This is a genomic window from Nicoliella sp. ESL1106, from assembly GCF_058509965.1.
Genome location: NZ_CP196340.1, coordinates 980,415 through 1,038,085 on the forward strand (window position 1 = coordinate 980,415; position 57,671 = coordinate 1,038,085).

Below are 57,671 nucleotides of genomic sequence, written 5' to 3' on the forward strand. Positions count from 1 at the left end.
CGCTCTAGTAAGGATTTGGAACTTTTGGATACCCCAGGGATCCTATGGCCTAAATTTCAAAATCAATCAATCGCTAATAAATTAGCATTGACTGGTGCGATTAAGGATAATTTATATGCAAGTGATGATATTGCATTATTTGCTTTGGAATACTTCAGGAAGTACCGCACAAATGAATTAATGAAACGCTACCGTTTGAATGCTGATGATATGGAGAGCAATAACGTTGATCTATTGTTAAAGATCACGAAGCAAATTGGGATGAAAGACGATTATGAACGAGCCTCAGTGCGTTTGATTCAAGATGCGCGAAAGGGTAAATTAGGGCGGTTTACTCTTGATTCGATGGAACTGGTTGAACCTGATGAAAAATGAAACGGTAAATGAAATCAAACAGCGATTAGCTAAGATCGATTCTTTGGACGATGAACGGCTAAAGTTGATTGCAAAAGATGCGCGAAAAGGCGTGCAAACCGCTTTAAAACAACGGATTCGCAAGTTGCAAAAAAACGCAGATAAAATGGCTGCGTTTTTGCAACGCTCCCAAATTGAACGTTCGCTTTGGCAACGGGGCTTGAATTATATTGCTGGGGTGGATGAGGTCGGCAGAGGTCCTCTTGCAGGGCCAGTAGTATCAGCTGCGGTCATTTTACCCCATGATTTTGACTTAGTGGATGTAAATGATTCTAAACAATTGACGCCAGATCGTCGTGCAAAATTGGCACCCTTGATCAAGTCAAAAGCCTTAGCTTATGGAATTGGCGTTATGGATAATTCTGTTATTGATGACGTTAATATCTACGAGGCAACGAGATTAGCAATGAAGTCAGCTGTCAATCAGTTAAGCATTCAACCTGATCGAATTATCGTGGATGCGATGCAAATCGATCTGCCAATTGAACAAATTCGTTTAATCAAGGGGGATGCTAAGAGTATTTCGGTCGCTGCTGCTAGTATCTTAGCAAAGGTTTATCGAGATCAGTTAATGGATCAATATGCGATTCAATATCCTGAGTATGATTTTACCCATAATGCTGGTTACGGAACGACAAAGCATTTATTAGCACTAGCTAAGTTCGGCGTGACCCCGATTCATCGCATTAGTTTTGCACCAGTCAAAAAAATGATCAAAAAATAATTTAATTGCGTATCTTTCCTAAAATGAAGGGATTGATATAAATGCAGGCAAGAAGATTATTATTGAAGTTAAGGATCTGTCGTGGAATTAGTTTTAGAGGTGAATATCGAGTCTATCAATGGCTTAAAAGTAAAAAGTGGAATTCAAAAATGGAATTATCTGCTTTAGATATCATTGAGATTGCACAGATTAAAAAAAGCGCACAGGCTGAATTTAAAGCCCATTTTTTCAGTAATCAATTGGAGTCAGATATTATTTTAAACGAACAAATGTGTAAGTATACGACCATTTTGGATGATGATTATCCACCTAATTTAAAAGAGGCTGCATTTCCACCAATGGTCTTATTTTATCAAGGTGATATCCGACTTGCGCATTGCCAATTGTTGGGTGTCGTTGGGAGTCGCAAGAACTCCAATTACTCTTTTCAGGCGCTTAGAATTTTACTTCCCGAATTAGTTAGGCATCAAATCGTTACGGTTTCTGGTTTGGCTACCGGAGTAGATGGTCTGTGCCATCAAATGACGATTCAAAATGGTGGGAAAACGATTGCAGTGATTGGAACTGGACTAGACTATTGTTACCCCAGAAGCAATGTTCAACTACAATCAATTATTGCACATGAACACCTATTGCTATCTGAATATCCATTAGGCGTGAGCGTTCGTAAACATCACTTCCTTGAACGAAATCGCATTATTGCTGGGTTGATTAAAAATATTATTATCGTAGAAGCTGCTAAAAAATCGGGAAGCTTGATTACCGCTAATTTAGCCCTCCATAATAACCGCAATGTAATGGCAATTCCTGGTCCGATCAGCCATTTGCTGTCGGTCGGTTGTAACGAGTTAATTGCCGAAGGGGCTAAGCCTATTTTAACCGTTGAAGATATTTTAGAAGATTTTTAATTTGACACAAACCCTTAACTGCAATATTATGTGAGAGATTTAATGAATAAAAATAAATAATTTGATTGAGGGATTATTTAATGACTATAAAAACAAAAACTTCTACATCGAAACGTAAGAGAACAGTTAAGAAAAAGTTAGTAATCGTCGAATCACCGGCAAAAGCAAAAACAATTGAAAAATATTTAGGACGGACTTACCGAGTAATTGCAAGTAAGGGCCACATTAGAGATCTGCCTAAGAGTAAGATGGGGGTCGATATTGAAAATAATTTCGAACCGCATTACATTTCGATTCGAGGAAAGGGCGATACGATTAAGATGCTGCGCTCAGAGGCTAAAAAAGCAAAGGCAATTTACCTAGCATCTGACCCTGACCGCGAAGGAGAATCGATTGCATGGCATTTATCACATCTATTAGGATTAGATATTAATGATAATAATCGGGTCGCCTTTCATGAAATTACTAAGGATGCCGTCAAAGATGCATTTAAAAACCCCCGCAGTATCGATATGAACTTAGTCGATGCTCAACAAGCCAGACGGGTATTAGACCGTCTAGTGGGTTATTCCATCTCACCATTGTTATGGAAAAAAGTAAAGAAGGGCTTGAGTGCTGGACGGGTTCAATCGATTGCTTTGTGGCTAATTATTGATCGGGAACGAGCAATCAGAAAATTTGTTCCAGAGGAATATTGGACGATTGATAGTGAGTTCAAAAAGGGACGCTCTAAATTTAATGCCAGTTTTTACGGTTTAGATGGCCAAAAGACAGAGTTACACAATAATAATGACGTTCAAGCTGTTTTAGGAAGGCTTGATAGCAAGGCTGATTTTGAAGTCGTTAGTGTCAAACGCCGTGAAAGAAAGCGCCAACCCCAACAGCCATTCACGACCAGTACGATGCAACAAGTAGCGAATAGGCAGTTGAATTTTAGAACTGGTAAGACAATGATGGCTGCTCAACAGTTGTATGAAGGGATTCATTTAGGGAAAGATGGTAGTCAAGGTTTGATTACTTACATGCGGACGGATTCAACTAGAATCTCAGCAATTGCTAAACATGAAGCCGCTACTTTTCTTCATGAAAATTATGGAGCTGAATATGCAGCTAATAAGCCGTTGAAGGGGAAATTACCTGAGGGTGCCCAAGATGCCCATGAAGCGATTAGACCGACTTCTGTGATGCGGACGCCAGATAGCGTTAAGGAATACTTGAACAAAGACCAATTTAGGCTTTATCAATTGATTTGGTCGCGATTCTTAGCTAGCCAAATGACACCTGCTTTAATGGATACCATGACCGTTGATATAGAACAAAACGGGGTTAATTTCCGTGCTAATGGTTCTAAACTGAAGTTTCCCGGTTTTTTGAAGGTGTATGGAACTCGTGAAAAGGACAATAACCTTCCTGATTTAAATGAGGGGGATGTTGTTAACCTAGTTAAAACGAATCCTGATCAACATTTTACCCAACCACCTGCACGTTACAGCGAAGCTAATTTAATCAAGGCATTAGAAGAAAATGGAGTTGGACGCCCATCTACTTATGCCCCAACGTTAGGGACGATTCAAAAACGTTATTATGTCAAGTTCGTTGGTCGCCGCTTTGAGCCAACCGAATTAGGTGAAATTGTTAATGGCATTATCGAGGAATATTTCCCTGATATTATTAACATTGATTTCACTGCTGATTTGGAATCTAAATTAGATGAAATTGAAGATGCTAAACAAAACTGGGTCAATGTCGTTGATCAATTTTACGAACCCTTTTCAAAGGAAGTCCACCATGCTGAAAAGACAATGGAAAACGTCCAGATCAAAGATGAGCCAGCAGGCTTTAATTGTGAAATTTGTGGCGCACCAATGGTGGTTAAGATGGGCCGTTATGGTAAATTCTATGCTTGTTCACGCTTCCCAGATTGCCGTAATACGCAGGCGATCGTAAAGGAAATTGGGGTTGTTTGTCCGAAGTGTAAGCAAGGCCAAGTAATTGAGAGAAAATCAAAGAAAAATCGGATCTTTTATGGATGTTCTAGATATCCAGAATGTGATTTTGTTACTTGGGATAAACCAGTTGGCCGCAATTGTCCACGCGATGGGCATTTCTTAGTCGAAAAGAAAATTAAGGGCGGGGTTCAAGTCGTTTGTCCAAATGGTGATTATGAAGAACCAGTCCAAAAATAAGGGATTATCTGAAAAGGGTAATGCCTTTTCTTTTTATCAATTAACGTCAAAAGTACTATTTTACTTTAACTAGGTGAAAAAATGAAAAATAAAGAGTTAATAAAAAAGTTTATCAACTACCTACAATTTGAAAAACAATATTCTGAACAAACAATTCGCGCGTATATTTCTGATTTAAATGAATTCAATAAAATTGCAGCAGGTAAGGCCGATCAATCATTGTTAAAAGCTAATGAAATCGATGTTGAAAATTACTTAAATTTTTTAAATCATAAAAATGACGAAAGAAATACAATTTTAAGAAAAATATCGGCAGTAAGATCATTTTATAATTATTTAATTAAAATCGATATCACTAAAAACCAGCCGTTTGAATATGTTCATTTGAAAAAGAAACAAAATCGGCTCCCTAAATTTTTATATCCAAACGAGATTAAAGAATTGTTTAAATCAGCTCGTAATGGAACAAATGAAGCCTTAATTCCTAGAAATGTTGCTATACTAGAAGTACTATTTAGTACTGGACTACGAGTAAGCGAATGCGTAAATCTGACCTTTGCTAAAATTGATTTCAATAATCGGATTATGAATGTGTTTGGAAAGGGTGGCAAGCAACGCTACGTTCCATTTAGTAAGGAAACTGCTCAAGCTTTGAATGTATACATTCGTAAAAGCAGGAATCCATTAATGGCAAAATACAACAAAAGTCATGATAACCTATTCATTAACAATTATGGAAATCCACTGACCGCTCGTGGAGTTGAATATATTTTAGATGTAATTTTAAAGAATAGTTCACTAAATAGTAATATTTATCCGCATATGTTTAGACATACGTTTGCAACGGATATGCTAAATAATGGTGCTGACCTTAGGAGTGTTCAAGAGTTATTAGGACATAGCAGTCTTTCAACAACTCAAATTTACACGCATGTTACAAAAGAGAATCTAATAAAAAATTATAATCAGTTCTTCCCACGATCGAAGGACTAAAGGAGAATGAGTAATGACAGTAAAATTTGAAGCAACTACGATTTGTGCAGTTAGACATAACGGTCATATTGCAATGGCTGGAGATGGCCAAGTAACGATGGGTGAAAAGGTAATTATGAAGGGAACCGCTCATAAAGTTCGTAAAATTTATGATGGTAAGGTGGCTGTTGGATTTGCCGGAAGCGTTGCAGATGCTTTTAATCTAGAATCCAAGTTTGAAGCTAAGCTTAAAGAATATAGTGGCAATTTAAAGCAGGCTGCCGTTAAATTAGCGCAACAGTGGCGTGGTGATCAATCCCTTCAAAAATTAGAAGCGTTATTAATCGTGGCTGATAGTAAGGATTTATTATTAGTATCAGGTTCTGGTGAAGTGATTGAACCCGACGATGACATTTTAGCAATTGGATCTGGTGGTAACTTTGCTTTAGCAGCCGCTTTAGGTATGAAACACCATGCAAAAGATATGAGTGCAAAGGAAATTGCTGAAGCCTCAATCTATATTGCAGGAAGTATTGATATTTTTACTAATCAAAACATTATTTCAGAAGAGTTATAATCTATAATTAGACTAATTTTAAGGAGATTCAAGATGAAAGCAATTGATAAAACCCCAAAACAAATCGTAAAAGAATTAAATGAATATATCATTGGTCAAGATGACGCTAAGAAAGCAGTTGCCGTTGCATTAAGGAACCGTTACCGACGGATGCACCTATCAAAGGCAATGCAAGAAGATATTACACCCAAAAACATTTTAATGATTGGACCTACTGGAGTCGGTAAAACTGAAATTGCTAGACGATTAGCTAAAATCGTTAATGCTCCATTCGTTAAGGTCGAAGCAACTAAATTCACTGAAGTGGGTTATGTTGGTGGTGATGTAGAATCGATGGTACGAGATTTAGTTGAAAATGCTGTTAAACAGGTTAAAGACGAACGGTTTAGCAAGGTTGCTGGTCAAGCTGAACAAAGAGCCAACGAACGGATTGCTGAATTGATGGTTCCAGATGATAACCAAAAAGCAAATCAAAATGCAGATATGAAAAACATGATGGACATGTTGAACCAATTACAAAAGGGTAAAATGCCTACCAACATGGAACAACCTGAACGAAAGCCAGTTAGTGAAGAAGTAAAACAAAAGCGTGCTCAAATTTTAAGGGAACTTGAATTAGGCCAACTTGAAGACCGCATGGTTGAAATTGATATGGACGACCCTAAACAATCAATTTCTAAGCAAAATAACATGCTTGGTCAAATGGGAATCGATTTAAATGACACCCTTGGGAGTATGCTACCAAAACAAAAAATCAAAGCCCATTTGAAGGTTTCAGAAGCACGTGAAGTATTAATCAGAGAGGAATCAGAAAAATTAGTTAATGATGCTGACCTCTACCATGAAGCCATTAACCGAGTGCAAAACACAGGGATTATCTTTATTGATGAAATTGATAAAATTGTCGGTGGCCAATCCCAAAATAAGGGTGAAGTTTCAAGAGAAGGGGTACAAAGAGATATTCTCCCCATCGTTGAAGGATCTAACATTAACACCAAATATGGGCTAGTTGATACTAGTCACATCCTATTTATTGCTTCTGGGGCTTTTGCTGAAAGTAAACCCAGTGATTTAATCGCTGAATTACAAGGGCGTTTCCCAATTCGAGTGGAATTAGATTCACTTAGTAAGGAAGATTTTGTCAATATCTTAACTAAGCCTAATAATGCGCTAATTAAGCAATACATTGCATTGATTGGAACTGATAATATTAAAGTTACTTTTACTATTGAATCTATTCAAAAAATTGCCGAAATTGCGTATAATGTTAATCGTGATGTTCAAAACATTGGAGCTAGAAGGCTTCACACGATTTTAGAAAAACTATTAGAAGACCTCTTGTTCGAGGGCCCAGACATGGAAATGGGTGATATTACGATTACTGAGCAATATGTTGAAAATAAAGTTGGTCATTTGGCTAAGGACCAAAATCTATCTCAATTTATTCTTTAATTATGTAATTAAGTGATTTAAGCTAATTTTTTTGCTAGAATTGATTTATAACTAATTATAGATGAGGATGATAGCATGATATTCACTTTATCAGATGATAACTTAACAATTAAAGTTAATTCAAAGGGTGCTGAATTAAATAGTATCAAGGGTGATAACGGAATTGAATATCTTTGGCAGGCTGATCCTAATTTTTGGGGACGGCATGCCCCTGTATTATTTCCAATCGTTGGTCGGCTCAAAAACGATCAATATGAATATGAAGGTAAAAAATATTCATTAGGGCAACACGGCTTTGCTCGTGATATGGAATTTGAATTGAGTGACAGAACGAATGATTCGATCACAATGGTCTTAAAATCAAATGCGGAGACTAAAAAGAGATATCCATTTGATTTTATGCTATTCGTTAAATATACATTAGATAAAACAACGGTAAAGGTTGATCTAACCGTTATGAATCCAGCTGATCGGGCGATGTACTTTTCAATTGGGGCCCATCCAGCATTTAACGTTCCATTAATTCCTGATCATCAATTCAATGATTATCAAATCAAAGTTACCCCAAGTGAAAGCTATCCTCAAATTCCACTAGTAAAATCATTGAGTTCTGCAAAGGATAGTACTGAATTGAACTTAAAACAACCAATCAACATTAATCGAGAATTATTTAAAAATGATGCTGTAATCTTAGATCTAAACAGCCGTTCGGTCGATGTTATGATACAAAACGCTCTTAATCAAGAAGAGCATCGGGTCTCATTGCAGGTCAAAGATGCGAAGTACATGGGATTATGGTCTCAATATCCTAAGGATGCTCAATTCGTCTGTATTGAACCATGGTGGGGGATTGCTGACGATGTCGAATCTGATGGATTATTGATTCATAAAAAGGGAATCAATCGTCTTGATGCGGGTGGTCGTTTTGATGCTCAATTCAACATTACGGTGTACTAGAAATTAAAAAAGGCGCTCACCGATTCGGTAAGCGTCTTTAATTATTTAATGGTTACTGTGTTTATATTTGATCCCAAAATGAACTAACCTTTCATTCCCGTTGATGATTCTTTGAATATTTTTACGATGACGATAAAAGACAAAGATAGTTAGGATAATCGCAATCGTTGCCAATAATGAATCGTGGATCAAAATGGCCACAATCGAGACAAAAATAAATGTGCAAAGACTAGCAAGACTCATCATGCTACTCAAGTATAAAACCGTAATTAATACTAACGTTGCTAAAACGAATAAAATTGGATTATAGGTTAGTAGCATCCCCGCACTAGTTGCAACGGCCTTCCCCCCCTTAAATCGATCGAAAATCGAAAAGGTATGCCCTAAGATAGCGAACAATCCAAAAATTAATTCAGTTAAGTGCATCGAACCTAAATTAATGTTAAAAATTAATGGTAATGCTGCTGATAAGGACCCCTTAGCAATATCCATAATTAAAACGACTGACCCAGCAATTGGTCCCAACACTCGTAAGGTGTTAGTAGTCCCAATATTCCCGGAACCGTGTTGTCGAATGTCAACGTTAAAAAAAGTTTTTCCAATCCAAATCCCGCTCGGAATGGAACCTAATAAGTATGCTATGATTAATAATACCGCGACTTTCAAAATGAACCTCCCAATAAATTGGTTAATCGTAATGATGCAAATTAACCATCCCGTTCACTTACAAATTATTCATACTAAAACATTATACCATATAACGTTAGGGCGTTCGTTTTAATAAATTTGCAAAGTTGTTCAAATAAGTTATTATTATATAGACTGTATTCTGAAAGATAAAGGAGTTTTCTCATAATGGCTAAATCAAAACAAGAATATGATGATTCCTCCATTCAGGTCTTAGAGGGCTTAGAGGCTGTCCGTAAAAGACCAGGAATGTATATTGGATCCACTAACGGCAGTGGACTCCATCACTTGGTTTATGAAATCGTTGATAATGCCGTTGATGAGGCATTAGCTGGTTATGGCGATGAAATTAACGTGACGATCCATAAGGACAATCGCTTGACCGTCGTGGATCATGGGCGTGGAATGCCAGTTGGGATGCACTCTTCTGGTAAACCGACTCCTGAAGTGATCCTCACCGTGTTACATGCAGGTGGTAAATTTTCCGAAAATGGTGGCTATAAAACATCTGGAGGGCTCCATGGGGTCGGGTCCAGTGTTGTCAATGCTCTATCGACAGAACTAATGGTCACGATCGTCCGAGACGGGCATAAGTATCAAGAAAGATTTGAAAATGGTGGGCATCCGATCGGGACGCTAGAAGATTTGGGCAAGACCAATGAACACAGCGGAACGAAGGTAACTTTTAAGCCCGACCCTGCAATTTTTACCACGACGGTATTCAATTATGATATCTTAAAAGAACGCCTGCGTGAATCTGCCTTTTTATTACGGGGCATCAAGATCACGTTGACCGATGAACGAAGCGATCCACAAAAACACGATGAATTCCACTTTGAAAAGGGCATCGAAGAATTCGTTGAATACCTCAATGAGGGTAAGCATACCTTGGGACCAGTGATGGATTTCGATGGGACTAAGGACGGTATTGAGGTAGAAGTGGCAGCTCAATATAACGATGGGTACACCGAAAATACACTCTCCTTCGTTAATAATGTGCGGACTAAGGATGGGGGGACCCACGAATCTGGATTTAGGAGTGCTTGGACGAAGGCATTCAATGAATATGCCAAGAAGGTAGGATTATTAAAGGGCAATAAAAAATTAGATGGCTCTGATGTTCGAGAAGGGCTCTCAGCAGTCATTTCACTAAAGATCCCAGAAGAACTATTACAATTCGAAGGGCAGACAAAGGGGAAGCTAGGGACTCCAGAAGCGCGTTCGATCGTTGATAGCATCATTAGCGAAAAGTTAGTTTACTTTTTGATGGAAAATGGTGATTTTGCCCAACAACTAGTACAAAAAGCATTACGCGCCCAACAAGCACGCGACGCTGCTAGAAAGGCCCGCGATGAAAGTCGTGGTGGCAATAAAAAACGTAAAAAAGAACGGTTACTATCCGGTAAACTGACCCCCGCTCAATCTAAGGATGCCTCTAAGAATGAATTGTTCCTAGTCGAAGGGGATTCAGCTGGTGGTTCTGCTAAACAGGGCCGTGATCGTAAGCATCAAGCAATCCTGCCACTACGGGGGAAAGTCTTGAACACCGAACGGGCTAAGTTACCTGATATTATGAAGAACGAAGAAATCAGCACCATGATCTATACCGTGGGCGCTGGTGTGGGTTCTGATTTCAATATTAAAGATGCGAACTACGACAAGATCATCATCATGACCGATGCCGATGATGATGGGGCCCATATTCAAATCCTACTTTTGACCTTCTTTTACAAGTACATGCGGCCAATGATCGAAGCTGGACGTGTCTACATTGCCTTACCACCACTTTATAAGGTGCAAAAAAAGGTCGGCAAAAAGGAAAAAACCGCTTACGCTTGGACCAATGATGAAATGGAAAAATTGACCAAGGAATTCAAGAAACCATATACCCTGCAACGTTTCAAGGGACTCGGTGAAATGAACGCTGACCAGTTATGGGAAACGACCATGGACCCAAGTTCTCGGACGTTAATTCAGGTCCATATCGATGATGCTAAATTAGCAGATCGCAGAGTTACGACCTTAATGGGTGATAAAGTTGCGCCTAGACGGGATTGGATCGAAAATAACGTTCAATTCAACCTAGAAGAAGAAGGCAGTATATTAGACAATACTGCTAAATAGTTAATCAAGGGAGGCCCAATTAATTGAAGAACGGACAAACAATTGAACGGCTAACGCTTGAAGACATCATGAGTGAACGATTCAGTCGTTATTCAAAGTCGATCATTCAAGAAAGAGCGTTGCCCGACGTGCGGGATGGCTTAAAGCCAGTTCAAAGAAGAATCCTCTATGCCATGAACAAAGATGGAAATACCTATAATAAGGGGTTCAGAAAGGCCGCTAAGTCGGTTGGGAACGTAATGGGTAACTTTCATCCCCACGGAGATAGTTCAATCTACGAAGCATTAGTAAGAATGAGTCAAGACTGGAAGCTACGTGAACCATTGATCGAAATGCATGGTAACAATGGATCCATGGATGGGGATCCACCTGCTGCGATGCGGTACACGGAAGCAAGGCTCAGCAAGATCGCAGGTGAAATGCTCAGAGATATTGATAAAAATACTGTTGATTGGGTATTGAATTTTGATGATACCGAATACGAACCAGTCGTCCTCCCAGCGCGTTTTCCGAACTTATTAGTCAACGGCGCGACTGGAATTTCCGCTGGTTATGCGACGGACATCCCCCCACACAACTTAGGGGAAGTGATCGATGCCGTGATCGCATTGCAAAAAAATCCCGATGCAACGTTAGCCGATCTAATGAAATACATCAAGGGCCCCGATTTCCCAACGGGTGGCATCATCCAGGGAATCGATGAGATCAAAAAAGCCTATGAAACTGGCAAGGGGCGCATTGCCGTTCGTTCTAAGACGGCGATCGAATCCCTTCGTGGTAACAAGCAATTGATTCGGGTCACTGAGATTCCATACGAAGTCAATAAACTGCAGTTAGTAAAGCAGATGGATGAGATCAGAATCGCCAAAAAGATCGATGGTATCGCTGAAGTGCGGGATGAAAGTGATCGCAACGGCCTTTCGATCGCCATTGAATTGAAACGCGATGTTGATTCTAAGGGGATCTTGAACTATCTTTTCAAGAATACGGATTTACAGATCTCATATAACTTCAACATGGTCGCCATCGATAACATGCGTCCAGAACGGTTATCGCTTAAGCGTGCCTTGAGTTCATACCTTAATTTTCAAAGACTCGTGGTGAAAAAGCGGACCCAATTCGATTTAGATAAGGCTTTAGATCGTCAAGAAATCGTGCAAGGGTTGATCAAGGCGTTATCAATTCTGGATGAAGTGATCAAAACGATCCGCGGAAGTAAGGATAAGGCTTCTGCACGCGAGAACTTAATTCATGAATATGACTTCACCAAGGCCCAAGCTGAATCGATCGTTAATTTACAGCTATACAGATTAACGAATACTGACGTTACGCAATTAAACCAAGAAGCAGCCGCTCTTGCTGAACAGATCGATAAATTCAAGGCGATCTTAGCTGACCCTAAAAAGTTAGACACGGTGCTTAGAAACGAGTTGCGTGCGATCAAGAAGGCGTATGCTTCAAGCCGCCTCAGTGAAGTGGAAGCTGAGATCGAAAACCTTAAGATCAGCACGAAGGTAACGGTCCCTGATGAAGATGTCATGGTATTAGTTAGTGACGATGGTTATTTGAAACGTAGTAGTATTCGATCCTATCGGGCCTCTGAGGTCAACGAAAATGGTTTGAAATCAGATGATCATCCCATCTTCATGCAACAATTGAACACCCGTGATCACTTGATGATGTTTACTAATAAGGGTCATTTGATCTACCGCCCCGTATTTGAAATTTCAGAGACGCGTTGGAAGGACACGGGTGAACACATCTCACAGACGATTGGGCTTGCCGATGATGAAAAGATCATCAAGACGTTTGCCTTTAAGGATCTCAAACAAGTCGGTCACTTTATGATTGCCACTAGCGATGGATATATCAAGTTAACCGAATTTAACAAGTTGTTACCAGGGCGGACCTATAAGAGTCATGCCAGTGTGTATGAGAAGTTAAAGGATTCTGCGGCGCAAGTCTTAACGATCGAATATCTGACTGGCGATCTGAACGACCACCAAGTAGTAGTTGCTAGTCAAAATGGGATGGCAACACGTTATGAACTAAGTGAAGTGTCATTTAGTGGTGCTAAAAGTACTGGGGTGCGCTCGATCGATCTAAAAGACGATGACCAAGTCGCTGGTTGTCAATTAGCGACTGAGGATTCCATAATGGCGATCGTAACTCAACGGGGGGCTTATAAAAACCTACCTGTCAATCAAATCCCATTAGCTGGAAGAGGACGGCGCGGGGTGATCATCTTAAAGGCCCTCAAGTCCCAACCACATGCAATCGCTGCTTTTGTGACGGTCGCACCGATCGATTTAGAACAACCATTGCATGTCTATACCGACAGAAGACGGATGCATGATGTGATTCCGATCGATCACCCAATGAATGAACGATATTCGAACGGTTCGTTCGTAATCGACGTTAAATCAGAAGGCGAACCGATTTCAATTCAAAAAGCTTTAAATTAATTTCCAAAAAGTGCTAAAATATAATGGAAGCGTCATTATATTAACTATCTAATAGAATTGGGGCAATAATAATGAGTAAAGAATTAGTTTTTGGACACCAAAATCCAGATACCGATGCAGTTAACGCAGCCAAGGCATTCGCATACCTACAAAATAAGTTAGGTCACGATGTTGAAGCCGTTGCATTGGGCGAAGTCAATGATGAAACGAAGTTCGTCTTAGATTACTTTGACGAACCAGCACCACGGGTAATCACGGCTGCTAAGCCAGAAGTCGATTCCGTAATGTTAGTGGACCATAACGAATTCCAACAAAGTGTCAGTGACATTAAGGATGTTACCATCACCCACGTCGTTGATCACCACAAGGTGGGTAACTTTGAAACTGAAAAGCCACTTTACATGCGTGAAGAACCACTAGGTTGTACTAGTACGATCGTCTACAAGCTCTTCAAGGAAAACAACGTTGAAGTGCCTGCAAAAATCTCTGGTCTAATGCTATCAGCAATCATTTCAGATACTCTATTATTACAATCACCTACTACCACTGATCAAGACCGAGCTGCAGTGGAAGCATTGGCTAAGATTGCCGATGTTGATTACAAGGATTACGGGATCAAGATGTTAAAGGCGGGAACGAACGTTGATGCTAGTTCCGCTGATGAATTAGTCGACCAAGACGCCAAGTCATTCACCATGGGTGGTAATAACGTGCGGATCGATCAAATTAACGTCGTTGACCTCCAAGATATCCTAAAGCGGACTGACGAAATTAAGGCCGCCATGGAAAAGGCAAGTCAAGCCAATGGTTTTGACCTCTACTTGGTATTAGTTACCAACGTCTTAGACAGTAACTCTGCATTGATCGTTACCGGTGACCCTAAGGATGCGGTTGAAAAAGCCTTCAATGGTAAATTGAACGATGCTGGTGTAATGAACTTGCCAGGTGTTGTTTCACGGAAGAAACAAGTGGTTCCTCCATTAACCGAAGCATTCGAATAATCTTTGAACTAAATAACAATTCAGTTGACCAGTTTTAACCATCTCATGGTGGTGAAAGCTGGTCAATTTGTATCTAGCAGTTATTACTTTAAAATTGTAAGCATATCATTTGCAATTAATCTCGAATTATTTAAACTATTAATATGTAGTGTAAGATATATTTTTTTACGGGGGGATTTTTAAATGACTGAATACGATAAAAGTAAATTAACTAGAGAACAATACGATGTTACCCAAAACGCGGGAACTGAAGCTCCATTCAGCGGTAAGTACGATAACTTCTATGAAGACGGCCTCTACGTTGACGTGGTTAGTGGACAACCATTGTTCACTTCTAAGGATAAGTATGACTCTGGTTGTGGGTGGCCTGCATTTACGAAGCCCGTTAATGACCAAAATATTAAATCAAATCTAGATACGTCCTATGGGATGGTGAGAAACGAAGTCCGTAGTAAGGATGCAAACTCCCACTTAGGGCACGTTTTTCCAGATGGACCTAAAGACCGTGGTGGCCTCAGATACTGTATCAATTCCGCCGCACTGAAGTTCATCCCCGTTGATAAATTAAAAGAAGAAGGGTATGGAGAATACCTCAAAGATTTTAAATAATGCTTTGCAAATGCGAATAAATCTAAAATGAAAAGAGTGATTTGAATGGAAACTGCAATTTTTGCTGGGGGCTGCTTTTGGTGTATGGTAAAGCCCTTTGATACGATTCCTGGAATTGAAAAGGTGGTCTCAGGTTATACTGGTGGCCACGTTGCCAACCCAACGTACGAACAAGTATGTAGCCATACGACTGGTCATACCGAGGCTGTCAAGATCACCTTCGATCCAAAGAAGATCTCATATGCTAAGTTAGTGGAGATCTATTGGCACCAAACTGATCCAACCGATGCCTCTGGACAATTCCAAGACCGCGGTGATAGTTACCGCCCAGTGATCTTTGTGAACAGTCCTGAACAAAGAAAGATCGCTGAAAAGTCCAAGGAAGATTTACAAAACAGTGGGATGTTCGATAAACCGATCGTCACTCAAATTGAAGATGCCAAACCATTTTATCCTGCTGAAGATTATCACCAAGACTTCTACAAGAAGGATCCCCTCCGTTACGTTATGGAAGAAAGCGGTGGCCGTGAAGCCTTCAAGAAGCAACACTGGAATGAAAAATAGTTAAAACTTTGAAAAAAATACCATTGAATCAAACAATTCAATGGTATTTTTTATTTATAAATAATTATTCATTAAAATGAATTCTTTTTCAAATAGCTACCACTTAAGTGACATAATCAACTTTTTCAACCCGTAAAAATGCAAATAAGTTTCAATAACCATACATCCCCACCACCATGATGATCAAGGGCGTTAATATTTTTATATCCAACTTAATTAGATAGTGCTATAATATTTTATGTAACAAACGTAACTTTATGCACGAATGTATTATATACAATATATGCATAAATGTCCCTGAAGTTACACACTATCAAAAGGAAGTGTCGATTATGTTCAAAAAAACAAGCAAAAATTTATTATTATCTTCGACCTTGGGATTCCTAGCAATTGCTGGAACGACTGGTTTATTAGCCCACGCTGATTCAGCAGCGACTCAACAGTCTGCAAACGTTGCAGTTACGCCAGGCAGTCTCGCAGCTTCAGCATCTAACATTACTTTTACAAGCGTTGCCGTATCTGACATCGCTAACAGTAGTACGGCTGCTAAGGCCTCCGCTGCATCCCTTGCGACCGATGATAATCGTGGGTTAGGGGCAATCGGGTGGAACGTTACCGTTGCCGTAAGTTCATTAACTGATGGTACTAATAAGAATTCCTTGAACGGGAACATTAACTTTGCACCTACCGCTGCCGATAATGGCGCTACCGTTAATCAAAACGCGACTGCTAAAATCGGTGATAATTCTACCGTTCAAGTCGTTCAAGGAACAAACGAAGGCCATACGATCACGAACTTGAATCCTGTTTTGAACTTGAATCAAAACGCAAGCGTTGTTGCAACATCATATTCTGCTTCCATTAACTGGACCATTAACGGAAGCACAGCTAATTCGGCTGCGACTAGTGCATCCAACAATGACTAGGGTCAATAATGAAGATCAAGCTTAAGCGCATCTGTTTATTAGTTAGTATTTGTTTTACAACGACTTTATTGGGGTTTGGCCAAACGGGGCATGCGGATGATGGCAATGCTAAGTTTAGCTATTCGGTAGCAATCGATGATGCTAAGAATACATCTGCCATTCAACAAAAGGTCAAACCAGGCGAGGGGTTGAACGTTAAATTAATCTTTGCCAACAACAGTGGTCAATCGCAAAAATTAAAGCTGAATTTCAATACCGCTGTTACTGGTGATAATGGTGTGATCCAATATAACTTTAACAATTTGAAAGACCGTTATTTTGGGAACGTCGATTTTAATCATTTGATCACAGGCCCCAAAGAAATCGAATTAGTTCCGCACCAAAAGGTGATCAAACAATACACGCTTACCGTACCTAAAAAGAAATTCGATGGGGTGATCGCTGGTGGATTTTACATTACCCAAAAAAGTAGCGGGCATCAAAGTCAGCAATCAGGGGTCAACTTTAAAAACACGCTCTCATATGCCATCCCGATCGTGTTGCATGAAAATGACCGCATCATTAATACTAAACTCGGGTTACACAGCGTATCAACAAAGATTGATTATGATTATCCAACTGTTATCGCTAAGCTCGATAATTTAACACCAACGATGTTCGGCCAAATGAACATCAAGGCTAAAATAGTTGATAATAATACTAATAAAGTTGTATTCAAACAGCAACAAACCAACATGAACATGGCACCACTAACGCGGATGAGCTATCCAATCGTTTTAAATCAAAAGTTGAACGCTGGAAAGTATAAATTGAAGTTAGCAATCACTTCTGGCAAAGCCCATTGGCACTTTCAAAACGATTTTGCGATTGATGCAAAGATAGCCTCAGCAACGCAAAAACAAGCCCATCCTAAATCGCATCCACCAATCTTAATTTATCTTTTATTCGGTGGGTTGGGAATGGTTGCATTAATGGTAGGGGTCTACTACCTTGGCAAGCACAGAGCCTAAATATTTGAAACCAATCATTGAGCATTGCAAAACTAATGTTCAATGGTTGGTTTTTATTATACAAGCAATTACGCTAGCGATATTAGATATGGTTTGATTTAAGACCAGTTCGACTAATTGGTCGACTGCAATGGCGAAACTGATCACTGAGCGCCTCTTGTTCATTTTTGCTTATCATATCTATATCACGGTTATTTACTAATAGTGATATTGAAACGTGATTATAAAAGCTTTTATAATCATATCTCAAAAACATATCACTGTTTTAATGAATTAATTAAAAATAATGATATAATAATCATCAGGTGGTGATTATAATGGCAGAAGAAAAAGTATATCCAATCAAGGATGATCAAACACTACGGGATGTAGAGGATACGTTATTGCATAACTTCGCTAAGAGCGGACCTAGGAACTATATGATCTTTCAACTCGGTAAAGCAACTTTACTCCGTTGTAGCGATGTAATGAAATTAAAGTATTCAGATGCATTCGATGTAGATGGCATCTTAAAGGATAGCAGTTACATCCATGACCAAAAAACTGGGAAGCAAAACCGTTTGTATCTAAAACCAGTTGCCAATGATTTATTACAATATCAACAATGGCGGCAAAAGCTGCTTAGAAACCGACATCAAAGTTCTGAATGGCTCTTTCCTTCGATCATGTATCCAAATCGGCATATTACCGTCAACCAATTTTATAAGATCATGCAACGAACGGGAGAATTATTAGATATTGATTATCTTGGTACCCATACCATGCGTAAAACGGGCGCATATCGACTCTATGAGCAGACTAACCATAATATTGCATTGGTGATGCAGTCATTGAACCATTCTAGTGAGGCGATGACATTACATTACCTCGGATTGGATGAGATCACAAAAAGAAGTATTTTTGATACGATCGATTTTGGTTAAATAAAAACACCTTAGAAACTCTGATTTCTAGGGTGTTTTTATTTTAAGCTTCATTTAAGTTTATTAGCCATTTCCTAAAAACATTGTACATTTCCTTACGTTGAATAAGGTTTGTTTGCGTTTGGTTAAAAGTGATTCCAAATGATGCCAGAATCAAATATACTAATGTCAATTCAAGAGGAAAGAAGGAATTCAACATTAAAAATAAACTATTGATCAGTATCCTCTCAATCGCTTTAGTGGTACCAATTGCTGCTAAGTGGGTCTATCAACCGCAACATCTGGTCACAATTAGAAATGAACGTGACGATAATTAATAGCAAAATATAAAAGCAAAGGAAGTCTTTATTATGAAAAGAAATCATAAGAACATTCTAGTTTCCATTTTATTAAGTGCTTCATTATTAGGATTTACCGCCACTCCAATCAACAAAATCCAAGATCCGTTGGTCCATGCCGCCATGGTCCAAAACAATAAACCAAGCGCCAAACCTGATTCTAAAAACTCATCCTCAAGTTCCAGTAGTGCTGATATCACGGGTAACAAGACCGTCACTAGTAATACGACGCAAAGCGATGCTGATTTCAGCACCGATCAGAAAAATAAATCCGCTGTGTTAGTCAAAAATGGTGGGAACTTGACACTCAACAATAGTGTGATCGCAAAGACAGGTGAAACGACTAGCGAGGACAACAGTAATTTTTTTGGCCAAAACGCCGGATTACTAGTTACTAGTAATGCGACGGCCACTGTCAATGGGCTAACCGAGACAACAGCTGCTAACGGTGCGAATGCGGTGTTCTCAACTGGATCGAATGCGACCATTAAGTTGAACAACGCCAAAATCAATACCACAAAGGATTCATCTAGGGGCTTAGATGCCACTCAAAAGGGGAGCATCGTTGCTACTAACACTAATATTTCAACCAAGGGAAGCCATTCTGCAACCCTAGCCACTGATCGTGGGGGCGGGAGCGTTTCATTGAACACTGGTAACCTCAAGACCGCTGGGGATGGTTCGCCAATTATTTACTCCACTGGTAAAATCAGCGTTAAGAACGTTCAAGGAAACGCAAGCGATGCAGAAGCTGCTGTGATCGAAGGCGATAACAATATCAACGCTGCTGATTCCCACTTGACGGCCAACAAGAACAATGGTGTCATGTTATACCAAAGTATGTCTGGTGATTCTAAAACAGGGACTGCCTCGTTCACAATGAAGGGTGGTTCACTGACATCTAAGGTCACTGACGGCTCAACGGGGACGACTAAGCATACGGGAGCATTGTTCTACGTCACCAACACGAATGCAAAGATCAATTTGAACAACGTTAAATTAACGAACGCATCTGATATATTGATTAGAGCCGCTAGTGATCGGTGGGGCAATAGCAATAGTAACGGCGGTAAACTAGCATTCACCGCTACCAAGCAGACCTTGAACGGAAACGTTGAAGTGGCTGCCAAAAGCTCAGTTGCATTGACCTTAAGGGATGGTTCTAGTTTATCTGGAAGTATTAATAATGCCGATAGTAGTGGCTTAGCAAAGCTAACGTTAAGTGCAGATAGTAGTTGGAACGTCACCAAAGACTCTTATTTAACGGCTTTAGTTGTCAGTAAAACTTCAATTAAGAACATCAAATCAAATGGGCATAACGTTTATTATGATAAAAGCAACAGTAGTAATGCCTGGCTTGATGGGCAAACTTATAAGCTAACTGGTGGCGGCAAACTAATGCCGAAATAATTAGTGCTAAGTTTAAACAGTTGCTTTACGTCATATTATGATTATAATGTAGTTAATAATTAATATTGTTCGAAATAAAGAAAAGATGAGTAAGTTAAGTTATGACCTATAGAGAGATGCGGATGGTGGAAAGCATTGGTCTTGCTTGATTGAAGATGGTCTTTGCATCCTTTAAGTTACTGAGTTGAATTATGAAGTAACTTCGGAGCCTTCCGTTAAGAAGTTAAAGCGTGGTAGTTTTATAAACTATCAAAATAAGGTGGTACCGCGGAAAAGAGTGCTTTCGTCCTTTTTATTAGGGATGTTAGCGCTCTTTTTTTAATTTAAAGGAGGAATTTAAATGGCAAAAGTTGCAGTTATTACTGGTGCAGGACAAGGAATTGGTGAAGGAATTGCTCACCAATTAGCAAAGGATGGGTTTGCAATCGCTGTTGCAGATATTAACGCACAATCCGCAGTGAAGGTCGCAAATGATCTAAAGAATGCAGGCTATTCAGCTCATGCTTATACGGTCGATGTTGCTGATCGCAAGGCGGTATTTCAATTAGCTGCGGATGCGGTCAATGATCTCGGTGAACTAGCCGTGTGGGTCAACAACGCTGGAATTGCGTTCATTGATTCAATCGTTGATTCAGACCCTGAGAAGTTCGAACGATTGATCGACGTGAACTTAAAGGGGACTTTTTGGGGCATTCAAGCCGCTGCCAAGCAATTCTTAAAGCAGGGCCATGGTGGACGAATCGTAAACGCCGCCTCGCTAGCCGGTGTGGAAGCTTCCGCATTGCAAAGTGCTTATTCCGCATCTAAGTTCGGAATCCGTGGTTTAACACAATCTGCCGCTAAGGAATTAGCAGCAGATGATATCACGGTGAACGCTTACAATCCAGGTGTGGTCAGGACCCCAATGCGGGATGCAATTGATAAGCGCACTTCTGAGATCAAGAATATTCCAATCGCCCAACAACGCGCCAACGTCTTAACCGAAATTGACCGCGGTCGTGAAGCATTACCAGCAGATGTTGCCAACGTCGTATCTTGGTTGGTATCGCCAAAGACAGAATACATTACCGGCCAATCGATCATGGTCGATGGTGGGATGCACTACCTCTAAAAAACAAAATATTGATTCCAAATCGACGGTTCGTTCAATCACGGATCGTCGATTTTTTAATCCAATTATCATAATCGATATAAATGGGACAAAAAATGACATATTTAAATATACATCTTGTAAGCCCTAAAGAGTTGTTTTAATGCATAAAAGACGCTGATAATACATAAAATGAATAATCAAACAATTAAAAGGAGATTAGAATTGACATTTTAATCTTATGATTAGTATAATTAATACTAATTTAATCATTTGTGCAGTTCAAAGATGATTCGATGTTATTCTTTTTCACATTGAGGAGGCTCTTGATGCAACCATTTAAAATTATTCCAGTTGGTGATCAAGCACTGTCGATCAATTTTCCAAATCAGATCGACGAATCGATCAACCAACAGATTCAGACCTTAGTTAAAGCAATCGAGCAATTGCAAATCAGTGCCATTCAATCATTAGTTCCGGCCTACCATACCTTAATGATCACATTTGATGCCCTTGAAATTAGCTATCAGCAGTTACAAGAACGCCTAACCCCACTATTGAATGATGATCGCTTGGCATCAAAGGGACCGCGTCGGATCTTACAGATTCCGGTTTGTTATGAAGCTCCTTATAATCCTGATTTACAAGCAGTGGCTGATTTTGCAGCTATGACTCCAGAAAACGTCATCAAGCTGCATACCGACCGACCGTACTTAATTTATTTTATGGGCTTTTTACCGGGGTTTGCTTACATGGCCAGCGTCGATAAAAAGATCGCGATGCCACGTTTAGCCACCCCGCGCGTTAAAATTCCAGCCGGAAGCGTTGGGATTGCTGGGATTCAGACTGGTTTTTATCCAGTCGATGCGCCCGGTGGTTGGCAGTTGATCGGCCGGACCCCGGTGAAGTTGTACGACCAACAGCACCCCGAATTATTTTTTCACGCTGGTGACTTCGTGCAATTCTTTGCCATTACCAGCCGTGAATATGAACAGATCAAAGCTGCAGATCAGCAGGGGACTTATACAGTAAAGGTGGTAATCGAGAATGAATAATTTAGTCGTTCTAGACGGTGGTTTGCAAACAACGGTGCAAGATCTGGGCCGTTTCAACCATCAAATCGATGGGTTCCCAACTTCGGGATGGTTAGATGCAGATGCAGCCAAGCTAGCCAATTTGTTAGTTGGTAATCAGCTAACGGCCGCCACATTGGAATTTTGTCTCCTCGGTGGCCGCTACTTATTTCAAGCCGCTACGTTCATCGCCTTTGCCGGGGGCCAGTTCCCGCTAACGTTGAACGATCAACCAATTAATAGCGACCAGGCGATCCAAGTCAAAAGCGGCGACGTCTTAACGGTGGGGGCGGTCCAACATGGCCGCTATGGATACCTAGCAGTTGCCGAGGGAGTCTTAGAGCCCCTGGTAATGGGGAGTCGCGCGACCACAACGAGAATCCGAATTGGCGGACACCTGGGGCGAAAATTGATGTCAGGTGATCGCATCCCCATTGGCACGACCCAACGCTTAACTAGCTTCGCATTCAGAAAAGTTCAAAAGCCACAATGGCCGTCCACTGATGAAGTTTTGACCATTCGGATCACTAAGGGTCCTCAATGGGCATTGTTCGACCCAAAGGATACGGAATTGTTCATCAACAATTCATATCAAGTTGGCCCAAATGCTGATCGGATGGGGTATCGACTGGCCGGGAATCCGATCGAAATGGGCGTTGCCAACATGCTATCAGAAGCGACGCCTTTAGGGGGGATTCAAATTAGTTCAGATGGAAAACCGATCGTTTTATTAGCGGATCGCCAAACGACCGGTGGATATCCAGTAATCGGGGTCATTATCTCAGCTGACCTGCATAAGTTCGTGCAAAGCCAGCCCAAGCAGTTGATCAAGTTTCAATTAGTATCACTAGCGGATGCTCGAGCTAAGCTTTTGGAACAACACGAAAGCAGCCAAAGGCTAGCTGAGCGGTTCGAACAACGCCGATTTAAGGCCCCGATTGGAATTAACCGAGGGGCTGCCCAACGCATTCAGACGTTATTTCAATAGGAGGAATTTAGATGGACTTAAAGGTCGTAAAGAAATTGATTCAATATTTAAAAAGCAATGGCTTAAGCGAAATCACTTACCGCAGTGGGAACGATGAAATCACGTTAAAACAGGAATTAAAAAATCCTGCCCAGCCGAATCCAGACTTAGTGAGTCAGACCCCGCCACCGGCTGCAAAATCAGCTAGTGCTGAAACGCAGGCAGACAACGTGATCAAAGCGCCACTGGTGGGCGTCTTCTATGCTGCTAAGTCCCCAGATGAAGCTCCATTCATAGCCGTCGGTGATCATATCAAGGCGGGGGATTCGATCGGGATTATCGAGGCGATGAAGGTAATGACACCAATTAAAGCCGATCGCTCAGGAGTCGTCACTAAGGTATTGGTGGCCGATGGAGAAGAGGTGGAATACGATGAACCACTTATTCAAGTCAAGTAAACCCGTTACCGAGTGGCCGTTTCATAAGTTATTGATCGCCAATCGGGGTGAAATTGCGGTCCGAATCATTCGGGCATGCCGTGCTTTGGGGATCAAAACGGTCGCAGTCTATTCAACTGCGGACAGTAAGGCGCTGCATGTAAAACTAGCCGATGAACGGGTTTGCATTGGCCCGCAAAGTGCTAAGCAGAGCTACTTGAACATGGCCAACTTAATTGCAGCTGCCAAAATAACCGAGGCGGATGCCATTCATCCAGGATATGGTTTTTTATCTGAAAATCCAGAATTTGCCCGCCGCGTTGTTGAAAGTGGCATCACCTACATCGGAGCGGATGCCAAAGTCATTTCCCTACTTGGCAATAAGGAAGCCGCCCGCAAGACGATGCATCAATATGGGATGCCAATCGTAAAGGGCAGCCCGAATGCGGTAACGAGTGTGGATGCTGCGGCTGCCCAAGCCAAATTAGTGGGCTATCCAGTCATGCTAAAAGCTAGTTCTGGTGGTGGCGGCAAGGGGATGCGCATTATTCCGACCGCCGCTGACTTTGCGGCTAACTTTAACATCGCTCAAGAAGAAGCGATCGAATCATTTAACGATGGGCATATGTACATTGAACAATACTTAAAACATCCCCGCCATGTTGAAGTGCAGATCATTGCCGATCAATTTGGGCACGTGGTTTCAATCGGCGAGCGCGACTGTACGATTCAATCCCACAATCAAAAGGTAATGGAAGAAGCGCCCGCCGTTGTCTTAAACCCAGCTGACCGTGAAAAGATGCTCTCGATCTGTGAGGCAGTGGTCGCCCCGCTGCATTACGTCGGGTTAGGCACGATCGAGTTCTTATACAACGGGCCAGGTCAATTCTACTTTATGGAGATGAACACGCGAATCCAAGTGGAACACCCGATCACCGAATTGACCAGTGGAATCGACTTGGTCCAAGCGCAGTTGATGGTATCCGCCGGTGCCGAGTTAGCAGAGCAACGGCATGTTGAAAAGGGCTTTGCCCTGGAATGTCGGGTTACGGCCCGCTCTGCTGGGCAGATCACTGGCTTACACCTGCCAGGTGGCTATGGGGTGCGGGTTGATAGTGCACTGTATCAAGGATATAAGGTCCCGCCATATTACGATGCAATGATCGCCAAGATAATCGTCTATGGCAATCAGCGTTCCCAAGTCATAAAACAGATGCGGGCGGTCATTGATGAGACCGTGGTGGCTGGGATTGATACTAACTTGAATCTATTAGCGCAGATCTTAGCCGATGCAGACTTTGAAAATCTCAATACGGATGTGAATTGGCTAGATAACAAAATTACACTCGCTAATCAGGAGTAGGAGGCAACGCAGATGACAATTAACAACACCAAAATTGCATTAACCAAATTAAGTCCCGTCGAATTACGGCATTTAATCCGAAGTGGTGAATATACTGGCCAGACTAGCGGGTTATGCACTGGATACACGCAGGCCAATTTAGTCATCTTACCGCGTGAACTCGCCTATGATTTCTTATTGTTCACGCAACGCAACCCGAGACCCTGTCCCGTTTTAGAGGTCAGTGACGTGGGGAGTAAAAAGTTAGTGGACTTTGCGACTGATATTGACTTAGCTAATGATTTTCCGAAGTATCGGATCTATCGGGATGGTCAATTAGCCGCCGAAACTACATCGGTAGCAGATATTTGGTCGGATGACTTCGTCAGCTTCATCATTGGTTGTAGCTTCTCATTTGAAGCCGAATTGATTGCTGCTGGGATCGAAGTGCGAAACATAAGCGAGCACGTCAACGTTCCAATGTTCAACACCAACATCCCGTTGAAACCAGCGGGGGCGTTTCACGGGCAGATGGTGGTCAGCATGCGGCCGATCAAAGATGAATTAGTGCCGATCGCCGTTCAAGTTACCGCTAATATGCCTAAGGTGCACGGGGCGCCTATTCAAATTGGCCATCCCGAAGAAATTGGCATCACAGACCTACAAAATCCGGATTATGGGGATGCAGTGACCATCAAGCCTGGGGAAACCCCCGTCTTTTGGCCATGTGGAGTGACACCACAAAATGCGATTATGCAGACCAAACCGCCGCTGGTGATTACGCACGCACCAGGGCATATGTTAGTGACTGATGTCATTAATTCAACATTAAAATATTAATAAGGGAAGTGTTACTAATGATTGCGATTGATTTGAACAGTGATTTAGGGGAAAGCTATGGTAGATACGATTTAGGAAATGACGCTGAAATCATCCCGTTGATCAGTGCATGTAACATTGCATGCGGGTTTCATGCGGGCGATCCCAACGTCATGCAACGCACCGTGCAATTAGCCGAGGCGGCAGGGATTGGAATCGGGGCGCATCCCGGTTTTCCTGATTTAAATGGCTTCGGACGGCGGTACATGCAAATGGACATGCAGGCGGTTACCAACATGGTGACCTACCAGGTAGCGGCGTTAGCTGGTTTTACGAAAACGCATCGCTTGCACCACGTGAAACCGCATGGCGCGCTTTATAACGCAGCCGGCAAAGACATCGAGCTAGCCCGCGCAATTTGTCAGGGCATCAAAGCCGTTGATCCCAATTTATTGGTATATGGCCTAGCCAACAGTCAATTAGTCACTGCAGCCAATGAATTAGGGTTACCAGTAGCCCAAGAAGTCTTTGCAGACCGAAACTACCAATCCGATGGGAGCTTAGTGCCACGTTCTAAACCCAACGCCGTCTTGAGTGACCCCACCGCAATTGCGCATCGGACCGTTCAAATGATCAAAGAGCAATCCGTTACGGCCATTACCGGGGAAACCGTTGCATTAAAGGTCGATTCGATATGCGTGCATGGGGATAACCAAAAGGCATTGTCAATCGTACGGCAGTTAGTTGCCCAGCTTAAAGCAGATTCGATCGACATTGCGACGGTTTAAGTAATCGAATAATTGATAGGGGGATGAATTAACATGGACAACAAAGCGAATCCAGTCACCAACAACCACAGTAAAAAAATGAGAAGTGTTGCGATGGGGGCCGCGTTCTTAATGGCAATGGCTGCCGTAGGCCCTGGTTTTTTAACTCAAACAGCGACTTTTACTGGGAAATTGGGTGCTAACTTTGCGTTTGCAATTGTAATTTGTATCGTCATGGATATAATCGTTCAATTGAACATTTGGCGAATCATCGTTGTTTCAGGCAAACGGGCGCAGGTGTTAGCCAACGAAGTCTTTCCAGGCTTAGGATACTTACTTTCAACATTAGTTGCGGTCGGCGGGCTGGTCTTTAATATCGGAAACGTCGGGGGTGCTGGCTTAGGGCTGAACGTTTTATTTGGGATTTCACCAGAAAACGGGGCCGTCATCGCAGCAGTAATTGCAATTTGTATTTTTATCGTTAAGAATGCATTGAAAGCAATGGATCGAACGGTTCAGCTCCTGGCAGTTATCAAGATCGGGATTTTGATCTATATTCTATTTGTAACTAAGATTCCATTCCAAGCAGCTGCTACCCATGCGTTTACGCCAACCCACGTTGACTTTTACTCAATCGTGACCATCGTCGGTGGGACCGTTGGTGGATACATTTCATTCTCAGGTGGCCACCGCCTCTTAGACGGGGGTGCCAAGGGTGTTAAAGATATCAAATACATTAATGAAGGGGCATTGACAGGGATTACATTAGCTTCAATCATTAGAATCATGCTCTTCTTAGCTGGACTAGCCGTCGTCGTAGAAGGCTTTAAACTAGACCCAGCCAACCCCGCAGCTTCTATTTTTCTACATGCAGCGGGGAACTTTGGTTATAAATTCTTCGGGTTGTTATTGTTTGCTTCAGGGATGTCTTCTATTCTAGGATCAACCTTTACATCAACATCATTTCTGGACTATGCAGTTAGTGAAAAATCAACGGCACTGTTTAAGAAATACCGTAATGCCATTATCATTAGTTTCATCGTATTTTCGACGATCATTTTCTACTTTATCGGAAATCCCGCTAAGGTACTCGTGTTCGTAGGAGCATTAAACGGCTTCGTGCTGCCAATTGCATTAAGCATCTTATTAATTGCAGTTCGCAGAAGTAAAATCATGGGAAACACATATCATCATCCAGTATGGCTGACAATTACCGGATGGCTCGTCGTTATTTTTATGGCATATGCCAGTGTCGATACATTATTAGAACTATTCTAAGAGACTAAAAAGATCGTCTTAAGCTGATTGTGAATGCTTAAGACGATCTTTTTTATTTATTATTAAATGCAACTATTTTCAGTTAGAAAATTAAAGCGCCCAGTTAATTTTAAATAGCTGGACGTAATAATCTAGATTAATTGATATATCTTCTCTTTGAATTAAATATATCACATAAATTTATATTTTCAATCAAAATGATTGAATTTAATAATTACTGCATTTGTTGTTGATATTTCAATTTTAGATATAACTTCAGATAATATATATTATGTAAAGTAATATAAATGATCAAACTTATAATGGCCCTATTCATGTGGCAATTAAAAATCCAGCAACCAAATTTGATTGCTGGATAACTAAATTATTTTCTAAATCGATTGCCTAAAGAAATAATGGTTTTGTTTTTGGATATTAAATACATAATGATAACTTGAATTACGACTGTGAAAATTTCCTTAATGAACCTGGAAAGAAAAATAACTTCAAACGGAACGTGATTCAAGATTACCACCCACAACGTATTTAAAAGCAAGTTGACTAAAAATACTACAATTAATTGTGATATAATAATCGATTTTAACGTTGGTTTTCGGTTAAAGAAAAACAATCCGAAAATAACCCCAGTTAAAATTGCTGATAGCGTGAACCCTGGAAAGTATATTTGTCCAGACGTTAGCGTTAAAAAGATATCAGCAAATCCACCGATGGTTCCCGCCCAAAACGGCCCGAACCACAGTGCAATTAAGAAAGTAGCAATGAACGCAAAGCTAAATTGGATCTTATTGGGAACCAAATAGAACGTAAATAAACTACTTCCTAAAATTAACCTAATCGCAGTGAGTAATCCTAAAATCGCAATTCCACTTGCGCTAGGTTTGGCAAAAATTTTCTTTTGTGTATGCAAAAGAGACATCTCCTAAATAGAGCTGCCACTATAATTGTGGCGAATGCGGGACTAATATCGCAAACGCATCGTTTTTCGTCCAAAGTTCACATTCCGTTCCAATGGCACTTGACGCATTAATCCCTACTCCGAAATATTTTATAATAATTTTAAAATTATTATAATATCTTTTATTTTACACGCAACCATAAAGATAATCAAACCCATCTGTTACTTATCAAAGTCGCGCATCCAAGCCAACGCTAGTGATTTATTACCTAGATGGGCGCCAACCACAGGGCCAAAATAGCTTTGGGTTACAGATAGATTAGGATACATCGTTTTAATTTTATCTGTCCATGCTTGACCATCTTCTGGATCGTTTCCATTGATTATAATTACCCGAATCGGATAGTTTAATTGGTTAGTTCGAGTTGCAAAAATTTCTTCAGCACGTTTTAAAGCACGCTTACGTGTACGGACCTTATCAAATGCAACAATTTTATTACTTTCATCATCGAACGTTAATAACGGCTTTATATGAAGCAAACTACCAACCATCCCCGCGGCATTTGACAATCTACCGCCCTTGACTAAGTTCTTTAAATCATCAACGACAAAGATTTCATCAATCGTTGCCCTTAAGGCATCTAATTCACTAATGATTGTTTCTAATGATTTACCAGCTGAAACCATTTCAGATGCTGCAATTGCTAGATATCCCATTAATTTAACTGTAATTTTGGAATCATATGGAATGACTTTAATATTACTAATCGTAGGAGCAATTGCCATTAACTGGTTATAAAGTCCTGAAATGGTACTGGATAAGTGAATACTAATAACAGCGTCATACCCTTCTTGAGCTAGTTGATCATATAGTTCGATAATCCTTCCGGTCGCTGGTTGAGCCGTACTGGGAAACTCTTTTGCTGTTTTTAATTTATGATAAAATTCTGGAGTGTCGATATCAACACCTTCATCATATGTTTTACCATCAATAATCACTGAGATTGGTAAAATATGAATATTATATTTAGCAAGCTCATCCTTAGATAAATAAGCAGTACTATCAGTTACAATTGCAATTTTCATGTATTCATCAATCCTTTAATTTTTTGCACTTACACTTCCATTATAACATTAATGGCTTTTTTGTTATAATACAGTTATAAAATCATACTGAAAGTAAGTGATCAAAAGTGTCATTTGACGGAAGTTTTACCCACTCGATGGTAAAAGAGCTCAATGATAACCTCAAAGGGGGGCGAATTGCTAAAATCAATCAACCCTATCCAAATGAAATCATTATTACAATTCGTTCGAATCGAAAAACATATCCCCTTTTACTATCAGCGAACCCTAGCTATGCGCGTGCCCAAGTAACGAATATTCCATATGTAAATCCCCCAGTCCCCACTAACTTTAATATGACGCTTAGGAAGTATCTAAGTGGAAGTGTGCTAACCGAGATTACTCAATTACAAAATGATCGAGTAATGCAATTACACTTTACGGTTAGGAATGAAATTGGTGACCTTAAATCAATGGTCTTGATCATTGAAATTATGGCTAGGCACAGTAACGTTATCTTAGTTGATGGCTCTGATCGGCGAATTATCGATGCAATTAAACGAATTGGCCCTGACAAGAGTCGCTATCGGACGATTTTACCAGGGACAGAATACATTAATCCCCCTAAGCAAGACCGCTTAGACCCATTTCAATTTAATGATGAATCAATGTTAAAACAATTAGTTAATGATTTTCCGAACCAAGATGTTTTAGCCAGTGAATTACAAAAAACATTTCAAGGATTGGGCAAGGATACAGCCAATCAATTAGCGCGTTTTTTACATCAACCAGGCGAATTAGGCGCACACTTTACCCAATTTTTCGATCAGTTCAATTCCCCCACCGCAACCATGATCGAACAAGCCAAACCAGATTTTTTACCATTCATCCCAATTGGTATTGATTCACCAACCAAACAATATGACTCGTTAAGCACCCTTTTGGATGATTATTATCAGACCAAAGCACAAAAAGATCGGGTGCGAGAACAAGGTGGGGTCTTGATCAAGGTAACTAGAAATGAACTGAAAAAGAATCGAACTAAGTTGAAAAAGTTACGTAAGACCATTGATGAAACCAAGTTTGCTGATGATTATCGAATTAAGGGTGAGATTCTTACTACTTACTTGAATCAAGTTCACCACGGAGCCAAAATGATCGAGCTGCCTAACTTTTATGATAATAATCAACCGTTAAAAATTAAACTAGCTCCTGATAAAACCCCTTCACAAAATGCCCAGTGGTATTTTAAACAATATCAAAAAAAGAAAAATGCGATTCAATTCGTTAATCATCAAATTGAATTGACCAATGGTGAGATTGATTACCTTGAGAGCATTGTCTCTCAGATCGAATTAGCAGAACCTAGTAATTTAGTCGACATCAAAGCCGAATTACAACAAGGTGGCTATTTACGTGATCATGAACATCAAAACAAGAAAAAACAATTAAAACGTCAAATTAGCCAACCTGAACAGTTTAAGGCTAGTGATGGTACAACGATCTTAGTTGGAAAAAATAACCTACAAAACGATAAATTGACCACTAAAACAGCTGATAAACGTGATACTTGGTTGCATACTCAAAAAATTCATGGCTCCCATGTGATTGTGCGTTCTTTTGCCCCTAGTGATCAGACACTTTTTGAAGCGGCCATGTTAGCTGCTTATTATTCTAAGGGCCGTGATTCTGCGAACGTCCCCGTCGATTACGTTCAAGTTCGCCATGTTAAAAAGCCTAGTGGTGCAAAGCCAGGGTTTGTCATTTATGAAGGCCAAAATACACTTTACGTTACCCCTAACCAAAAGATCGTTGAAGAACTTAGGGCTAATAATCATCAATAAAAAAAGAGCAGTTTTGACTGCTCTTTTTATTTGGCATCAGGATCAAAGCTAATCTTAGCCCCCACTTCTTGATTGGTCGAGCCCACTGCTTGATCGATCTTAAGATCAATGAATGGAAACGTTGGATTCATTTCAGCAAACGGTAAAAATGATAGTTCCCTAAAGGTTTTATCCAAATCGTCTGAAGTTAAGTTATCAGTATATAATTTTATTAGCATTTTAATCCAGTTAACATTGGAAATACGATTTAAGAATATCGTTTCAATAATTCTGATCGGTCTAATCCCAACGACTTTAAAAAGCCCTTGATCGGCTAACACTAAGATCTGAACAAGTCCTTTCCAATAGGAATTACTAATTAGCTCCCGTGCATCCCCAATCAACGGCTCTAACTCATCGATAGTAATGTCATAGGGGAATGCTAAGTGAGAAATATCTTTTAATTCGTGGTTCTTACCAGAAGCTAATTTGACCGTATTAATAAAGCGACTTTCTTCCTTCGTTACAAAGAAATTCATAGCAAAGCTCGTTTTTTGCGGAAGGGTCACCCCAGTTTCTTGATCAGGCGGTAACACCACAACGTTTAAATTCGGGTATTGTTTGAGTTGGCGAACTAAGTAATGCCGATTTCCTGGCACTACGACGATTTTAGGTTTCTCGATTTCTGCGATGTTCAAGATTGCACCGATTTGAATCGGTTCAATATATTGCTTATCACTCAACTGCGGACTGAGTGAAACCGAGTTCGGGTTATTGTTCATAACAATCGTTTTATAGCCCAGTCGATGCATTTGAATTAATACTTCCGAAGTATAGTAATCGGCTGCTGAATTAGGACCCAGCCGATTTCCACCGCGCCCAATTACTAATGCTGAACGATCTGATAATTGGTGTGATTCGTTCTCGCGCTCAAAACTACTGTAAAAAGAATAAATCGATGGGGTTTCTTCCCCTGCTGATGGTTCGATCATCTTATAGGTTGGCAGACTATTATTGATCTTACCGAGGTATCTGACCTTATCTAAATCTGTTTGCCAAGCAGCGGCTAGCATCCCATCCCCGAACCCGCTGCGATGGGCGATGTGCATTGCATGCTCGGTTAACGGCTCGTTAACAACTAGGTTTTCGACCGCCAATAGCTTTTTGAAACGCTTAAAATAGAAGGGATCAATCTTGGTCAGTTCTGATAAATCTTCGACCGGGTAGTTCCGCCTTAAGGCCTCGATCAAAACTAAGATCCGACTTGCTTTGGGATGAATCAGCTGGCTGATCATTTCATCGTCACTTAACTCTTCCATATTGGGGAGTGCATCTCTAGGATTGAACTGTGAACTACGCATGGCCTTTAAAATCGCCTCTTCTACAGTTCGCCCGATTCCCACCGCTGAACCGATCGATTTCATTGATTGATCCAAGTGCTGATCAACGCTTTTCAGACTATCATAGGGCCAAAGTGGAATTCGAATTAAGATCCGATCCATTACTGGCTCCATGAACGTGGTCAATTTTGCATATTCATGTGGAAGGTGAATGTCTGCAAAGCCATTCCCTAGCATTAACTGTGCTGACACGTAATTTAAGGGATACCCAGTTGCAAGGGTGGCTAAAGCAAAGCCCCGATTGTAGTTCGGGCTGACCTTAGTAACAAAGTAATTATCATTATCAGGGTTCAGTGCAAAACTAACCTCACAGCTACCAATGATTTCTAGTTGTTCTAACACCTTAAGCGTTGCTTCACGCATCCGTTGATAAACAGAGTCGGTAATCGTTTGGATCGGTGAAACTGCGATTGAGTCTCCTGAATGGATTCCAATGGCATCGATATCCTCGACTCCGTTAATAATTAATTTAGTTCCGTTGGGATCACGGATGCCGACGATACTTAGTTCTTTATATCCTACAATGCTCTTTTCGATCACACACCGATTCAACGTCGAATCCGTGAATGACTTGGTCAGTGCAATATCAAGGTCATCAAAGTTAGTACAAATCGTTCGGCGACTATTGATCGAAGAAAGGACTGGTTTAATAATGATGGGGAACCCCACTTGACGAACAAGATCAAAGGCTTCGGTATTCGAATGGACGATCGTAGATGAAATGATCGGTTCATTGATCTCCTTCATTAACTGACTGAATCTTAATGGGTTACCGATCAATTTCAGTGCCTGCTTAGAAAGGCCTAATAGTTGCACCGAATACTTGGCCAGTAATTTCATTTCAATCAATTTTTGACAGATTTTGATGGCGTTCGAACCCCCCAATGTTGGCAAAATTGCATCGGGATGTTCATTGCGAATGATACTGACCACGTTATCGATGTCCACCGTTTCAATAAAAGCGCTGGCTGGTTGAATCTCAGTCGTCGCGATCGAATAAGGATTGTTATCGATAACGATACTCTTGACGCCGACCCGTTTGAAACTAATGATGGTCTGAAAAACAGCAGCATCTAACTCGTTTTCTTGACCAATTTTGGATGGCCCCCCACCAATAATTAAAACCTTATGAATATCTTGATTGATCAATTTGTAATCACCTCCTTTGTGAACCGATGTTTTCTAGAAATTCATCGAAGATATCCGAAGCAATCGTGGGGCCAGGTTCACCATCTGGTGAAAATTGAACTGACAATGCTGGATAATCACGATGTCTAAGTCCCTGGACGGTCCCGTTATAAAGATCAATATACGTCGTGATTAAAATATCCTTGTTGATCGATTTATAGTCAACAGCATATCCCTGGGCCTGAGAAACGTAAATCACTTGATTGGTTATGATCTTTCGGACGGGATGGTTACTACCATGATGCTCATTGGCTAGTTTGTAGACCTTTGCGTGATTAGCCAATGCAAATAACTCGTGGCCAAGCCCGATTGCTAGCAATGGGAATTGGCTTTGTAATTCGCGAATCATTTGTAAGGTTGACTGGGGTAAATCAGCCGGATTACCAGGCCCCGTGGAAATAACGATCCCATCTGGATCTAAACTTAAGATCATTTCAATCGACGTGTTCCAAGGGACTACCACCACATTACATTTTCGTTCATCAAGGCGTCTTAAAATCCCCTGTTTTAGTCCAAAATCGATCACAATGATATTGAAACCATTGCCTGGATTCGGATACGGTTTAGGGGTCGCAACTTGTGAGACCTGCTGATTAGTCAATACGGTCGCATTTAGCTGGTCAAAAGCATGTTCATCATCAACATCAACAATGCTTGCCTTCATCGTTCCCTGCTTAGTGATGTGATGAGCTAATTCACGGGTATCGATTCCAGAAATCCCTGGAATTTCATGTTGTTTTAAAAACGTATCCAATGATTGCTTGTGTTGGTGATTATTAGTGGTATCAGAATACTCACGGGTAATGACCCCCTTGATACTAGTAATGATCGATTCATAACTCTTATGATTAATTCCTACGTTACCAATTGTCGGTTGGGTGAACACGATGATTTGATTATGATAAATTGGATTAGTAATGGATTCTTGATAGCCCATCATATTTGAATTAATAATGATTTCTCCAGTCGTGGTGGCAAGAGCTCCGAACGCTTCGCCAGGATACGATGAGCCATCCTCTAGGATTAAATAGCGTTTTGTCATTTTACTGCTCCCATCCAATTGCAGGATTACTTATTAACGATTTCAACAGCATCGCGTTTATCGATTTCTTGGACTGACACTTGAATTTTTTCGTTTTGAGCACTAGGGATGTTCTTTCCCACGAAATCAGCTCTGATTGGTAATTCACGGTGTCCACGATCCACTAATACTGCTAATCGAATGCTGTTTGGTCGACCAAGTTCTGAGATGGCACTTAATGCTGCTTTGATCGTCCGTCCAGTGTACAAAACGTCATCCACTAAGATCACGTTCTTGCCTTCAACTGAAACGCGTTCATCACTTGCAACAACGGTTGGGGTTTCTTTAGCACTATCATGTTCAATATCATCCCGATACTTAGTAATATCCAATGCGCCAACTGGAACCTCCACATTTTCTAGCTTTTGGAGTCGATTGGCAATTCTCTTCGCGAGATAAATCCCCCGTGTCTTGATCCCTACGATCACGAGGTCTTTGATGCCCTTATTTTTTTCAATGATTTCATATGTGATTCTGGTCAAGGCACGTTGCATTGCCATCTTATCGATAATTACTTTTGCCATTATATTTTCCTTCCTTTAATAAAAAAGGCTGCTAATTCGATCACTCGAACAGCAACCATTTTTTCAGTGGTTATATACTATCAGAATATTTTAATTTCATCAGTTTGTCAATGCTAAGGCTGCTGATGACGCAATTGCTTAAGGGTTTTTTCAAAAATCGGTGGAATCGGGGATGAAAATGATAACTGTTGACCGCTTCTCGGATGTTTAAAACCTAGCACTTGGGCATGTAAGAATTGCCCATGCCCCTTAATCGTTTTACGGGGGCCATAGAGGGGATCGCCAACTAGTGGATGGCCAATCGACTTCATATGGACTCTAATTTGATGCGTTCGACCAGTCTCCAATTGACATTCGACTAACGTATAATTAGCGAATCGTTCTAAAACATGGTAATGCGTAACAGCATGCCTACCATTTGGGACAATCGCCTGTTTTTTACGATCCTTTTTATCACGTCCAATCGGCGCATCGATCGTTCCGTTATCATCCTTGATCACCCCATGAACCAACGCAACATACTTACGAAGATTCGTCTTATTCTTTAGTTGCTTTGATAATGATTCATGCGCCATATTATTCTTGGCCACCATGAGCAATCCAGATGTGTCCTTATCGATGCGATGAACGATTCCAGGCCTCAATGTCCCATTGATGTTAGAAAGTGGCGTATGATACAAAAGTGCATTTACCAACGTATGGTCAGGATGGCCTGGAGCGGGATGCACGACCATCCCCTGTGGTTTGTTAATGACGATTACATCCTCATCTTCGTAAACGATGTCTAATGGAATTGGTTCGGCAGCTAAAGCCAACTTCTTGGGTTCTGGAATCATAATGGTGATTTGATCGCCCGTTTTGACCTCATACTTGGGCTTAACTGGCTGTTGATTTACCATAATATTTTGTGATTGAATCAAGTCTTTAGCTCGTGAACGGCTGAGCTCAGGAGCTAGTTCTGAGCAGACCTTATCAATGCGTCCCGATTGATTAGTAATTTTAAATGATTCCATTATTGTTTAGCACGATCTTTCTGCTCACTCTTCCATAACATCAATAACAATAAAATGACCCCAATTGTTAAACATGCATCAGCAAAGTTAAATACGAAATTCAAGAATGGTAAATTCAATTCAACTTGAAACATATCAACTACATAGCCGTGAATTAGTCGGTCGATGAAGTTACCGATCGTTCCAGCTAATAGGAACGTGATCGTTAACGCATAACCAAATTTTCGATGCAGCTTGAATAGATAATAAAACATCACCAATCCAGCAATAATGGAAATGATAATAAAAAAGTTCATTTTTCCCTGTAACATGCTCCATGCAGCACCGTGATTATGAAGATTAGTCAATGCAATGACCCCTGGGATCAATTGATCACTTTGGCCCTGGGCCATTGAGATTGATACCCAGGCTTTGATTCCATGATCAGCACCGATTAGGATCACCAAGAGCCCAAAAATATATATAAAAGGCATTCATAACTTCCTTTCGTTCTAGAATAATCCAGTAATTTCACCGTTTTCCTTGATATCCATATCCAATGCAGCGGGATGGCTAGGCAAACCAGGCATGGTCAAAACATTCCCAGTTAGCGCTACAATAAACCCAGCCCCTAATTTAACTTGGAATTCACGGATATGAATTTTAAATCCAGTGGGTGCTCCATGAACCGATGCGTCATCAGTAAGTGAATATTGTGTCTTGGCCATACATACGGGGAGTTTGTCCCAGCCATTTTTTACGATTTGCTTGAGTTGTTTTTGGGCCTTACTGGAAATTTCGATTCCACTGCCTCCGTAAATTTCGGTCACGATTTTGTTGATTTTAGTTTCAATTGGATCTTCAACGGAATAAAGCGGATTAAATGGCTTTTCTTGATCAGCAGCAGTGACAACTAGCTTTGCTAGGTCAACAGCTCCCTTGCCACCCTGGGCCCATTCGTAACAAGTAACGCTTGGAACGGCAAAGTTATCATCAACGTATTTCTTTAATTGGTTAATTTCAGCTTCAGTATCACTGGCAAAGTCATTGATTGCAACGATGACTTGCTTACCATACCGACTCATTGCCGAAATATGGCGTCCTAAATTGGCTGAACCTTTCGCTAATGCATCCAAGTCTTCAGTTTCTAGGTTATCCTTATCAGCGCCACCATTCAGCTTCAATGCCCGAATTGTTGCAACGAGCACTACGACATCTGGAGTCTTGCCTAACCGTGGTGAGACGATATCCATAAACTTTTCGCCCCCTAGATCAGAACCAAATCCTGATTCGGTGACGGTATAATCAGCAGTATTGAGTCCCGCCTGGGTTGCAATGATACTATTACATCCATGGGCGATGTTTGCGAATGGCCCTCCATGGATGTAGGCAGGGGTGTGTTCAATCGTTTGGACTAGGTTAGGTTTAATCGCATCCTTTAACAATAAGGTCAATGCCCCCTGCACCTTTAGATCCCGAACGTAAACAGGTTTACGGTCATAAGTATAACCAATTAAAATATTACTAATGCGTTCCTTTAAATCCTTAAGATTGCGACTAAGGCATAAAATGGCCATTAATTCACTAGCAACGGTGATATCAAAACCATCTTCTCTAGGGACCCCAGATGTTCTACCACCAAGTCCAATGACCGTGTGTCTTAATTCACGGTCATTTATATCTAAAACCCGTTTCCAAGTGATTTGACGTGGATCAATATTTAATTGATTGCCGTGATGAATGTGATTGTCGATTAATGCAGAAAGGGTATCATGAGCCTCAGTAAGGGCGTGAAAATCACCTGTAAAATGAAGGTTAATATCTTCCATCGGAATAACTTGTGAGTATCCCCCACCAGTAGCACCACCCTTCATGCCCATTACGGGGCCTAATGATGGTTCTCTTAGTGCGAGCGCAGTCTTATAGTTCAATTCGCTCAATGCATCGCCTAGTCCGACTGCCATGGTCGTTTTACCTTCACCGGCAGCGGTTGGGTTAATCGATGTAACTAGGACTAACTTACCCTTAGTAGCTTGATCAGCTACTGGTAACGTGATTTTGGCTTTATAGTGCCCATAAGGCTCGATTTGTTGTTCAGTTAAGCCTAGTTGCCCTGCAATTTTGCTAATTGGTAATAATTTACTATCTTGAGAAATCTCAATGTCTGTTTTCAAAATTTTCCACCCCACTTATTTATATGCGTTTATTATACCATTGATTTCAATCACAGAATTAGCTGGTAACATAAAAATACAGTGTCTTTTGTTATAATCAAAGGTAAGTGTAAACTTATTAATTTTTAAATTTTCAATATTTTGCATATCAATGTCCAACCAATTAGGATTCATAACGTGGCCAACCTTAAAATGATGGTCTTCAATTGTAATTTTACGGAAAAGAATTTGAAATGCGCTAATTAGAACAAATAAAACAAAGAAGAAGAGTGTGATCCATGAGAATTGGGTTACTTCGAGCCAAAAAATAATTCCTAATAGCAACAAAACGAATGTCCAACTCCAACAAATCGTTGAAGTTAATGGATTGGGTTGGTAAAAAAATGTTCTTTTAGTCGTTGTCATTAAAATTAGATCCCTTCGAATGGAGTGTAAAAAATGTACAAGCTATATACTGATGCAGCAACATTGAACCATGGCGATATTAATCACGATAAAAGTGCTGGTGGGATTTTGATTTTGAACGCTGGTCAACAAGTTCAGTTAAAGGTCCCCCTTACAGATGCTCATGACAATCACACCGCCGAATTTGAAACCTGTATTGCTGGATTTAAAAAGCTAATGGAATATGTTCCTGATAATTTGCTAAACCAGACGATCGTTTTTTATTATACCGATAGTAAGATCTTAGCAGATAGTTTAACCAAAAAGTATGCTAAACACTATCAACCATTAGTTGATGAGATTTTAAAATTACAATCGCATTTTCAATTAGTCATGAATCAATGGATTCCAGAAGCGGAAAACATGGGGGCTCATGAGTTAGCCCAACAAGCACTTCATCATTACTTCAAATAGGTTTCAATCGGTTTTGTAAATGTTGACCAGTCGGGATGCTGAGGAGTAATGATTTCTTTCGCCAATAACTTTGCAATCATTGGCCCCGTTGTTAGTCCAGATGATCCAAGCCCGCCACCGATTAAGCAATTATCTACATTAGGTAAGTACCCAAAATAAGGGGCAAAGTCGTCCGTATAAGCTCTTGTGCCGACTTTTACATAGTCAATATTGTCCTTATTAATATCTGGAATCAAGCGTTTTGCACTTGCTAAAAGATCACTGATCACTTCTGGACTAGGTGATAAGTCAAATCCCATGTCATTTTCATGGGTCGCACCGATGATGACTTCACTTTGATTTAATGGGATAAAGTCTCGCTCCCCCTCTGGCATTAAAACTGGCATATTATTCAATTCTACTGGATTATTTAAATGAATTTGAATTAATTGCCCTTTTTGGGGGCGTACCATTAAATTTAATCCGATTGTTGCTAGTGTTTCTTTCATCCAAGCGCCCGTACAGAGAATGATTTGATCGAAATTGGTTCCTTTTATTAATTTTATTTTTTTGTTTTCTTTTGTTAAAGTAACTTTTTGCTTTTTACTAATAAGGTTGCGCATTTGTGCAATCCTTAAAAGATGCTCAGTGTATCTTTGCCCATCAATACGGGCCCCGCCACTGACGAATAACCCAGGGAGTTGATTATTAACCGAGGGAATCAATTGACAAACTTCATCAGCCGTAAGTTTGCGCAACTGCCCCATTAATGGAGCCTCTAAACGTCTGGTTTTGGCCAATGCCATGAGCTCATCGATTCGTTGCTCTGTATTTCTAGTAATGATCGTCCCACTTTGCTGGTAAGTGGCTTTATCCATCTGTGTGGTCGTTGCTAATTGATTGACCACCTCAGCCCCCATCCTTGCTAACCGATACCACTTTTGGTTGCGCCGTTTTGATAGCCATGGTGAAATGATCCCAGCAGCCGCTTTGGTGGCCTGCCCAATTCCATCATCAAATAAGGTGACCTCTAAATTCTTCCAATTCGGCGCTGTTGCTAAGTAATATGCAACCGTACTACCAACGATTCCACCACCGATGATTGCAATTTTGCGTTTAGTCATTTTGATGGTTCTTTCTAAAATCAGGATGGCCCCAGTATTGGAAATAATCGGTCCTAATCGAACCGTTGTATAGTTTCCGTTTCTTAGTTGCTTTTTCACCATAGTGTTGTTCGAATTCCAAATCACTGGTTAAAAAGTATTTTGACCAGGTCTGCATCGGCTTAAATACCTGTCCCATTTGATGATAAAGCCGAATAATGCTTTCCTTATCACTCATCCGTTCCCCATATGGTGGGTTGGCTACGATAACCCCATTCATTAAGTCCGTTTTAAAGTCTTGTACGGCCAATTGCTTCGTTTGAATGTCGTACAATAATCCAGCTTCTTGAGCGTTACGCTTAGTAGCTTCGACCATGTTCCCATCAATATCGGAAGCAAAGATCTGTAGCTCAGTATCATAATCAGCATGTGAATCAGCTTCATCGCGCACCTGCTGTGACAGATCGTTTGAGACCCAGTCCCATTCTTCGCATTGAAAATCACGGTTAAAGCCAGGAGCAATGTTTCGAGCAATCAGGGCCGCTTCAATCGGTAATGTTCCAGATCCACACATCGGATCCCAAAACGGCATGTCTGGCTTCCAGTTCGTCAACATAATCAATGCTGCCGCCATGTTTTCCTTTAATGGTGCAATTCCCTTTTCGACCCGATAACCCCGTTTGAACAAACTAGAGCCAGTCGTATCCAGTGTCAACATGACCTTATCCTTATTGATCACTACTTCCAATGGAAACTTTGCCCCAGTTTCTGGAAACCGAGTTCGCCGATGATAAACAGCGCTCATTTTACTAACCACTGCTTTTTTAGCAATTGCTTGGGCATCCGGAACGCTATGCAGTTTAGAGTTTTTGGAGCGCCCTTCCATTGGAAATTCAGCATCCATCGGAAGTAGCGTCCCCCAATCAAGTGCCTTAGTTTTTTCAAATAACTCATCAAAAGTAACCGCTTTAAATTCACCGACCACAATTTTGATTCGATCGGCAGTCCTTAGCCAAACATTCGTGGTTAAAATATCCTTGATCGTTCCTTGAAAGCGCACCCGACCGTTCTCTACCTGTGTTTCATAACCTAAATCACGTAGTTCTTTGCCAACCAATGCTTCGATTCCAGCAGCACAAGTGGCGATTAAATTAAATTTTTGCATGTTATTGCTCCTTTAAAAAATATAAAAAAGGGGTGAGAGTTAAACTCTCACCCCTTCCTGAAGGTGTAAATCCCTGTAAGCCATGTTTTGTGCTCAATTAAAATTTCAGGAAAAAATTAATTGAGTAGTAATCATCTATCTGAGAAATAAAATTTCTCCCCCATGCTTGGTTCAATTTCCGTACATGAAGCTCCCCTACCGTAGTTTGGGTTTCCCGCTCGAGGGGTTTACCGCGTTCCACCAATTGGATTTCTCCAATTGTTTCGTCACTGTGGCACTTTACAGAGTATTAAAGCATAGCCGAAGCCTTAGCTCGTTTCTCCGCCATAATTACCGAATGGTAATTCCTCGGCTTATTTTTTCGCCGAGCACGAACACTACAGACATCGCAGTCTGTGCGAGAGTGGACTTTCCTCAGCTGATACGAACCAGCCGCGATTACTCAGGATTTACACCAGGTTATAAATTAGAAACGATGGGAGTCAGTTGAACCATTACCCATTTGCGTACCAAAAACCCGTCTTTCCAGATTGGATACTCGTTTTAAAATATCGATCGTCGTCGCATTGTTCATAGCAGGCGCTGGATTTGGTTGTTGGTTTTGGAAACCATCGTTAAAACTATCATTACTAGCTGATCTATTATTTGTAGTGGTATCTTGACCCATCGCAAGCTGACGATTAAGCTCGTCAACTTGGCTCTTTAAACGGTCATTTTCATCCCGCAGTTGTTGATTCATCTTATCAAATGAATTGTAATCCTTGATTACATCATCTAAGAAGCCATCAACATCATTAGGGTCGTACCCACGCATCTTTTGTCTAAATTCCTTATTCAAAATCTGCTTAGGAGTAAAATGAATTTGTTCCATCGTTTATTACACCTCACGAATTTCTCAAGCACGAATAACATTATACCAAAAAAATAAATTATTGAAAACTATTATTTTGATTTTCTTGATATTCATTAGCGGCTTCTTGTAAATCATCAAAATCGATCATTCTTAACTGATAGTCATTAAAACCCATGTAGTTATGAATCGCTTGATAATCATATTGCGCTTTGCCTTGTTTATCTACATCATAAATCATAACCGCCCCATCTGTATGCTTTAACATAAATTCTTGATAATTTCTTAATTGTTGTGGAGATTGGTAGGGCAGATTGCTAACACTTGCAGTAAAATCAACCTTTGACTTTAAAGCATTCAGTTTCATTTGATTTTGTTCGTTCCATTTATTACCGAAATCGGCAAACGGCAGCATCATTGCAACTTGAAATTCATCGGGATAATCCTTTTTTAAATCGTTAGCAACCTCAATTTCCCATTGTTCAATGCCCATTTGTCCGCCTGTAATAATCCAATTATATCCCGATTCAATTGCTTGAATGGTTATATCATGCAAAACTGATTTTAAGACCGCTAACTTCGGGTCTCGATCATTAAAGACCCCCAATTCATAGCTTCGATAACCAGTTAACCAAAGTCGTTTCAAGAAACCACTCCTTCTAAAAAAAATTTAAAAAAACCGCGATAATTGGTATAATTAAAAAAGTAAGTTATTATTTATATTTTAACACATTTAATTTGTTAAAATAAAAGATTGAAAGGTGGTTATATGTCCATTAACTATCCGGGCGGGACTTCCCCCCATAGCTCCCAACCACAAATTAACCACCCACTTAGCACGGTTAATTACGGTGATCGTGGAATGACCCTTGAAGATGAGTTAAATAAGAGTAACCAATATTATCTTGCTAATGATATTGCAGTAATTCACAAAAAGCCGACCCCCATTCAAGTGGTCAAAGTTGATTATCAAAAGCGGACTGCCGCGGTAATCAAGGAAGCTTATTTTAGCAAAGCTTCTACTACTGACTACAACGGTATCTATAAGGGGCGCTATATTGACTTTGATGCAAAGGAAACCAGAAATCAAAATGCATTTCCATTACGTAATTTCCACGAACACCAAGTTGAACACATGCGTAAATGCACCCAACTTGGTGGTATTTGTTTTGCAATTATTAAATTCGTAAAAACAGACGAAATCTTTTTATTCAAGGCGACTGATTTATTTAAATTTTGGGACGCTCAATTTACAGGGGGGCGTAAATCCATTCCAAAATTGACAATTCAAGAACTTGGGTACAATATTAAATATCGACTACAACCACTAATTCCCTACCTAGCGGCTGTTGATCAGATAATTGGTTAAATGAAGGAGTTTTTTTGCATGTCAGATAATAATCAAGAATCCCGAGTGAATCGGAATCGATCTAAGTATCGAAATGGCAATCGCCATATTTTAAGAAAAATCATCCTTAGTCTGGTTGCATTTTTTGTTGTAATCATTACGCTAGGGTTCGGATTATTCTTCTACTACGCCTCGAGTGCCCCTCAAATTACCTATAATGCCCTTTCAAGTGATAATTCCACTAAAATTTACGATTCAACGGGGAAGGTCATTTCCAGATTAGGGGCACAAAATCGTGAATACGTTAAGTCACAAAACATTCCGACCCAACTAAAAGAAGCCGTTGTCTCTATCGAAGACCGCCGCTTTTATAAAGAAGGCGGTGTCGATCCCCTCAGAATCCTAGGGGCTGCATTCGGTAACCTAACTGATTCATCGCTAGGCCTCCAGGGTGGTAGTACGTTAACCCAACAGCTAGTTAAATTATCAGTATTCTCAACTGCAGCATCTGATCAGACCTTAAAACGAAAGGCCCAAGAAGCATACCTAGCAATTAAGGTCAATCGTCAATACTCAAAGGATCAAATTCTAGAGTTCTACATCAACAAAGTTTACATGGGGAATAATGTTTATGGAATGCAAACAGCTGCTGAATACTACTACGGTAAAAAACTCAGCAAGTTGACCCTTCCTGAATATGCCTTGTTAGCTGGGATGCCTCAATCACCTACTAATTACAATCCATACGTATATCCAAAATATGCGAAGGAAAGAAGAGACCAAGTCTTACAGGCCATGGTCCGTAATAAAGAAATTTCACAATCTGATGCTGATAAGGCTAAGGCCGTTAGTGTCAAACATGGGCTTGCTAAGACCCACCATAATACTGATGTCACATCGGTTAATGAAAAATACATTGACGCATATCTAAAGCAGACCCTTCAAGAACTCAAAGCCAAGGGTTACAATACTAATTCAGGATTAAAGATTTATACCAACCTTAATTTAGATAACCAAAAGTACCTTTATAACTTGGCAAATAATAATCAATCAATTGCATTTCCTAATAATCAATTTCAAGTTGGGGCAACAATGATGGACTCCAACAATGGAAAAGTGGTTGCAATGCTTGGTAACCGTAAAACTAAGATTTCATTCGGTCTTAATCGAGCAGTGCAAACTGATCGATCAAGTGGTTCTACAATGAAGCCATTAATGGATTATGGACCAGCAATCGAATACCTGCACTTCCCGACCTATCAGACCGTCCAAGATACTCCATTCACTTATCCTGGGACCACAACTAAGTTAATGGACTTCGATGACCGCTATGAAGGTGATATCTCAATGCGGCGTGCGTTAGTTGAATCCAGAAATATTCCTGCGATCAGGACATTACAAGAAGTGGGAATCGATCGAGCAACCGAATTCTTAAAGGGGTTGGGGATTACCCAAAAGAGTCAATTCCAGCTTCAAAATGGGATCGGTGCCTATATTTCTTCTGAACAAGAAGCAGCCGCATACGCTGCATTTGCCAACGGTGGGACTTACTACAAGCCTTACTACATTAATAAGATCGTAGAAGCCAACGGCAAGGTTCATAACTACGCTAGCAAGGGAACCAAAGCAATGTCATCGGCCACTGCATTTATGATTACCGATATGCTAAAAGGAGTCATGACGGATGCAAATGGTTCTGGAACGGCTGCTAAGGTTGATGGTCTGTATGAAGCCGGTAAAACTGGAACGACCCAATACCCTGATAATTACTTGAGTTCAGTTCCTAGTTATTCTTCGATGGATTCTTGGTTCACTGGATATACCAAGAACTATTCCCTATCGATCTGGACTGGGTACGATAAACCGCTAGAAGCCAATCACTACGTTACTGAACAACAATCAGCAATTGCCCAACAAATCTATAAGTATCAAATGGCATATGCATCGCAAAACAAGCCAAATGAGGATTGGACCAAACCAGATGATGTTGGCGAAGTCAGCAGAAATGGTAAAACTGAATACTACGTTGTGGGCTATAGCAACGGGGTCATGAATAATAGTAATTCATCTAGCAGCGCATCTTCTTCAGTCAATTCCAATTCGAAAAGCGATAGTGAATCAAGTAGCAAGGATAGCTCAAATAGCACTAATAATTCTTCTGGTCGTGCTTCTAGTGATATTGAAAGCAAGCCAAGCGATGGGAACAAAGATAGCAGTAGTTCTTCATCCAGTAGCTCTTCTTCATCCAGCAGTAGTTCCAGTAGTAACGACAATACCAATACCAATGCTACAAATGCTAATAACAATAATGACCAGAATCAAAACAATGGCAATAATAATTAATTCGATTCAAAAAAAGGATGCTCGATCTATTATCGGGCATCCTTTTTTTGCTACTTAATTTTAAAAATTGGAATATCGGGCCAATTACCATCATCATTATGATTTGAATTTGTTGAATTTTTCTTGTTACGGTAATTATTTAATTCTTTTTCAACATCAGCTGCCGTTCGAATGTTTTTCTTTTCCCAATTCATCAAAATATGATCAATATACTTTAAATTATAAACTTGATTTAGAACTGCTTCACGTAACGCTAGTTCAATTAGTTCTGGTGAATAATGGCTTTGATCGATCCAACCACTAATGGTTTCCAATTCAATTGGTGATAAATCACGACCGAATTCACGTTCAATACTAGCAAAAACGTGTCGACGGCTATTCACCGTCATACTGTCGGTAACATTATTTTCACTATATTCTGGAGTCTGACTAGTAGTTACTGGATAATCGTTGTCCTGAGCACTTAATTCCGCCAACTTTTCATATAATAGATCAAAATCGTACTGATCGAAATCCTTACCGTTTTGGTCTTGCTTAGTTTCAATTGTCATTAGCTTTTTTTGAATTAAATTATGCAGGATTTGATAAATATTTTTACTATCAATATTAGTAGCAGCACTGATTTGATCAATATCAGGGGCGTTGATTCCCCGATCAAAAAAGCGCTTAAATTGAAGATAGATAATTAATTCATTGGCATCCATCCCTAATTTATTATAGTTATCTAATAAGTAATTAGGGATCACAGTTTGGCCACCAATAATTAACCTTTGTGCAAATTTATCCATTTTGAATCTTCCTCCTCACGATTTTAAAAATAAAAAAGTAGCCCCGCGGCTACTTCTATATTTTATGCGCTTATGGCTTAAGACGGTTCAATAGTCTTGGGAACGGAATCGTTTCACGAACATGATCCTCAAGGGTCAACCAAGTTAAGATTCTTTCTAACCCCAGTCCGAAACCAGAATGAGGAACACTACCATACTTTCTTAAGTCCAGATACCATGAATATTCATTTGGATCTAAACCAGCTGCTTTAATTCGATCAAGCAAGTATTTATAGTCAGTAGCTCTTTCAGAACCTCCAATAATTTCACCATACCCCTCTGGTGCTAATAAATCTGCACAAATAACTACGTCATCACGAGTTGGGTGTGGTTTCATGTAGAATGGCTTAAGCGACTTAGGATAGTTCAAGACAAAGACTGGGCGGTCAAAATGATCAGCTAAGTAAGTTTCTTCTGGAGATCCAAAGTCATCCCCCCACTTAGTATCAAAATCAGCCTTTTGAAGGAGTTCGACTGCTTCATCGTAACTGATTCGTGGGTATGGCACCCTTGTGTAACGCTTAAGCGTTTCAATATCCCGATCTAAAATCGATAATTCGTATTGACAATTATCAATTACGCTTTGAACTAGATATGCAATATAACGTTCTTGAATATCCAAGCTTTCTTCTTGATGCATGAACGCCATTTCGGGTTCGATCATCCAAAACTCAGTCAAATGACGCCTCGTCTTTGATTTTTCAGCACGAAAAGTAGGGCCAAATGAATATACTTTCCCAAATGCTTCGGCACCTGCTTCTTCGTACAATTGGCCACTTTGGGACAGATAGGCGTTGGTATCAAAGTAATCAATGTGGAACAACTCGGTCGTCCCCTCAGGAGCACTACCAGTTAAGATCGGTGCATCGAACTTTACGAAGCCTTCCTTCCCAAAGAATTCGTAAGTTGCCCGAATCACTTGGTCTCTAATTCTAAGGACCGCAAATGGGCGCTTGGAGCGAAGCCATAAGTGCCGATGGTCTAACAAGAATTCAATCCCATGTTCCTTAGGCGTAATTGGATAATCTTCGGTCTCAGAAATCACTTCAATGTCTTCAATTTCCATTTCATAACCAAATTTAGAACGTTCATCCTTATGAATGATTCCAATTACGTACATACTAGTTTCTTGTCTTAACTTTTTGGCTTCTTCGAACAATTCTTCGGAAACGTTTTTCTTGAGCACGACCCCTTGGAAAAATGCCGTTCCATCCCGTAATTGTAGGAAAGCGATCTTCCCACTAGAACGCTTATTAGTTAACCACACCCCAATTTTAACTTTTTCATCAACGTGGTTTTGAGCGTCGATAATATTAATCTGTTGCATTTAAAACTCCTCCGTCCTTTGTAATTAATAATCTATACGTTTGTAATCGTTTGAATTGCTCGACCATTAGAATAATTCAAAGTGTAATAGCATAGCTTATTAGATTGGTTTAAATAACTAACGATCCAAACCGGTTTATTATTAAATAGCGATGGTGCAGCATTCAGGATTTTTTTAACTTTATCAGCTGATTTGACCTGATTAATTGCATCGGTTTGATTGATCCCCTGACTAGCATTTAAAACCGTTGTACTACCGTTATCCTTGCTAATAATAACATAAAGATTTGAATTATGGTTATTAGTTCCTTGAACTGTATAATAAGTCCGGTTCAACTCGGACGTGTAAAACTTATCCACATTTTGAATTCCTGCTTTTTTAGCAATCGTAATTGACTGCCCTTTCGCTCGGCTAAGTGGTCTTTGAGCCCGAAAAAGTAGGATACAAAAGATGATAATCAATAGCGCAACCACACCATAGGTAATTTTTCTGACCTTTCGACGGTGCTGCTGGCGTAAAAATTCTCTTTGCATGGCGAACTTCCTTTTTACATTGACATTAACAATAACATTATATCAAATCCAAAATAAAATTGATTTATTTTTTAATAAAATTTTTAAAGAAATTAGCAATCGTAAATATTAAGTGATCAGCCGAAATCAACGTGGTTTTAAATTGCCCGTTAATGCTTTTTAAAATCGTTTTGCCAAATGGTTTCTTAACGATACGCGAATCTAAGATGCCAACGAATTGATTGGGGACGCTTAACGCAAGCATCCGATTTAATTGTAAAACCGCATTCGGTAGCAAGAATTGATTGAAAGGATCATTATGATTCTTGGCAATTTGATTTAATATAAAATGATTCCGTTGCGAATCATCTTGAATCAATGGTAAATCAGCAATTAAAATCGAATCGAACTGCTCAACGATTAACTGGCTAACTTTTAAGGTCTCCATTGTCCCCAGCACCGTTAATTGCCCATCATTTAAAATATTTTTAATCAACTTAGCTTGATTGCCGCTAATTTGCTCCGCCATCACGTTAAAGCGTTCATTAACGTGATGTTCAGTTAGTGCAAAATAAACCTGTCTTAACAATTGATGCGAGCTAAATATTAGATAGTTCTTCTTGGGACCATCGGTAAGTAACTTCATAACTATCTTGACATAGTAATCAACGTTTGCGTACTCATAATTACTAGCTAATAGTGGTGAGTCTTCGATAATCGTTATCGGATTTGGATGCACTGAATTATTAATTTGAATTAACCGTTTATTCCTTACAACCATCCCCAGCTTCTTGAACATGAAGTCAACGATTCGTTCATCAACGCTCAAATTATCAACTAACAATACTGGCGGAAAGTACTTATATAATCGTTCAGCTAGGTCATTTTCAGGTGATAATAGTTCCTCAGTAAAAAAAGCATTGTTAATATCATGAACTTGATTAGCATATACCGATATCAATAGTTGCTCACTACGTTCCCTTAGCTGGTGACAAAAATCATGATACTTTTTAATTTCACGAGTCATTTCTAAAACAAGGGCTTGAAAATGATCGATTACAGACTGTTGGGCGATCGAATACCCGCGTTTCGGTCCATTAATAATTCGGTTCGCATTTTCAAAACAGGCCTTCCAAGCAATTTTAATGTTGTTCAAACGTTGCTTTTCAAAATTATATTCATCACGTAGTTTTCCACTGTCCAAGATGCCCCGTAAATGATTATCATTGCCATTAACAAATTCACGACCTAAAAAACGAGTTGAGAGTCGTTTTTGAATTGCAGCTAACGTATCGTTCATTAAATTCAAGTCACTACTAATGTGTTTGAGTGATTTTTTGAACTGCTTTTGATCACCAATGATTTCATTAATGCATAATGAGTGGGTATTATTGATCGTCCCCTGCATCTTTCTGATCAAAACGTTGATATGATTTAAGTTGAGTGTCACTTTATTGGCGTTTAAAACGCTATTGTTCAACTCTAAAGCATTGTCGATCACTAACAAAGGTTTTTGATTTTGCTGGCTAATCTGTTTGGCATGGCGCAATAAATAGTCATGGGTCGTTATTATTAAGTTCGAGTATTTATTATGGTTTCTTGCTCGTCTTAAAAAGTCAATCCGATAAAATGGCTGACTGGGGCGAATCGACTTGATGCCTTGATGATTGATCTCATTTACGAACGGTGAATCCTTGATCGAAATCAACTCATTTAAATCCCCAGTCGTGGTCATCGTTAGCCACACTAACAACTGGGCCTTCATGAACTGAAATTGAGTCGATTGATCGGCGACCCTTAAGTTCACAAAGAATCGATTCAGATCAATATAATTATTAGCTGACTTTAAAATTGAATAACTGACCTCAAACGGGGCTAACTGCTTGATTACAGGAATCGTCTTATTTATAAAGTCAATTTCACTCTCCTGGCCTCCCAAACTGATAATGATCTTTTGGTTATGGTTATGACTAATATAAGTCAATGGTAACCCATACCCAAACTTCTTGCCGATGCCCTTGTTAGTTGCCACAAACAGATTATCAGAAGGACTTTTACTATAGTTATCATATATTAAGTTCATCAACTTAACTTGCTCTGGAATGAATTTGATTTGATGATCAAATTCCCCTAATTTTTGATGCGCATTAAAGGGAAATGTGTATTGGTGGTTATCATTATGCTTATGATAACGATTAAATTTACGGACGACCAGACCATGTTTTTCCATTAAATAATCAGGGAGGACCCGTTTACTATGCACCTGTGATTGATAAATCGATTGAATTAAATTTCCAGTATGCAACGGTAATTGCAAATTCAAACCTAAAATTGACTTTAACGTTTGAATCGGCAAGGTCCGCAACCGTTCAACCAATACTAAAAAAAGGTGCGCAGTTGCAATAGCATCACTACTGGCAGCGTGGGGATGGTCATGGACGATATTAAAGTAACTGGTCAGATCACGAAGCCGATAACTAGGGACCATGGGCAACAAGATCTGACTTAAGGTCACTGTATCCACCGCTTTAATATTAAGTTTAGCGTGGCCGACCCTTTCAAATTCATGATTTAAAAATGGAAAATCAAAATTAACGTTATGGGCCACAAAAACAGTGCCAGACAATAATTTATAAATCTTATCCGCTAATTCCGCAAACGTAGGTGCAGATTTAATTTCAGAATTAGTAATTCCAGTCAGTTTAGTAATTCTGGTTGGCACCCTTGTTTCTGAATTAACATCCGTAGAATATACTCGAATGATTTTATTATTTTGCACGAGTGTACAACTGAATTGAATAATACGGTTGTCCTCATGGGTACTATTCCCAGTAGTCTCTAAATCAACCACCGAAAATACAGTGTTAGAATTCATCAAATTCACCAATCTTATTCGCTCAAATTTTAAACTAATATCATGATACTACATTTAAGAGATTTATTCTAAATTTAAAGAACCAATTCGAGCATGCCCAAAATTCGTTCACTATCGTATCAGACATCGCGATATTGCGATTAAATAATCTAGACCAATCTAATTCAGAATGCCTTGAACGATAGTCAAAGTCACGTTCCCTAGGATTGAAAATATTAAAAAATCAGTAACTATAAATATCTAGGCTTCATTAAAATTAATTTTATGATACTATAAATACTGATTTTAGAAAGCGAGCGATAAAATTGAAAAATGAAGCGATCGGAAAAAGTCATGCTAAAATTATTTTGATCGGTGAACACAGTGTGGTCTATGGCCACCCTGCAATCGCCTTTCCCATTGATAGCATTCCAATGACGGTAACGACAAAAACGATCCCGAACGGAATTAGAATCAATAGTGAATTTTATAAGGGGAGCTTAAAAGAAGCCCCCATTAATCTTTTGGGCATCAAACGATTGATCGAAGCGATCTGTCGTAAATTAGCAAAACAACCAGTTAACATCCAAATCAATTTCACGAGTGAAATCCCTTCTGAAAGAGGGATGGGTTCATCAGCTGCCGTTTCAATCGCACTGATCAAGAGCCTCTACAATTACTTTGAAGCGCCGTTGAACAAACAAGAAATGTTCGAACTAAGTGACATCGAAGAAACCATCACCCACGGTAACCCTAGTGGCATTGATACCGCCACGGTGAGTTCGGAATCGCCGGTCTGGTTCATTCATAAACAACAACCAGACTCGATCGAAATGAACTTGAATGGGTATATGGTAATTGCTGACAGTGGGATTCGTGGTCAAACCGACGTAGCGGTTAATTCGGTCCGCCAAATCGTCAATCAGGATCAAAGAGCTAAAGAAGCGATCGGCAACCTTGGTCAATTGACCGAGCAGACAAAAATCGCCCTCCAACACGATGATATCAAGCAACTGGGCCATCTACTCAATCAAGCTCAGTCTCAACTAGATTATTTAGGCATCAACATCCCTAAGACCGAACGCTTGATTCAAGTCGCCACCGCAAGTGGTTCTTTGGGCACCAAATTGACCGGGAGTGGCCTAGGTGGTTGTATCATTGCCCTATCGGATAACCATGCCTCCGCTTTAAAAATTGCCAATGCATTATCAAACGCGGGCGCCGTTAGTACCTGGATCGAAACCTTTTAGGAGTGAACATTATGCAGGAGCAATTCACATGGGCACGGGCTCATACCAACATTGCATTAGTTAAATACTGGGGCAAGCTCGATGAGAAGTTGATCATCCCCCAAAATAGCAGTCTTTCGTTGACCCTGGATCATTTCTATACCGATACAGGAGTCTGGTTTACGAATCAGATCACCGATGATCAATTTTTTATCGATGATGTCAAACAACCAGTCGATACCAAGGTCAAGACCTGCCTAGACGTAATCAGGACCATGGCTAAAATCGATACGCGGGCCATCGTTAGATCATATAACCACGTACCCAACTCAGCTGGATTGGCATCTTCGGCATCGGCATTTGCGGCCCTTGCCACTGCTGCTTGCCATGCGGCGGGACTCAAATTATCAAAAAAACAGCTGTCAATGATCGCAAGAAGGGGCTCTGGATCAGCAACGCGTTCCATCTTTGGCGGCTTTGTAGAATGGCATGGTGGCAATTCGAATGAAACATCGTATGCCATCGATGTCAACCCACCATCTCCCATGGACATTAAAATGATCACCGTCGTCTTGAACCGTCAGCCCAAAAAGATCAGTAGCCGTACGGGGATGAAGGCATCAGTTGAGACCTCACCATACTACCCCGCCTGGAAAAAACAGGCCGCAAGTGATTTGAAAGCCATCAAAGTGGCAATTCAAAATAATGATTTTGCAACCCTCGGCCACATCGCAGAAACCAATGCAATGCGCATGCACGCCTTAACACTTAGCGCCGACCCTAGTTTCAATTATTTCAATGCAGATAGCTTAAGTGCGATCGATTTAGTTCAATCGTTACGAACGAGCGGTATTGATTGTTATTTTACAATGGACGCCGGCCCTAACGTTAAGGTGCTATGTCAATCTAAAGATGAAGCGTTGATCATTAATAAACTCAGAACCATTTTTAATGCGGATGATATCGTCGTATGTAACCCTGGTCCTGGTGTTACAATTATTAAGGACCCACGCTAAAGAAGGGAAATGATTTTTTGATAACCGTTAAAGCACCCGGCAAATTATATATCGCAGGCGAATACGCAATTGTTGAGCCAGGCAACCCTGCAATTTTAATTGCGGTGGATCAATTTATTGAAGTGCAAGCTAATTTTCAAGAATCAATTAGTTCTGCTTGGTCAGACCAAAGTCCCACTAGTGAATTAAAATGGCACCGAGCAAATCCAGCGATTCGTTTTAATGAATTCGACCAAGGGTTCAGCTACGTCGCTTCCGCAATTAAAACAACCGAAGAATATTTACAGCAAAATCATTATGTAATTAGAGATTATCACCTTGCTATCCATAGTGCATTGAATAGTCAAAATGGCCGTAAATACGGATTGGGATCCTCTGCTGCGGTCACGGTCGCAGTTGTAAAAGCAATCTGTAAACTAGCGAATTGTAATGCGAGTTCGATGACCATCTTCAAACTCGCAGCCATTGCCCATTTAAAAGTACAAGGCAATGGTTCATTAGGTGACGTTGCGGCTAGCGTTTATCAAGGCTGGATCGCATATCATTCATTTGATCGTAAGTGGCTATTGAACGTTTTAGAAACCCATTCCATTACAGCAGTCGTGAAAATGCATTGGCCACACTTAAGTATCGAACGCCTAATGCCCCCTGCTGATCTAGAAATCATGATTGGTTGGACCGGCACCCCTGCTTCTACTGCCCACCTATTAGGCCGAGTGACCCACCAAAAGGTTGATCAATCAGATTTTTATCAACACTTTTTAGCAGCTAGCCATAAATGCGTTGATAAAATGATCAATGGATTTCAAAATAATGATTTAGCGTTGATCAAAGAACAGATCAAAGTCAACCGTAGTTTATTAGCCGCATTAACCGCCCATACTGGGGTTATGATCGAAACTTCTAAGCTGACGCAATTATGCAATATTGTAGAGCAATTCGGTGGTGCTGCTAAATCATCTGGAGCTGGCGGTGGTGACTGTGGTATTGCCATCATTGATCGTTCAACTGACATTCATAAAATCATTGAGCAATGGGAACACTGCCATATTGATAAATTAAACCTGCACGTTAGTTATCATCGACAGGAGGAAGCTAATGATCAGCCGTCATTCACATCGTAAGAACGAACACGTTTCACTAGCGGAAAAATTTTTTCAAACAAATGCCAACGCTGGGTTTGATCAAGTCCGTTTCATTCATCACAGTCTTCCTGAGATCGGTATTGATCAAGTGGATCCTGCTACCACCCTTTTTAATGGCCAGATCCAACTAAAGTGGCCATTTTACATTGAGGCAATGACTGGTGGCAGCGATGAGACCGGCAAATTGAATCAACAACTAGCTCAAATCGCTAATCAGACTGATCTGGCAATGGCTAGCGGTTCTGCTAGTGTTGCCCTTAAGGACAAAAAGACCCATCCTAGCTTCACTACGCTTCGTGAAAACATGCCAAATGGCATCGTATTTGCTAACATTGGCGCCGGACATTCACTAGCCGATGCCGATCAAGTGATCCAATTACTCGGTGCGGATGCTTTAGAAGTCCACCTTAATGTCACCCAAGAGATGATTATGCCCGAAGGCGATCGTGATTTTAACTGGCAAGCAGAACTGACTAACATCGTTCAAAACGCTAGCAAGCCGATCATCATAAAGGAAGTGGGCTTTGGGATGGATCAAGAAACGATCAAGACCCTAGTTGAGCAAGTCGGCGCTCGGGCCATCAACATTAGCGGACGCGGTGGAACTAACTTCGCTTTAATTGAAAATTTTCGGCGTAAACACAAAGATTTGGCATTCTTATCTGAATGGGGCCAAACAACTGTCGAATCGCTGCTGGAATCCCAAGCTTACATCCATCAAGTAGACATCATTGCCTCAGGTGGAATTCGTAACCCATTAGACATCGCTAAAGCGATTGCATTGGGCGCTGATGCTGTTGGCGTGGCCGGTGCGATTTTACACCAGTTGATTCAAAACGGTCCTGAAAAAACGGTAACTATGATTCAAGAATGGCAAACAGGATTAATAACGATTATGACAATGCTAGGGTGTCGCACGATTGCCGATTTACAATCAAAAAAATTATTACTTTCATCAGAATTAATGAATTATATCACCCAACGACAAATTAAATACTAAAAAACGAGCTGCTGTTCATTATGGACAGTAGCTCGTTTTAATTTAATCCTACTTAATATAATTATCGTCAATCTATTTAACCAAAAACCGTAATCCCTTGGGGAAAAAGTTCTTAATCGTCCCATTGACGTTCTTACCAAATGCGACTGCTTGATCATCACAGATCAATTGATACCATCCCTTAGTAATAACAGCGTCATTAGCAACCTTGATCGTATCGCCGTGAACATAATCGCCCCATTTTGCATGGTCAATTACCACCGTTTTTTGCATGTCCCGCGGTTGAATCGCTAGGGCCAACGCATAGCTAGGTTCAAACCGTTTCTTTTTGAACGTTCCTAATAATAAGCCTGGCCGCATTACCTTTAACCCCTTTAAAATAGGCGTTTCAGCATTTAACGTGTACAATTGATCGCCAAAACAAATTAAATCTGTTTTGGGAAAAGTCTTGATATTGGATTTCACAAATGCGGACCAAAGTTGTTTTTGTTCAGCGGTTAAATTGCCCCGTTCATACTTGATCTTACTAGGTTCTTTCAGCCCCTTTGTCAATCGCAACTTAGCAATAAAGTGGCCTTCACCCTTAAAGAGATGTGGGAACAGTCGGACCGCCTTTGCAATTTCTGGATTGCCATCTGCCCATTGCGGTTTTGCATCGACCATTCCATCGTATTTCTTAATTGCAACCATTTCAAATGGATATTCAGCAAGGAGCCAAGCAATAATTTGCTCATCTTCTTCTGGTGCAAAGGTACAGGTAGAATAAATTAACTCACCACCTGGCTTAAGCATCTGAATTGCATCGGTTAAAATATCACGTTGCCGAACTGCACATTCACTAGGATAATCGCGATTCCAATAATTAATGGCATCTGGATCCTTATGAAACATCCCCTCCCCAGAACAAGGAGCATCGACTACAACTTGATCGAAATAAGCAGGAAAGTGCTTCC

General features: G+C 40.3%; 53 protein-coding genes, 1 other RNA gene, 1 riboswitch and 1 other annotated feature (2 of these 56 cut by a window edge). Of the genes, 34 read left to right on the plus strand and 20 right to left on the minus strand.

The features are described from left to right. The 8 genes from ylqF to ACSVI6_RS04320 all read left to right on the plus strand — a co-directional run. Positions 1-375: the 3' end of a ribosome biogenesis GTPase YlqF gene (ylqF, locus tag ACSVI6_RS04285; RefSeq protein WP_491716241.1), read on the plus strand. Its footprint begins 489 nt before the window's first position; only the last 375 of its 864 coding nucleotides appear in the window; its start codon lies off the left edge, out of view; its stop codon occupies positions 373-375. Continuing rightward, positions 365-1,138 (plus strand): ribonuclease HII, encoded by a 774-nt coding sequence (rnhB, locus tag ACSVI6_RS04290; protein ID WP_491720516.1) that lies wholly within the window; start codon positions 365-367, stop codon positions 1,136-1,138. The genes ylqF and rnhB overlap by 11 nt, the downstream gene beginning before the upstream one ends. A gap of 41 nt (positions 1,139-1,179) precedes the next feature. Continuing rightward, on the plus strand, positions 1,180-2,046 hold the full coding sequence (gene dprA / locus ACSVI6_RS04295; RefSeq protein ID WP_491720517.1) for a DNA-processing protein DprA: 867 nt from the start codon (positions 1,180-1,182) through the stop codon (positions 2,044-2,046). Positions 2,047-2,126: 80 nt separating this feature from the next. Beyond that, positions 2,127-4,232, plus strand: coding sequence for a type I DNA topoisomerase (topA, locus tag ACSVI6_RS04300; protein WP_491719494.1), 2,106 nt, complete (start codon positions 2,127-2,129; stop codon positions 4,230-4,232). A gap of 81 nt (positions 4,233-4,313) precedes the next feature. Beyond that, entirely contained in the window at positions 4,314-5,225 is a 912-nt protein-coding gene (gene xerA, locus ACSVI6_RS04305) for a site-specific tyrosine recombinase/integron integrase (protein WP_491720518.1), read from the plus strand. Between the two features lie 13 nt (positions 5,226-5,238). Then, a complete protein-coding gene (hslV, locus tag ACSVI6_RS04310; protein ID WP_491716246.1) occupies positions 5,239-5,781 on the plus strand; it encodes an HslVU peptidase proteolytic subunit in 543 nt (180 codons plus the stop codon). A gap of 33 nt (positions 5,782-5,814) precedes the next feature. Further along, complete coding sequence (gene hslU, locus ACSVI6_RS04315; RefSeq protein WP_491720519.1) at positions 5,815-7,233, plus strand: ATP-dependent protease ATPase subunit HslU; 1,419 nt, start codon at positions 5,815-5,817, stop codon at positions 7,231-7,233. A 75-nt stretch (positions 7,234-7,308) separates the two neighbouring features. Continuing rightward, positions 7,309-8,190: an aldose 1-epimerase family protein gene (locus ACSVI6_RS04320; protein WP_491720520.1), complete on the plus strand. Its 882-nt coding sequence runs from the start codon at positions 7,309-7,311 to the stop codon at positions 8,188-8,190. Between the two features lie 45 nt (positions 8,191-8,235). Here ACSVI6_RS04320 and plsY read toward each other — a convergent pair whose 3' ends face one another. Then, positions 8,236-8,856, minus strand: a complete 621-nt coding sequence (plsY, locus tag ACSVI6_RS04325; RefSeq protein WP_491716249.1) for a glycerol-3-phosphate 1-O-acyltransferase PlsY — start codon at positions 8,854-8,856, stop codon at positions 8,236-8,238. A 189-nt stretch (positions 8,857-9,045) separates the two neighbouring features. Here plsY and parE point away from each other — a divergent pair, with 189 nt between their 5' ends. The 18 genes from parE to ACSVI6_RS04415 all read left to right on the plus strand — a co-directional run bounded on the left by parE (position 9,046) and on the right by ACSVI6_RS04415 (position 28,020). Continuing rightward, positions 9,046-11,001, plus strand: a complete 1,956-nt coding sequence (gene parE, locus ACSVI6_RS04330) for a DNA topoisomerase IV subunit B (RefSeq protein ID WP_491720521.1) — start codon at positions 9,046-9,048, stop codon at positions 10,999-11,001. Positions 11,002-11,069: 68 nt separating this feature from the next. Next, on the plus strand, positions 11,070-13,466 hold the full coding sequence (parC, locus tag ACSVI6_RS04335) for a DNA topoisomerase IV subunit A (protein ID WP_491720948.1): 2,397 nt from the start codon (positions 11,070-11,072) through the stop codon (positions 13,464-13,466). A gap of 71 nt (positions 13,467-13,537) precedes the next feature. Then, on the plus strand, positions 13,538-14,467 hold the full coding sequence (locus tag ACSVI6_RS04340; RefSeq protein WP_491720522.1) for a manganese-dependent inorganic pyrophosphatase: 930 nt from the start codon (positions 13,538-13,540) through the stop codon (positions 14,465-14,467). A gap of 183 nt (positions 14,468-14,650) precedes the next feature. Next, positions 14,651-15,076 (plus strand): peptide-methionine (R)-S-oxide reductase MsrB, encoded by a 426-nt coding sequence (msrB, locus tag ACSVI6_RS04345; RefSeq protein WP_491716252.1) that lies wholly within the window; start codon positions 14,651-14,653, stop codon positions 15,074-15,076. 45 nt (positions 15,077-15,121) lie between these two features. Then, entirely contained in the window at positions 15,122-15,640 is a 519-nt protein-coding gene (gene msrA, locus ACSVI6_RS04350) for a peptide-methionine (S)-S-oxide reductase MsrA (RefSeq protein ID WP_491720523.1), read from the plus strand. A 332-nt stretch (positions 15,641-15,972) separates the two neighbouring features. Then, positions 15,973-16,566: a hypothetical protein gene (locus ACSVI6_RS04355; protein ID WP_491720524.1), complete on the plus strand. Its 594-nt coding sequence runs from the start codon at positions 15,973-15,975 to the stop codon at positions 16,564-16,566. Positions 16,567-16,574: 8 nt separating this feature from the next. After that, entirely contained in the window at positions 16,575-17,576 is a 1,002-nt protein-coding gene (locus ACSVI6_RS04360) for a DUF3324 domain-containing protein (protein WP_491720525.1), read from the plus strand. A gap of 317 nt (positions 17,577-17,893) precedes the next feature. After that, complete coding sequence (locus ACSVI6_RS04365; protein WP_491720526.1) at positions 17,894-18,499, plus strand: tyrosine-type recombinase/integrase; 606 nt, start codon at positions 17,894-17,896, stop codon at positions 18,497-18,499. Between the two features lie 131 nt (positions 18,500-18,630). Then, positions 18,631-18,816, plus strand: a complete 186-nt coding sequence (locus ACSVI6_RS04370; protein WP_491720527.1) for a hypothetical protein — start codon at positions 18,631-18,633, stop codon at positions 18,814-18,816. A 33-nt stretch (positions 18,817-18,849) separates the two neighbouring features. Next, on the plus strand, positions 18,850-20,247 hold the full coding sequence (locus tag ACSVI6_RS04375) for a hypothetical protein (RefSeq protein ID WP_491720528.1): 1,398 nt from the start codon (positions 18,850-18,852) through the stop codon (positions 20,245-20,247). Positions 20,248-20,315: 68 nt separating this feature from the next. Beyond that, positions 20,316-20,541, plus strand: a binding site (T-box leader). Between the two features lie 46 nt (positions 20,542-20,587). Continuing rightward, positions 20,588-21,358, plus strand: coding sequence for an acetoin reductase (locus ACSVI6_RS04380; protein WP_491720529.1), 771 nt, complete (start codon positions 20,588-20,590; stop codon positions 21,356-21,358). A 308-nt stretch (positions 21,359-21,666) separates the two neighbouring features. After that, positions 21,667-22,392 (plus strand): 5-oxoprolinase subunit PxpB, encoded by a 726-nt coding sequence (gene pxpB, locus ACSVI6_RS04385; RefSeq protein ID WP_491716260.1) that lies wholly within the window; start codon positions 21,667-21,669, stop codon positions 22,390-22,392. Beyond that, the gene (locus ACSVI6_RS04390; protein WP_491716261.1) at positions 22,385-23,398 is read left to right on the plus strand and encodes a 5-oxoprolinase subunit C family protein; all 1,014 of its coding nucleotides are present in this window, start codon (positions 22,385-22,387) and stop codon (positions 23,396-23,398) included. Before pxpB ends, ACSVI6_RS04390 begins: the two co-directional genes overlap by 8 nt. A gap of 11 nt (positions 23,399-23,409) precedes the next feature. After that, positions 23,410-23,835 carry an acetyl-CoA carboxylase biotin carboxyl carrier protein gene (locus tag ACSVI6_RS04395; RefSeq protein ID WP_491716262.1) on the plus strand — a complete coding sequence of 142 codons (426 nt, stop codon included), beginning with the start codon at positions 23,410-23,412 and terminating at the stop codon, positions 23,833-23,835. Then, complete coding sequence (locus tag ACSVI6_RS04400; protein WP_491716263.1) at positions 23,810-25,177, plus strand: acetyl-CoA carboxylase biotin carboxylase subunit; 1,368 nt, start codon at positions 23,810-23,812, stop codon at positions 25,175-25,177. Before ACSVI6_RS04395 ends, ACSVI6_RS04400 begins: the two co-directional genes overlap by 26 nt. A gap of 12 nt (positions 25,178-25,189) precedes the next feature. Further along, positions 25,190-25,996 (plus strand): putative hydro-lyase, encoded by an 807-nt coding sequence (locus tag ACSVI6_RS04405; protein ID WP_491716264.1) that lies wholly within the window; start codon positions 25,190-25,192, stop codon positions 25,994-25,996. Positions 25,997-26,013: 17 nt separating this feature from the next. After that, entirely contained in the window at positions 26,014-26,763 is a 750-nt protein-coding gene (locus tag ACSVI6_RS04410) for a LamB/YcsF family protein (protein ID WP_491720530.1), read from the plus strand. Between the two features lie 33 nt (positions 26,764-26,796). Then, complete coding sequence (locus ACSVI6_RS04415; protein WP_491716266.1) at positions 26,797-28,020, plus strand: NRAMP family divalent metal transporter; 1,224 nt, start codon at positions 26,797-26,799, stop codon at positions 28,018-28,020. A gap of 364 nt (positions 28,021-28,384) precedes the next feature. On the opposite strand, the gene ACSVI6_RS04420 is transcribed toward ACSVI6_RS04415, so the two are convergent. Both ACSVI6_RS04420 and ACSVI6_RS04425 read right to left on the minus strand, forming a co-directional pair. Next, positions 28,385-28,927 carry a folate family ECF transporter S component gene (locus tag ACSVI6_RS04420; protein WP_491716267.1) on the minus strand — a complete coding sequence of 181 codons (543 nt, stop codon included), beginning with the start codon at positions 28,925-28,927 and terminating at the stop codon, positions 28,385-28,387. 35 nt (positions 28,928-28,962) lie between these two features. Then, positions 28,963-29,060: riboswitch (THF riboswitch) on the minus strand. A gap of 77 nt (positions 29,061-29,137) precedes the next feature. Continuing rightward, the gene (locus tag ACSVI6_RS04425; protein ID WP_491719511.1) at positions 29,138-30,001 is read right to left on the minus strand and encodes a DegV family protein; all 864 of its coding nucleotides are present in this window, start codon (positions 29,999-30,001) and stop codon (positions 29,138-29,140) included. Positions 30,002-30,108: 107 nt separating this feature from the next. Here ACSVI6_RS04425 and ACSVI6_RS04430 point away from each other — a divergent pair, with 107 nt between their 5' ends. After that, positions 30,109-31,824 (plus strand): NFACT RNA binding domain-containing protein, encoded by a 1,716-nt coding sequence (locus ACSVI6_RS04430; RefSeq protein WP_491720531.1) that lies wholly within the window; start codon positions 30,109-30,111, stop codon positions 31,822-31,824. Between the two features lie 26 nt (positions 31,825-31,850). On the opposite strand, the gene ACSVI6_RS04435 is transcribed toward ACSVI6_RS04430, so the two are convergent. From ACSVI6_RS04435 to ACSVI6_RS04465, 7 genes are all read right to left on the minus strand, one after another. Continuing rightward, entirely contained in the window at positions 31,851-34,352 is a 2,502-nt protein-coding gene (locus ACSVI6_RS04435; RefSeq protein ID WP_491720532.1) for a carbamoyl phosphate synthase preATP-grasp domain-containing protein, read from the minus strand. A gap of 7 nt (positions 34,353-34,359) precedes the next feature. Next, positions 34,360-35,433, minus strand: coding sequence for a carbamoyl phosphate synthase small subunit (locus ACSVI6_RS04440; protein WP_491716271.1), 1,074 nt, complete (start codon positions 35,431-35,433; stop codon positions 34,360-34,362). Between the two features lie 26 nt (positions 35,434-35,459). Beyond that, a complete protein-coding gene (gene pyrR, locus ACSVI6_RS04445; protein ID WP_491716272.1) occupies positions 35,460-35,996 on the minus strand; it encodes a bifunctional pyr operon transcriptional regulator/uracil phosphoribosyltransferase PyrR in 537 nt (178 codons plus the stop codon). Positions 35,997-36,109: 113 nt separating this feature from the next. Then, entirely contained in the window at positions 36,110-37,009 is a 900-nt protein-coding gene (locus tag ACSVI6_RS04450; RefSeq protein ID WP_491720533.1) for an RluA family pseudouridine synthase, read from the minus strand. After that, positions 37,009-37,482 carry a signal peptidase II gene (gene lspA / locus ACSVI6_RS04455; protein ID WP_491720534.1) on the minus strand — a complete coding sequence of 158 codons (474 nt, stop codon included), beginning with the start codon at positions 37,480-37,482 and terminating at the stop codon, positions 37,009-37,011. The genes ACSVI6_RS04450 and lspA overlap by 1 nt, the downstream gene beginning before the upstream one ends. 18 nt (positions 37,483-37,500) lie before the next feature. Continuing rightward, positions 37,501-39,162, minus strand: coding sequence for a formate--tetrahydrofolate ligase (locus ACSVI6_RS04460; protein ID WP_491716275.1), 1,662 nt, complete (start codon positions 39,160-39,162; stop codon positions 37,501-37,503). 15 nt (positions 39,163-39,177) lie between these two features. Further along, entirely contained in the window at positions 39,178-39,567 is a 390-nt protein-coding gene (locus ACSVI6_RS04465) for an EbsA family protein (RefSeq protein ID WP_491716276.1), read from the minus strand. 33 nt (positions 39,568-39,600) lie between these two features. On the opposite strand from ACSVI6_RS04465, the gene ACSVI6_RS04470 reads away from it, so the two are divergent. Then, a complete protein-coding gene (locus ACSVI6_RS04470) occupies positions 39,601-40,020 on the plus strand; it encodes a ribonuclease HI family protein (protein ID WP_491720535.1) in 420 nt (139 codons plus the stop codon). Here ACSVI6_RS04470 and ACSVI6_RS04475 read toward each other — a convergent pair. The 5 genes from ACSVI6_RS04475 to ACSVI6_RS04495 all read right to left on the minus strand — a co-directional run bounded on the left by ACSVI6_RS04475 (position 40,008) and on the right by ACSVI6_RS04495 (position 43,763). Continuing rightward, positions 40,008-41,222, minus strand: a complete 1,215-nt coding sequence (locus tag ACSVI6_RS04475) for an NAD(P)/FAD-dependent oxidoreductase (RefSeq protein WP_491720536.1) — start codon at positions 41,220-41,222, stop codon at positions 40,008-40,010. The two genes, ACSVI6_RS04470 and ACSVI6_RS04475, sit on opposite strands and share 13 nt — an antisense overlap. After that, positions 41,116-42,267 (minus strand): THUMP domain-containing class I SAM-dependent RNA methyltransferase, encoded by a 1,152-nt coding sequence (locus tag ACSVI6_RS04480; RefSeq protein ID WP_491720537.1) that lies wholly within the window; start codon positions 42,265-42,267, stop codon positions 41,116-41,118. Before ACSVI6_RS04480 ends, ACSVI6_RS04475 begins: the two co-directional genes overlap by 107 nt. Before the next feature lie 71 nt (positions 42,268-42,338). Next, positions 42,339-42,717, minus strand: an RNA gene (gene rnpB / locus ACSVI6_RS04485) — RNase P RNA component class B. Positions 42,718-42,733: 16 nt separating this feature from the next. After that, entirely contained in the window at positions 42,734-43,138 is a 405-nt protein-coding gene (gene gpsB, locus ACSVI6_RS04490; RefSeq protein ID WP_491716280.1) for a cell division regulator GpsB, read from the minus strand. A 58-nt stretch (positions 43,139-43,196) separates the two neighbouring features. Then, positions 43,197-43,763 (minus strand): SLOG family protein, encoded by a 567-nt coding sequence (locus ACSVI6_RS04495; RefSeq protein ID WP_491716281.1) that lies wholly within the window; start codon positions 43,761-43,763, stop codon positions 43,197-43,199. A gap of 123 nt (positions 43,764-43,886) precedes the next feature. Between ACSVI6_RS04495 and recU the strand changes: the two genes are divergently transcribed. Together recU and ACSVI6_RS04505 are read left to right on the plus strand one after the other, a co-directional pair. Next, positions 43,887-44,486 (plus strand): Holliday junction resolvase RecU, encoded by a 600-nt coding sequence (gene recU / locus ACSVI6_RS04500; protein ID WP_491716282.1) that lies wholly within the window; start codon positions 43,887-43,889, stop codon positions 44,484-44,486. Between the two features lie 18 nt (positions 44,487-44,504). Further along, positions 44,505-46,808: a PBP1A family penicillin-binding protein gene (locus tag ACSVI6_RS04505; RefSeq protein WP_491719521.1), complete on the plus strand. Its 2,304-nt coding sequence runs from the start codon at positions 44,505-44,507 to the stop codon at positions 46,806-46,808. Between the two features lie 50 nt (positions 46,809-46,858). Here ACSVI6_RS04505 and ACSVI6_RS04510 read toward each other — a convergent pair whose 3' ends face one another. The 4 genes from ACSVI6_RS04510 to ACSVI6_RS04525 form a co-directional block, all read right to left on the minus strand. Next, entirely contained in the window at positions 46,859-47,596 is a 738-nt protein-coding gene (locus ACSVI6_RS04510; protein ID WP_491719522.1) for a DnaD domain-containing protein, read from the minus strand. A 70-nt stretch (positions 47,597-47,666) separates the two neighbouring features. Further along, positions 47,667-48,962: an asparagine--tRNA ligase gene (gene asnS, locus ACSVI6_RS04515; RefSeq protein ID WP_491716285.1), complete on the minus strand. Its 1,296-nt coding sequence runs from the start codon at positions 48,960-48,962 to the stop codon at positions 47,667-47,669. Positions 48,963-48,994: 32 nt separating this feature from the next. After that, positions 48,995-49,495 (minus strand): cell wall elongation regulator TseB-like domain-containing protein, encoded by a 501-nt coding sequence (locus ACSVI6_RS04520; protein ID WP_491716286.1) that lies wholly within the window; start codon positions 49,493-49,495, stop codon positions 48,995-48,997. Positions 49,496-49,559: 64 nt separating this feature from the next. Beyond that, entirely contained in the window at positions 49,560-52,349 is a 2,790-nt protein-coding gene (locus ACSVI6_RS04525) for an exonuclease domain-containing protein (RefSeq protein WP_491720538.1), read from the minus strand. 305 nt (positions 52,350-52,654) lie between these two features. On the opposite strand from ACSVI6_RS04525, the gene mvk reads away from it, so the two are divergent. From mvk to fni, 4 genes are read left to right on the plus strand one after another with little or no spacing between them, the layout of a single operon-like run. Further along, entirely contained in the window at positions 52,655-53,578 is a 924-nt protein-coding gene (gene mvk / locus ACSVI6_RS04530) for a mevalonate kinase (protein WP_491716288.1), read from the plus strand. Positions 53,579-53,589: 11 nt separating this feature from the next. Further along, entirely contained in the window at positions 53,590-54,573 is a 984-nt protein-coding gene (gene mvaD, locus ACSVI6_RS04535) for a diphosphomevalonate decarboxylase (protein ID WP_491720539.1), read from the plus strand. 17 nt (positions 54,574-54,590) lie between these two features. Beyond that, positions 54,591-55,697 carry a phosphomevalonate kinase gene (locus tag ACSVI6_RS04540; RefSeq protein WP_491720540.1) on the plus strand — a complete coding sequence of 369 codons (1,107 nt, stop codon included), beginning with the start codon at positions 54,591-54,593 and terminating at the stop codon, positions 55,695-55,697. Beyond that, positions 55,672-56,718, plus strand: a complete 1,047-nt coding sequence (gene fni, locus ACSVI6_RS04545; RefSeq protein ID WP_491720541.1) for a type 2 isopentenyl-diphosphate Delta-isomerase — start codon at positions 55,672-55,674, stop codon at positions 56,716-56,718. Before ACSVI6_RS04540 ends, fni begins: the two co-directional genes overlap by 26 nt. Positions 56,719-56,790: 72 nt before the next feature. Here the strand turns inward: fni and ACSVI6_RS04550 are convergent, their stop codons facing one another. Beyond that, positions 56,791-57,671, minus strand: the 3' portion of a protein-coding gene (locus ACSVI6_RS04550; RefSeq protein WP_491720542.1) for an RsmB/NOP family class I SAM-dependent RNA methyltransferase. It continues 472 nt past the right edge of the window; only the last 881 of its 1,353 coding nucleotides appear in the window; its start codon lies off the right edge, out of view — the gene reads right to left on this strand; its stop codon occupies positions 56,791-56,793.

What these genes read in the sequence shown, in the direction of transcription:
- ACSVI6_RS04380 (WP_491720529.1), top strand. Translation starts at nt 20,588, where the DNA reads ATGGCAAAAGTTGCAGTTATTACTGGTGCAGGACAAGGAATTGGTGAA.
- ACSVI6_RS04400 (WP_491716263.1), top strand. Translation starts at nt 23,810, where the DNA reads ATGAACCACTTATTCAAGTCAAGTAAACCCGTTACCGAGTGGCCGTTT.
- ACSVI6_RS04390 (WP_491716261.1), top strand. Translation starts at nt 22,385, where the DNA reads ATGAATAATTTAGTCGTTCTAGACGGTGGTTTGCAAACAACGGTGCAA.
- pyrR (WP_491716272.1), bottom strand. Translation starts at nt 35,996, where the DNA reads ATGGCAAAAGTAATTATCGATAAGATGGCAATGCAACGTGCCTTGACC.
- recU (WP_491716282.1), top strand. Translation starts at nt 43,887, where the DNA reads ATGTCCATTAACTATCCGGGCGGGACTTCCCCCCATAGCTCCCAACCA.
- parC (WP_491720948.1), top strand. Translation starts at nt 11,070, where the DNA reads ATGAGTGAACGATTCAGTCGTTATTCAAAGTCGATCATTCAAGAAAGA.
- ACSVI6_RS04450 (WP_491720533.1), bottom strand. Translation starts at nt 37,009, where the DNA reads ATGGAATCATTTAAAATTACTAATCAATCGGGACGCATTGATAAGGTC.
- hslV (WP_491716246.1), top strand. Translation starts at nt 5,239, where the DNA reads ATGACAGTAAAATTTGAAGCAACTACGATTTGTGCAGTTAGACATAAC.
- ACSVI6_RS04505 (WP_491719521.1), top strand. Translation starts at nt 44,505, where the DNA reads ATGTCAGATAATAATCAAGAATCCCGAGTGAATCGGAATCGATCTAAG.
- ACSVI6_RS04395 (WP_491716262.1), top strand. Translation starts at nt 23,410, where the DNA reads ATGGACTTAAAGGTCGTAAAGAAATTGATTCAATATTTAAAAAGCAAT.
- asnS (WP_491716285.1), bottom strand. Translation starts at nt 48,962, where the DNA reads ATGCAACAGATTAATATTATCGACGCTCAAAACCACGTTGATGAAAAA.
- ACSVI6_RS04320 (WP_491720520.1), top strand. Translation starts at nt 7,309, where the DNA reads ATGATATTCACTTTATCAGATGATAACTTAACAATTAAAGTTAATTCA.
- ACSVI6_RS04510 (WP_491719522.1), bottom strand. Translation starts at nt 47,596, where the DNA reads ATGGATAAATTTGCACAAAGGTTAATTATTGGTGGCCAAACTGTGATC.
- topA (WP_491719494.1), top strand. Translation starts at nt 2,127, where the DNA reads ATGACTATAAAAACAAAAACTTCTACATCGAAACGTAAGAGAACAGTT.
- ACSVI6_RS04525 (WP_491720538.1), bottom strand. Translation starts at nt 52,349, where the DNA reads ATGAATTCTAACACTGTATTTTCGGTGGTTGATTTAGAGACTACTGGG.
- ACSVI6_RS04415 (WP_491716266.1), top strand. Translation starts at nt 26,797, where the DNA reads ATGGACAACAAAGCGAATCCAGTCACCAACAACCACAGTAAAAAAATG.
- ACSVI6_RS04375 (WP_491720528.1), top strand. Translation starts at nt 18,850, where the DNA reads ATGAAAAGAAATCATAAGAACATTCTAGTTTCCATTTTATTAAGTGCT.
- ACSVI6_RS04410 (WP_491720530.1), top strand. Translation starts at nt 26,014, where the DNA reads ATGATTGCGATTGATTTGAACAGTGATTTAGGGGAAAGCTATGGTAGA.
- ACSVI6_RS04480 (WP_491720537.1), bottom strand. Translation starts at nt 42,267, where the DNA reads ATGCAAAAATTTAATTTAATCGCCACTTGTGCTGCTGGAATCGAAGCA.
- msrB (WP_491716252.1), top strand. Translation starts at nt 14,651, where the DNA reads ATGACTGAATACGATAAAAGTAAATTAACTAGAGAACAATACGATGTT.
- ACSVI6_RS04340 (WP_491720522.1), top strand. Translation starts at nt 13,538, where the DNA reads ATGAGTAAAGAATTAGTTTTTGGACACCAAAATCCAGATACCGATGCA.
- ACSVI6_RS04365 (WP_491720526.1), top strand. Translation starts at nt 17,894, where the DNA reads ATGGCAGAAGAAAAAGTATATCCAATCAAGGATGATCAAACACTACGG.
- ACSVI6_RS04405 (WP_491716264.1), top strand. Translation starts at nt 25,190, where the DNA reads ATGACAATTAACAACACCAAAATTGCATTAACCAAATTAAGTCCCGTC.
- ACSVI6_RS04465 (WP_491716276.1), bottom strand. Translation starts at nt 39,567, where the DNA reads ATGACAACGACTAAAAGAACATTTTTTTACCAACCCAATCCATTAACT.
- ACSVI6_RS04425 (WP_491719511.1), bottom strand. Translation starts at nt 30,001, where the DNA reads ATGAAAATTGCAATTGTAACTGATAGTACTGCTTATTTATCTAAGGAT.
- mvaD (WP_491720539.1), top strand. Translation starts at nt 53,590, where the DNA reads ATGCAGGAGCAATTCACATGGGCACGGGCTCATACCAACATTGCATTA.
- ACSVI6_RS04470 (WP_491720535.1), top strand. Translation starts at nt 39,601, where the DNA reads ATGTACAAGCTATATACTGATGCAGCAACATTGAACCATGGCGATATT.
- msrA (WP_491720523.1), top strand. Translation starts at nt 15,122, where the DNA reads ATGGAAACTGCAATTTTTGCTGGGGGCTGCTTTTGGTGTATGGTAAAG.
- ACSVI6_RS04360 (WP_491720525.1), top strand. Translation starts at nt 16,575, where the DNA reads ATGAAGATCAAGCTTAAGCGCATCTGTTTATTAGTTAGTATTTGTTTT.
- xerA (WP_491720518.1), top strand. Translation starts at nt 4,314, where the DNA reads ATGAAAAATAAAGAGTTAATAAAAAAGTTTATCAACTACCTACAATTT.
- ACSVI6_RS04520 (WP_491716286.1), bottom strand. Translation starts at nt 49,495, where the DNA reads ATGCAAAGAGAATTTTTACGCCAGCAGCACCGTCGAAAGGTCAGAAAA.
- gpsB (WP_491716280.1), bottom strand. Translation starts at nt 43,138, where the DNA reads ATGGAACAAATTCATTTTACTCCTAAGCAGATTTTGAATAAGGAATTT.
- hslU (WP_491720519.1), top strand. Translation starts at nt 5,815, where the DNA reads ATGAAAGCAATTGATAAAACCCCAAAACAAATCGTAAAAGAATTAAAT.
- rnhB (WP_491720516.1), top strand. Translation starts at nt 365, where the DNA reads ATGAAAAATGAAACGGTAAATGAAATCAAACAGCGATTAGCTAAGATC.
- lspA (WP_491720534.1), bottom strand. Translation starts at nt 37,482, where the DNA reads ATGCCTTTTATATATATTTTTGGGCTCTTGGTGATCCTAATCGGTGCT.
- parE (WP_491720521.1), top strand. Translation starts at nt 9,046, where the DNA reads ATGGCTAAATCAAAACAAGAATATGATGATTCCTCCATTCAGGTCTTA.
- pxpB (WP_491716260.1), top strand. Translation starts at nt 21,667, where the DNA reads ATGCAACCATTTAAAATTATTCCAGTTGGTGATCAAGCACTGTCGATC.
- ACSVI6_RS04355 (WP_491720524.1), top strand. Translation starts at nt 15,973, where the DNA reads ATGTTCAAAAAAACAAGCAAAAATTTATTATTATCTTCGACCTTGGGA.
- ACSVI6_RS04440 (WP_491716271.1), bottom strand. Translation starts at nt 35,433, where the DNA reads ATGACAAAACGCTATTTAATCCTAGAGGATGGCTCATCGTATCCTGGC.
- dprA (WP_491720517.1), top strand. Translation starts at nt 1,180, where the DNA reads ATGCAGGCAAGAAGATTATTATTGAAGTTAAGGATCTGTCGTGGAATT.
- fni (WP_491720541.1), top strand. Translation starts at nt 55,672, where the DNA reads ATGATCAGCCGTCATTCACATCGTAAGAACGAACACGTTTCACTAGCG.